This window comes from Pontibacter lucknowensis (assembly GCF_900156415.1).
GTDB classification, from domain to species: Bacteria; Bacteroidota; Bacteroidia; order Cytophagales; family Hymenobacteraceae; genus Pontibacter; species Pontibacter lucknowensis.
The window spans coordinates 1-57,671 of the sequence record NZ_FTNM01000007.1 but is presented as its reverse complement, the minus strand read 5'-3'; the positions used below and the strand labels follow the sequence as shown (position 1 = coordinate 57,671).

Here is a 57,671-nt window from a genome sequence, read left to right as displayed (position 1 = left end):
CGTTTCAGCATACGCTCCTAAAACTTAACATTCAGATTGACAGAAGGTATAGGAACCCCGATAACAGCCAGTTTATACCCCTGCACAGGACTGCCGTAGTAGTGCCTGAAAAAGGCAGAGTAAGCATTGCGCCGGCTATAGAGGTTGTATACCGAAATGCTGCCGGTATACTCTACTTTCTTACCCTGATTGAAGTCATAATTGAGCGCTACATCCAGACGATGGTAATCTGGCATCCTGGCCTGGTTGCGTCCTGTGTAGTTGGCGAATATATGTCCGTAGTATCTGTACCAGGAATCGGACGAAGCCATCGGTCTTCCGGAGGTATAGGTAAAGTTAGAGGAGAACGTCCACTTTGGCCACAGCTGGTAGTTGGCAAACAGGTTCAGGTTGAGAGGCCTGTCGTAGTCAGCCGGGTACCAGTCTCCGTTATTGATCGTCTCCTGGGGCGTATCTCCGGCAATCTTTCTGAGCGCTCTGGAATAAGTCAGGCTCAGCCAACCATTCAGGCGCCCTTTATTTTTCTTGACCATCCACTCAGAGCCATAGGCTACCCCATCTCCATGCAGCAGGTCTGCCTCCAGGGCGGGGTTTAGCACGAGCACGGCTCCGTCTTTGTAGTCCAGCTGGTTATGGAGGAGTTTATAGTATACCTCCCAGCTAAATTCGTAGGAGTTGTCCTGCTCTACGCGGAAATACCCTACCGACCACTGGTCAGCAACCTGAGGTCTGAGGTATCTGTTCGATAGCTTCCACACATCTACTGGCGTGATGGCTGCTGTGTTGGAAACCAACTGTATGTATTGCCTGCTCCGGCTGTAACTGGCTTTGATGGAACTGTGCTCGTTCAGGGAATACTTGATGGCGGCCCGTGGCTCAAAGCCTTGATAAGTCTGCACCTTTTTTCCGTCTTCATATACCAGTGTGTCTGTGATGGAGGTTTCGCTTCGGGGTCTTCCGTTTTCGTACAGGTATACATCGGTAGGTCCTATTTTAGAGAAGTTAGAATACCTCACACCCAGCGAAACCGACAGCTTAGGACTGAGCCGTATTTCATCGTTCACGTAGGCATGGTACTCCACACCATTGTCTCGCTGAAGGATTCTGGGATTCAGGCTGGAAGTACCGTAAGGCTCCAGCTTTCCTGGCTCTATGGTGTAGTTGGATACACCGCCCCCAAATTCCATTGTATTGTTGTTAACTCCAGTATACCAGAAGTCAACCTTTGCCTGCTCAAAGTCTATACCTGAGTTCAGGTTAAACTCTTCGCCTATGGCTATACCTTCTACATTATTGTCATAAACACTCTTAGCAAGCGTGACAGTACTGCTCAGGTTAGAGTTAAACTGATGGTCCCACTTCAGGCTCCCCAATGCGTTGGTCCAGTTGTAAGTAGTATCATAAGGGAATTTAAAGTTATCGGCACTGTAATAAGTGGAGAGGGTCAGGCTGTTATTTTCGTTTACTCTATACTTTGCCTTTACATTCACATCGTAAAAGTCGGCAGAGCTGTTTTTGATGTTGTCGCTGTTGAACATCTTGAGCAGATAGGTCGGGTAAGCAGCCCGGCCGGCTATCACGATAGAGAGCTTTTGAGTAACAGGTCCTTCCATGCTGAACTTGGCAGACACAGGAGATATACCTGCTTTAAAGCGCATGCGCTCTGTATTCCCTTCTTCCAGCTTGACATCAAGTATGGAGGAGATGCGTCCGCCGTATTTTGCAGAAATTCCGCTCCGGTGCAGGGTATAGCTTTTGAGTATATCAGGGTTGTAGACCGAGAAGAAGCCGAACAGGTGGGCAGAGTTAAACACGGGCACATCATCGAGCAGCACCAGGTTCTGGTCGGCACTGCCGCCGCGCACATAAAAGCCACCGGTTCCCTCCCCCGCATTCACCACGCCAGGCAGGCTGGAGACGGAACGAATCACATCCACTTCGCCTAGCAGTGCAGGCATTTTTGTGAGCAGCTTCACATCCATGTATGTACTGCCCATGTTGGTCGAGTTTACATCCGTCGAAGGTCTGGCAATAATCTCCACCTGCCGTAGTCCGGTTGCCTTCACCTTCATCTGCAAGCGCAGGTTCATATTGCGTCTTAAGTCTACCTGCTGTACCCCCTGCTCCATACCCAGGTATTGGTACTGCAAAGTATATTCACCTGCTGGCAGGCTAACGCTGAACCGCCCTCTGTCGTCTGCACTAATCGTTCTGTTGCCAGGATTAATCAGAATATAGGCTCCTGGCAGTGTCTCTCCTGATTGGCTGGTTACTGTACCGGAAAGTTCATAATGCCTTTCCTGCCCTATGGCAGAGCCGGAACAAAGCAGGCAAATTATCAGAAGCAGTGTTAGCGAGATGGCAAACCTGTGCATGGAAGTTTGTTTTGGTGAGTCGAAGGGTCAAAAGCAATTTACAAATTCCATCATAAAATTGTGTGCAAACATGAATTAAAATAAAAGCAGAAAAGGCCCCCGGAAACCGAAGGCCTTTTTCAAATGAAGAAGACTACTACCTAGTTAATTAAACTTCTTCAAGATTATAATACTTTTTATTGTCCAGCTGGTCTCACATCCCAGAAAATACGGGTTGTGGCTTCGTCACCACCTATCGCGGTTGCAGCAGCATTCACAGCATCAGGGTTCAGCGTACGCTCGGTCGGCGGATAAGGATAACGCACCGGCACTACGTTGTAAGCTGGTCTGTACTGCGGATCTGGCGCTTGCAGTTGTGGATAGTCCAATCTGCGGAACTCTGTCCAGGCATGGAACGGACGCTCATAAAGGGCAATCCACTTCTGTACGCCAAGTGCTCTTCGCTGAGCATCTGTAAGTGTTCCACCACTACCAGGAGCAGCAAGTGCGGCTAAACCGGCAGCTACATCAGGCTGAGCGAAATAACTTGTTAAGGCAGCCGCATCAGTTATTCCCCAGATCTCCATAGAGGTTGTGATAGCTCTTCTGAAATGGTCTGCAGGAACAGCTGAGATAAATCCACGGGCAGCAGCCTCAGCTAAGTAGAACTCTACTTCGTCATAACCCAGCACGATAGCAGGACGGTCAGGAGCTGTAATGGTAGGATTTACTTTCGAGAAGTTAGCATAGGTGTTGTTGTTACCATAGATACCTCCTACATAGGCGCCATTAAGCTGTGTGAAGTAAGCGGCACGACGTGGGTCATTCAGCTCATTCATTCTGTTGATCAGTGTAGCAGAAGGCACAAAGTCGTTACGACCGCTCTGCACCAGGTTTGTCCACACAGGGTTTACGTTTGGTGTAGTAGCTGTGTATCTGAAAACAGCCTGATCAGCAGTAGACTTGAATACATTTGGAGCAGCTTCGCTGGCAGCCTGCTGGGCACGGCTCGGATTTACATCGGCTACCGTCATACCTAGCTTCAGCTTAAGCGAGTTGGCATACATGATCCAACGGGCTACGTTGCCACCGTAGATCAGGTCAGCGCCACCAAAGCTGGCAGCACCTGAATTCTGATTCAGAGTTGCGATGGCAGCATCCAGTCTGGCAAACAGGTCTTCGTAGATAGCGGCATCATCGTCATAGCTAGGGTAGATAATGTCACGGTTCAACGCCTCAGAATAAGGGATGTCACCGAACGTATTTACCAGCACAGACCAGGTGTACACTTCCATTACCTCGATTATAGCCAGTTGGTTAGCCTTCACAGCAGCATTCAGCGCCTGATCTTCATTGATCACGATAGAAGCCTCTCTGAAGTCCATCAGCACATCACGATACAAAGTGAACCAGAAGTTCTGAGGAATGTTACGGCTTACTAAGTCATACCGGCTTTCCTCTGGATATGTAGTGTTAGCCCAGTGCTGTGATATCAGCCTGAAGATGCCGGAGTTCACGTTAGGGGTTACCATTTGGTCTACCAGGTTACGCTGCGCATTAGAAAAAAGCATCGGTGCAGGTACCGCAGTAGGGTTTTTCGGGTCTCTCAAATCCTCTTCCCATTCATCCGTACAGCCGACGAATACCAAGGCGAGCATGAGGAATGCAAATATCTTTTTCATATTATTCATTATTAAAATCTTGCTCTTACGTTAAAGCCTACATTACGCATAGTAGGATAGGCACCACTCTGATAGCCAAGTGACTGAGTACCAGCACTCAGACCTTCTTCCGGATCAGAGTATGGCGTGTTCTTGTGGAAGATGTAGAGGTTACGACCATAGATCGACAGGTCTATACCCTGGAACACCTTGAACCTGGACACAAGGGACTCTGGCAGAGCGAAGCCCAAAGTAGCCTCTCTCAGCTTCACATAGCTGGCATCGTACACGTGCATTTCTGGCGGGTTGTTGTAACCCATGGCATAGAATACTTCTACACGTGTATCGTTAGGCGTGCCATCTTCTTTCACACCTGGCAGAATCATACCACCGCTGTTTTCAGCGTAGCTACCATCAGCGTTACGAACAATTGGGTTACGAACCGGGTTGCCCAGGTCGTTAGTGAACGAAGTGTTATCCGGAATACCAGTGTACTGACCATAAGCCTGGTCAAGTGAGAATACGCTGCCACCTTGCTTCACATCAATCAGGAAGCCCAAAGACACGCCCTTGTAGCGGAATGTGTTAGACACACCACCCACCCAGTCAGGGTTAATGTCACCGATGTTGGTGTTTGCGTTTCTGTTAGACAGATACAAACCGTTGGCACCTACTACACGCTGTCCCTGGTCGTTGTACACGAAACCAGCACCTCTGATGATACCGAACGGCTCACCTTCGGCTGCGTTAAGCGATACACCACCCTGGAAGGCTGCAATCTGGTAGTTCTGGATTGGACCAAGGTCCTCTACCATACTTCTGTTTCTGGTCCAGTTCGCATTGATCGTCCAGGAGAAGTCATCTGTCTTGATCGGAGAACCGAAAGCAGAAACCTCAAAGCCTTTGTTTACCACCTCACCGGCGTTAATCCACTGGGCGTTATAACCAGTAGCTCTTGAGAGCGGCACGTTTAGGATCTGGTCTACAGAGCTTGCGTTGTAATACGTTACGTCAAAACCAGCACGGGCATCCATGAAGGTGAATTCCGCACCAATTTCCCAGCTTTTCGTACGCTCTGGCTTCAGGTCAGGGTTGTTTCTGGTACTGTTAACAGATGCCAGCGAAGTAGAACCAAAAGGTGCTATCAAGTTATACACATCAAACACACTCAGTGGCTCTGCCATGTTACCTACCTCAGCATAGTTGGCTCTGATCTTACCGTAGGTAAACCAGAAGTTAGGCTCTAAAAGTTCAGAGAACACGAAGCTACCAGAGATTGATGGATAGAAATAGTCTCTGTTAGCAGGAGGAAGTGAAGAAGACTGGTCAACACGTGAAGCTACGTCAATGAAGGCCAGGTCTCTGTAGCCTAATGTGGCACTAGCGAAGTAACCGTTCACACGTAGACGGGTGTCTTGCTCAACCGGAGGGCCAAGCGGGTTGCGTGAGTTGGAAAGCGAGTACAGACGTGGCACCACCAGACCACCGTTTGTGGTAGAGCGGATGAATGATCTCTTCGTATCGCGGATGTTTGTACCGATCGTGGCTTTAAAGTTTAAGTCTTCAGTGAAGTCTCTGTCAATGTTCGCCATCAGGTCGTAGTTAGCTTCGCTGAAACGACCATTGTGTCTGGTATAGCTTGATACACCTACAGAACCTACTGCATAGCGCTCTTCACGGATTTCGTCATAAGTATCCAATGAAGCACGGCCCATGATGCTCAACCAGTCAGTCAGTTTGTAATCCAAACGAACATAACCCAAAGCACGGCGTCTGTTGTCAGTGTTGAAGTTTTCGTAACGAGTCCAGTATGGGTTGTCGAAGAACATCGGACGAGGGTCGTTCCAGGCTCTTGGGTTCCAGGTTACGTTTTCACGTGTGTCCAGGTAAGCACGCTCCTGCTCTTTCAGATCTACGTCAGTTCCCCACCACTGTCTGAAGCCCTGGTTCGGGTTCAGGCCACTGTAACCAGTACCATAACGGCCAATACCGTCAGTCTCAGTAAAGTTAATAGAGGTCGTGGCTGTTAGCCTGTCAACAAGATCGTATGATGTTGAGAAACTGATGAAGTTTTTCGTCACATTGGAGTTTGGCAGCATACCATCATTGCTGTTGCGGCCATAGTTTACTTTAAAGAAACCTTTATCGCTGGTGCCATCAATTGCGATGTTGTGCGATGTGCCATAAGTAGTTTCAAAGAAAGTAGTCGGGTCATTTGCGCCGGGCACCCAAGGTGTAGGTCGGCCAAAATTAGGAGACGTGCGGTCAAAAGAATCCCAGTTCCAAACAAGCAGGTTCGGATCGAAACGAGGACCGGCAGAACCGTCTTCGTTCAATACAACCACTCTCTCAGGAGTTCCGTCACCGTCAACGTCATTGGCGTAAAAGCCAGGATACTCATCGCTATAAACGGCACCTGGATAGCCTCTGCCATACTCCTTCTGGTATCGGGTATAAGTGCTCTTATCCAGGAAGCCCCAGTTGGCACCCGAGTTGATCGTCACACCAATACCTTGTCTTTTAGAACCTCTTTTGGTAGTGATCATCACAACACCGTTAGCAGCACGCGAACCATAAAGCGCTGTTGCAGCGGCACCTCTCAGGATCGTCATCGACTCGATGTCGTCCGGGTTGATGTCGGCTGCGGCGTTACCGTAGTCATAACCACCAGCACCTCTAACTTGGTTAGCAGTGTTGTTGGTAGAGTTATCTAGCGGAACACCATCTACTACGAAGAGTGCCTGGTTAGCACCGCCGATAGACTTGTTACCGCGGATGATCACGTTAGTAGAACCGCCCAGGTTGTTGTTCTGAGTTACCTGCACACCAGCCACACGACCAGAAAGTGCATTAGTAAAGTTCTGCTGACGAGTTTGGGCAACTTCCTCACCTCCTACAGACTGCGCTGCATAAGGGAGTTCGTTTCGGGTACGCTCGATACCGAGGGCTGTTACCACAACCTCACCCAGCTGACGGGTATCGGTTCCCAGGGATACGTTCACGGTAGTTGCATTGCCGATTGGCCGCTCAATAGTCTGATAGCCTACAAAGCGGAACACAAGTGTATTGCTGCCTTCCGGCACATTCACAGTATAGGTACCGTCTGCCCCTGTGGCAGTACCCACTGTAGTGCCTTTCACCAGGACTGTAACCCCTGGCAGCGGCTGATTGGTAGTAGCGTCTGTCACCGTACCGGTGATCGCCCTGACTTGAGCCATGGCCTCGTGGATCAAGGCCGACACAAGCAGCAGGCATAGCATTAAAATTTTTTTCATTGCGCTGTTTGTTTAGGTAAGAATTAATTCAAAATAGTTAAGGTGTTATTTTTACTATGCTGGCTAGCAGCCATAGTCTGTATGTTCTATATTGAAAATTGAGCACAGGCTTGCTCTGTCTTTTGATCACCTCCTTCTTCTATCAATTCCTTCGTTCCTGACATTTGATACTGAAGATGCTACCATCAACAAGGATTTCTGCGACTCAGGTTACCTATAGTGCTGACACCAGCACATTTAGGAAACAGTTACATAATCCAAATCAGATAATCATCCTCTACAGATCACTGTATCAGACACCGGGAAAACTGGAGCAGGTTAAATTATTTGTCAAAATAAGGATACAGCCATCGTTTGAACAGACAGTAAAGTCTGAACATAACAGGCTAATAGCCTTAACAGCAGGCTATGCTACATCAAAAATTGTTTAGGAGGCCGCTAGTTTGGCCGAAATAGGTAAGCGGCAGTGGGGTAAAAATGACTCTGAGAGTAGTAGAGGTCTTTTCATTGTTTTATTTGTTTAAGGTGAGAGATATTCAATTATAAAGAATGTTTTCGGCTTTCACAAATATTTAATGCGTTTTTTGATCTCAAACACTCATCCTGATCATCCTCACAGGGCATTTTAGGTACTTCTTGCATCAGCAGATTTCGAGCAAAACGGTAAAAGCTCCTCTTTATACGATAAAGTGTCAGAAAGGATAAATTTATTCAATATTATAGTAGAAAAATTAAATTTATAAAACATAAGCTGTACATAATCAAGATCTTAGGTCATCCCAGAACAGCACTTAACTACTTCTACAACTTCCGACATATAGCGTCTGTGCGCTTAATTTGGAAGCACAAAAAAAGCCCGCTCCTTTGGGAGCGGGCTAATCAAATGCTTTTATAAGGCGTTTAGCTCATCAGTTGAAAAACAGCGAAGGCGGATACATACGCCAGACCTGTCATATACACCAGCTGCGCCAGCGGCCACATCCAGCTTTTAGTTTCGCGACGTACAATGGCCAGGGTGCTGATGCACTGCATGGCAAAGGCATAAAACACAAGAAGCGAGAAGGCACGGGCTGGCGTAAAGAACGGATTGCCATCGGCATCCTTCTCTGACATTAGCTTGTCTTTTATCGTGCTCACGTTCTCTTCCTCTCCTATGCTATAGATAGTGGAGATCGTGCCCACAAACACCTCACGTGCGGCAAAGGAGGTAAGCAGTGCTATACCTATCTTCCAGTCGTAACCCAGCGGGCGTATAGCTGGCTCAATCGCCTGCCCGAACTTGCCCGCATAGCTCGACTCCAGCTGGTAGGCAGCCACCAGGTTATCGGTTTGTTCTTCGCCAAATCCTTTTGCCTGTGCCTCTACCGTGGCACGCTCCTCGGCACGCTCAAAGCTATCGCCAGGACCGTAAGAGGCCAGCACCCATAGGATAATGGAAACCGCCACGATGATCTTACCTGCCTCCAGCACAAACGTCTTGGACTTCTCAAAAATAGTGAGCCCCACGTTTTTCCAGCGCGGCATCTTATACACCGGAAACTCCATGATGAAGTAGCTGCGCTCGCGGGCCTTCAGCAACACCTTTAATAAAAGTGCTGAAAATATAGCAGACAGGAAGCCCAACAGGTATAAACCCATCAGCACAATGCCCTGCAGGTTCAGGAAGCCGAAGTAGTATACCTCTGGTACCACCAAGGCAATTAACACCGTGTATACCGGTATGCGGGCCGAGCAGCTCATCAGTGGCGTCACGAAGATCGTGATCATGCGGTCTTTCCAGTTCTCAATGGTGCGTGCCGACATGACAGCAGGTACGGCACAGGCTACGCCCGATATAAGCGGCACCACACTTTTACCGTTCAGACCGAACTTACGCATGATCTTATCCATCATGAAAGTCACGCGAGCCATGTAGCCGGTTTCTTCCAGAATGGCAATGAAAGCAAACAATATCGCAATCTGGGGTATAAAGATCAGCACACCACCCAAACCGGCGATCACGCCCTCTGTGAGCAGGTTGATCAGCGGTCCGCTGAAGTTCTCCTGGATAAGTGTATTGAGTCCGGCTATACCTTCGTCAATCAGGTCCATGGGGTAACTGGCCCAGGCAAACACGGCCTGAAACACCAGGAACAGCAGCGCCAGGAAGATCAGATAGCCGAACACACGGTGCGTCAGCACCTGGTCGATCTTGTTGCTGAACTTCTCCTCTTCTTTGGCTTTCTCTATGCGCACCACATCGAGCAAGAGCTCGTTAATGCGCACATAGCGTGCTATCGTTTCGCTGGCCTGCACTGTATTTGACTTAAAGTCGGCCGACTCTAGTAGTTGCGCTATCCAAACTCTATCTTGCTCGGACAGGAAGCGCAGGTTTTTATATTGATGAGCGTAATGCAGCGCCAGGTAATCGTTTCGAAGGTCGAAACGCGCTTTGATCTGGCTAACCACCTCCTTCAGCTCTTCCGGAATTTCAAAGAAAGTAGCCTTGGCAGGGGTCAGCTGCTGTGACATTACAATTTTGAGTGCGGCTATACCGATACCTTTGCGGGCATTGAGTGGAATAACAGGCACACCCAGTTCGCGTTGCAGCGCATCAACATCGATCTTCACACCCTCTGTCTCTGCCACGTCCATCATATTGAGGGCCAGTACGGCAGGTATGCGCAGATCTACCAGCTGGGTAAACAGCAGCAGGTTACGCTTCAGGTTAGAGGCGTCAGCCGTTACAATGACAAGATCCGGGTTATGCTTGGAGGCCGGATCGTAGAGCAGGTCAATGATCACACGCTCGTCCAGCGACTTAGGATACAGGCTGTAGGTGCCGGGCAGGTCAATGATCTGCGCCTTCAGGTTGGGAGTGATGTGGCTGATGCCTGTCTTCTTGTCGACAGTAACGCCCGGGAAATTGCCCACCTTCTGGTTAAGGCCTGTGAGTTGGTTGAATAGTGAAGTTTTACCCGAATTCGGGTTGCCAATCAAAGCAATTTTAGCCACCGGCTGATGGAGCGTTGCTTTTTTGGCTTCTGGCGCTTCCGCCTCTATGGTAACAGCCATGTGGTAATAAATCTACTTCAGCAGAATGGTTTCAGCTTCGTCTAAACGCAAAGAAAGCGTATAATCATTCACAATGATCGTGACAGGGTCACCAAAGGGGGCCTTGCTGTTCAGTTTTACAGCTGTGCCAGGTATGCAACCCATCTCCAGCAGCTTGAGTGCCATCTCAGGGTCATTCAAACAGCATATCTCCCCGCTCTCCCCGATCTTCAGATCGCGCACACTCTTCTGGGCCTGTGTTTCTTCTGTCCTATTACGCACGATTTCTCTTCTTTTATTTAGACTCGTTATAAACAACTGCAAGATACAAGCTGTTCCCCGGTATTGCAAAAGAATAAGGCTGATGATTTGGATATGAGGTAATTTGAAGATCTGAGACAGATTGATTTGCTAATTGTTTTATGCGCTTGTGTATTAAACAGAGAATTACAGCTTGTACACCCTGGCAAACCAGTTCTCACTTTCTCCCATTCCTCGTCATCTGAAATTCCCCGAGTTCCTAAGCTTACTCCGAGAAGAAGATGCGCTTGACGCGGGTGCTGACGTTGGTGAGGAGCTCGTAAGGGATGGTGCCGATGCGCTGCGCCAGCTCGACCAGCGTGAGCTGCGGGCCGAACACCGTGACTTCATCGCCAACTTTGGCAGGTATGCCGGTTACGTCGATCATGCACATGTCCATGCACACATTGCCGATGATGGGTGCCCGACGGCCGTTGATAAGCACCTGCCCTGCGCCGTTGCTGAAGCGGCGGTCGTAGCCGTCGGCGTAACCAATGGCGATGGTGGCGATGGTCTTGTTGGTGTCGGCTATACCTTTGCGGCTGTAGCCCACGGTTTCGCCCTGCCTAATGTGCTTTACTTGCGAGATGGTGGTTTTGAGTGTGCTGACTGGCTGCAGCGCCTCCTGCTCTGAACCAGTGGACTCTACCCCGTACAGCCCTATACCTAAGCGCACCATGTCCAGCTGATGCTCCGGAAAACGTACGATGCCCGCCGAGTTGAGAATGTGCTTGAGCACGGTATAGCCGAGGCGCTCCTCTACCTCCGCAGCCAAGGCCGTGAAGTTCTGCAGCTGCATGCGCGAGAAATCGTCGTGCAGGGCTTCGTCGGCTCCGGCCAGATGGCTAAAGGTGCTCACCACCCGCACCTGCGGATGCCGGGCAAGCAATGTGAATAGCTCGTCGAAGTCATCCCCCGTGAAGCCAAGGCGATGCATACCCGTATCGAGCTTGAGGTGGATCTTATAGCTGATGTCGGGCTGAGCAGTGGCCAGAAAATCGCGGAGCAGCTCCAGTGAGTAAATCTCGGGCTCGAGGCTGTACTGGTGCAGTTTAGCCAGACTGTCAGGAGAGGGGTTCATCACCATAACCGGCAACGTGATGCCATGCTCGCGCAGGCTCACGCCCTCGTCCACGTAGGCTACTGCCAGGTAGTCTACCCGGTGAAACTGCAGCAGGTTGGCGACCTCAAAGCTGCCGCTGCCGTAGGCGAAGGCTTTCACCATCACCATCAGCTTAGTACCCGAGGCCAGTTTGGAGCGGTAGTAATTCAGGTTGTGCACCAGCGCATCCAGGTTCACTTCGAGCACCGTGCCGTGCACCTTCTGCTGAAAAGCCTGCACGATCTTCTCGAAACCAAATACACGGGCGCCCTTTACCAGCACCAGCTCGTTTCGGAACTGCTCGGAACTGAACTGCTGCAGGAATTCAGCTGTGCTGGCATAAAATGCCGTGTCGCCACTAAATTTAGTGCCGTGTGCCTGTATGGTAGGCCCAATCCCGATCAGGCGCTCTACCTGATGGGCTTTGGTCAGGGCAGCCACCTCATTGTAGAGTTTCTCCTCCGCCATACCCGACTCCAGCAGATCGGAAATTATAAGTGTGCGCCTCCCCCGTTTCGGCTGACTGGCCAGCAGATCAAGCGCGATGGATAAGCCTGCCAAGTCATTGTTGTAGGTATCGTCGATCAGGTAGCAGCCGTTGATGGCTTCTTTCATTTCGAGGCGCATGGCCACGGGCTGCAGCCGGTCCATGCGGTCCTGTATGGCTGTCAGGTCGATGCCGCGCTGCAACAGCACTGCCAGACAGTGCAGGGCATTCTCCACGGAAGCATCGTCTGTGAAAGGTATAGCCAGGCTGTGCTGCTCGCCCCGGTAGGTATAGCTCACGATAGTTTTATGGCCCGAGACCGTGCTGCCGCTGAGCTGCACATCCGCCTGCTCCTTTCGGGACCAGGTGAAAGTAGGTATATTTTGCGCCTGCACCGCCTCGTGCACCAGCTCGTGGTCGCGGCAATAGAAGAGTAATTCCACCTGACTGAACAGCTGCAGCTTTTCCTCCACCTTCTGCCGGCGGTCGGCAAAGCCTTCGTCGTGGGCGCTGCCAATGTTGGTAAACAGACCGAGTGTAGGCTGAATCACCTGCTGCAGCCGTTGCATCTCGCCCGGCTGTGAGATTCCCGCCTCGAATATGCCGAAGGTATGGTTGGTGTCGAGCTGCCAGACCGACAGCGGCACGCCAATCTGGGAGTTGTAACTGCGCGGGCTTTTCACCACCAGCTCCTCCGGGCTCAGCAGTTGGGCCAGCCACTCCTTCACAATGGTTTTGCCGTTGCTGCCGGTTATGCCCAGCACAGGTATACGGAACTGCCCCCGGTGCCATGCTGCCACGGCCTGCAGCGCCTTTAAGCTGCTTTGCACCTGCAGGATGTTGGCCTCCGGGTATAGCTCACCCAAACCCTCTGACTCTTCCGCCACAAACTGCCGCACCCCCAGCTTGTACAGCTGACTCAGGTATACATGCCCGTCGTTGTGGCGCCCCTTAATGGCAAAGAACAGCGTGCCCGCAGGCTGCGACAGCTTGCGGCTGTCGGTGAGCAGGTGCACCACAGGGCTGTCCTGCAGCAGCTGTACCACAGTGCCTCCTGTAATGGCTTGAAGCTGGCGAAAGGTGAGCATAAACAAATCGGTTTTCAGTCTCAAAGATACTATTTCGGATGAAGGGTTGTGAGGAGCGGCAAAGAATTAAAGCGCCGGGCAATCAATGTCAAAACATGAATGCGTGGAACTATATAGCAGCATTTTAGAAATCAAAACGATACCTTTGCGCTCTTTTAATTTGAAATGGAAACGACTAACACTAAACCATACTACGCGGCAGGTATAGCAGCCTTTGTCATCTGGGGCTTTATACCTTTTCCGCTCAAGGCGCTGGCTGACTACCCAAGCGGACAAATCCTGTTCTTCCGGGTGGCCTTGTCTGTCGTGCTGCTGTTGCTGATCACGGTCCTGTTCCGGCGCAAGAACCTGATGCAGACATTGGCACTAGTAAAGGCATCAAAACCACGGGAAGCCCGTAAATTTTTGCTCTTTACATTTCTGGGCGGCTCGCTGCTGACCATCAACTGGCTGGCCTTTATCTATGTCATCAACCACATCAACATCCAGACCGGCTCTTTCTCATACCTGCTCTGCCCGATCCTGACGGCGGTGCTGGGCTTTGCCTTGCTCAAAGAAGAGTTGCGTGCAAACCAGTGGGTGGCCATTGGGCTAAGTGCCCTTAGCTGCGTGCTAATCGGGACAGGTGAGCTGACGAGCCTGCTTTTTAGTCTGCTGATTGCGTTGAGCTACGCCTTTTACCTGATCACGCAGCGTATCCTCAAGGTATATGACAAGATCGTGCTGCTCACGTTGCAACTTCTGCTCTCTTTTGTGTTCATCGCGCCTTTTTACGAACAGCTCAAAGGAAGCTCTGAAGTGGCACTGGACGGTCATTTCTTTCTGATGACAGGTATACTAAGTGCTCTTTTCACGGTGCTGCCGCTGTTCCTGAACCTGTATGCGCTTAAAGAACTCACCTCAGGCACGATTGGCATCCTGATGTACATCAACCCGATCCTCAACTTCGTGGTGGCTTTCCTGTACTTCAACGAGGAGACCACCGCTGTAAAGGTGGCGGCTTATATCCTGATCTTTATCTCGGTGATCATCTACAACATCAACCTGAAAGGCCGCAAGAAGACAGGGGCCGGTATGGTCATCCCGCCAGTGGGCACTACGGCGGTGGTGAAGTAACACTTACTTGCCAGAAAACAGAGAGGCCATACCTGCTATGCGTACAGGTATGGCCTCTTTTCGGTTTATATGCGTTCTTACTGATCCACTCGTCCACCTTCCACGCGACGTCCTGTCGGTGTGCGTGGTCTAGGGCGCTGGTCCGGGTTTTCTTCCAGTTGTCTTTGCTTATCCAGCTCCACTTTGGCACGGGCAGCTGAATCCACGTTAGCAGGCAAGTCACCGAAGCGGTCGGCTTGCTCCCCGGTTTCAGCAGTACGGCCTACTGGTGCAGGGCGCGGGTTGTTCAGGTTTTGGGTAGACTTGCTTCGCTCTGTTATTGCCTCAGAGGTACTCGTGTCATCCGTAGGGTTCGAGGCCGGCCTATCGCCGCAAGCCACCGTGATGGTAGCCATAAAGGCAGCGGCAACTCCGGTCTTTAGTATATTTTTCAGGTTTTTCATGGTCGTTTCAAAATATTAGTCTTCTCTGATTTCTAACGTCCAACCTGTCTATTTGGTTGTAATACAGCCTTCCCGCCCCTTCGTTGGCATTATGGGATCTCAGCCCTTATGCTTAAAACCCGAATCCTACTCTCACGCCCGTATGCACCTTCTGCTGCTCCTGAAACGAGGTGAAGAAATCAACACGAAGCACCTTGAAGATGTGCTCTATACCTAAGCCGAGCTCCAAATAGTTTTCTGACTTGCGTGTGTTCAGGTAATGCAGGCTCACCACTTCCTGCCACTTCAGGCGGCGGAAGAGCGGGATCTTGTTGAACAGAAAGCCATTGAAGTGATGTTCGTAATGCCCCTCGAGGTAGCGGCTGTTGGTGCTATACCGGTAGTAGTCGAGGAGTTGGAAGCCGGTGTACACCCCCGCGAAGATGGTGCGGTTGCCGTTGAAATGGCGGTAGTCCATCAGTCGCATATTCTCCTTGCCCCAGAAAGTACCCGCCGTAAAGCTGTACTCGCTACTGCCCAGCAAGCCCAAGCTGAAGTCGTCGGAGATGCGCAGCGCCACAGTCGTATACTTCACATCGCCACCGAGCGCCTTAATGCCTCCCCGGTAGCCCAGCGAAAAAGTAGGCCAGCGCGAGCCAATATTGATCTTGCGGTCGGGTCGGGAGATATAGTTCATACCCGGACGGAAAGCTACGGTAAAGGCGGCCGTCAAGGCCTGATGCGGTTCAAAAGCGGCATCTGCCAACTCTGCATTCTCCGGTACATTGGAGGTAAAACTGCCGCTACTGCTTTCCCGGAAGGTATAGTCGGTGGAATTCTCGAGCGGCATCCGGTGGCTGTAGTCCAGTGATGTGAGTATCGTAACGCCATTGAATATCTCAGAGCGGTAATTCACCCGGGCATAGTCGCGTTGGTAGAGCTTCAGGTAGTTGCGCTGCAGCAGCAAGGTATAGATCGTGTTGGCAAATGGCGAGATCGGGTTGGTGGAGTTGATCTGGTCCACGAAGCGGCCGCCCTCCACCGATACCGAGCTCCGCTTGATGGGGTCGTAAGTATAGTTCAGGCGCAGTTTGGCGTTGAGCTTCTCGTTTGCCAGTCCGTAACGGATGGTCGGCTCTATTTCGTAGTGGCGACGGTCCTCAAAACTCTGGCGATACTCCATGCCTACGTTTAACACAGTACCCTCCACGGTGTTGTACTGCAGCACGCTCGGTCCACCGGTCAGACTCAGCAAGGGGTCTATCCGGAAATAGCGGCGGTCGTAGGTGTTGCTGTAGGTATAGCCGCGCATAAAGAAATTGCCAAAGGTCGGCTTGTTCCGGATACGGTCCAGGGAGTCTTTGTATACCCGTGACTCCCGGATGACCTCCAGACTGTCTTTGCGCTGGTAGTCGACTTGCTCTTCCTCAGTCAGCGGCACCGGTCTGATTTCGGCCCAGTAGGCGGAATCGCGGGTGTTCGCCTCCTTCTCCACGACCAGCACTTCACGGCTGAATAGCTTTTCATCATGTATGGCAGGCTGCTCCTCAGGCGCAACCTCCTTCGGCTTGATCACCCGGGCTCGCTGCCGTCGGGCAGGTTTCACTTCCACCGCAACGGCATCTTCCACCACTTCCGGTTCCGGCTCCACTACGGTCGGTGGACGACTGTAAGCAGGCTGCACCCTGTAGTTAGAGTACACACCTGTGGCATAGCCACCGCCCTTGAATCCAAGTCCTGATGCCTCGAATGTAAAGCGCTGCGACACCGGCATCCACACATGGTCCTGCACCGGCGCGTATACCTGCCGCACCCGGATGAAATCGACGAAATCGATGCCTGCGTTTTTGGTGAGGGTCAGGTCAGTGCTGTGAATGCGCCAGGTACCATCCACAATGTAGATATTTCCTTGAAAAACCGGATCGTTTTTGCGCCTTGGAATGACTTTGATCTTGTTGATGGTGCGTCCGTTTTCTTCAAAGGCCCCCTGGTACTCGAAACGGTAAAAGAAGAGGGCATTGTTGGCCAGCGGCGATACGAAGCCCCGTTCGCTCAGGCCTTGTACTTTGAGCAGATTATCATAAAAGCTGATGTTCATCTCCGAGGCCTGATTGAAGCTGAAGCCCTGTTTCTTGCCGCTCACTTTAGAGGAGATGATGCGCTCGTTTACCTTATTCGGCTTTTTGAAATGCAACTCCGACACCGACTCCGACAGGTATACGATGCCCGTGTCCACATCCACTACCCGCACACCGAGTACTTTGCCAGGCACTTTGTCCATGCGGGCCACGCCTTTCATGTATACCCGGGCGCTCCAGGCATTCACTTCGTCGCGGTGGTACTTGCGCAGCCGGATGGCGTTGCGCATGATGCCGTAGGCCGGATCTTCGTCGGCAGCTTTCACGACTACTTCTTTCAGGTTGAGCACCTCCGGCATTAGCTGCACGTTCAGTTCCTGCGTTCCATCACCTATGGTCACCGTCTCGATGCGAGCCCGATAGCCGACATACTTAAACTCCAGGGTATAGGTCCCGGCTGGTAGTTGCAGTTGGTAATTGCCCTGATCGTTGGAGGCGGTGCCGCTAGCAGCCTCTTTGATATAGATGCTGGCAAAAGGCAGGCCCTGGTTGTTCTCGTCTGTGATGCGTCCACGCAGGGTGCCCGCCATGGTGATGGCCGGCAACAGGTATAGCAGGAAGAGTAAAAAAGCAGGGCGCATGTACGGAGGCTCTTATCTGGAGTGTTATGCTTTACAATTTAAGAACTAACGACAAAACCCGCCTCTCGTGTTTAGCTTTTTCAGAAATTAAGCTCCTCAAACTTTTTACAGGTATACGCTTTTGCATTACTATACCTTAGAAAACCCCAGTGCACGCTATCCTTCAGCATCATGTAACAGGCGCGGCAGCATCTGGCAAAGACTCAGCCGCAGCTATACCTTGGGCAGCTTCGTTTCGTGCGCCTCAATCTCACGCTGCGACAGCCGGTTTTTGTAACGTACATTCAGCACCACCCCTACCAGCACCAGCCCCATACCTGTGTAAGTTGCCAGCTCGAAGTGCTCGTCGAACAAGATAAAACCTAGCGATAGTGCATAAATGATTCCGATGAAGTTAAGATTCGCCACCTTAGAGATTTCCTCTGCCTGATACGACATTGTCATGTAGTATTGCCCCAGTTGCGTAAGCACGCCTACCAGCAATAGAATGCCCCAGTCCCAGCCATCAGGCTGCACCCAGTTGAAGATAGAGTAAATACCCGAAATCGGGAGCGCCACCAGCGGGAAGTAAAACACGATCACCAGCGGGTGCTCCCGTGTGTTCAGGCGCCGGATAAAGTTATAGGCCAGGCCTGAGAACACGGCACTCATTACGCCCAGCCACACATAAAACGAGTCGGCACTGGCATCAAACCCCTCAATGACAAGAATTCCTGCAAACGACACCGCAAAGAACACCCACTGCCAGGATCTGACCTTCTCCTTCACAATAAAAATACCCATGATCGTGGTAAAGATGGGTGACAGATATTGTAGCGTAGCCGCCGTGGCTAAGGGTATATTTTGCAGCGTTGTAAAGAACAGCATGAGTGCCATGGCTCCGGCCGCACCGCGGGCTATCAGCAAGCCATAGTTGCTGCCCCATACGCTTATCCGCTTAGCGCGCAGCACGACGAAACTCATCACCAGCGACACCACCGAACGGAACAAAATCACTTCAATGGCAGGTATATGCGGCACCATTTTCACGCACACGTTCATGAGCGAGAAAAACAGCGTAGACAGTAGCATGTACCTGACTCCTTTTGAGAACATACTTAATTCTATTTTTGAAATCACAAAGGTGGGGGGAATTAGGTTGATTTGCGTAATTTAATTGTGGTATTGCTAACTTGTTTTTAGTTGGCAATAGCGCAACTCTTGCAAGCCCAAACTTGTTTTAAACAGGAGCAAAACGAACGATTTGGAACGACAGAAAAAACAGAAAACCTATACGCCGAAAGAGGCCCTGATCAAGGCGGCAGCTTATTGTGCTTACCAGGAGCGCACCCAGCAGGAAGTACGCACGAAGTTGTATACCTATGGACTTGAACCGGACGATGTAGAGGAGATTATTGTGCGGCTGGGTCAGGAAAAGATGCTGGATGAAGAACGCTATGCACAAGCCTATGTGCGCGGCAAGTATGGCCTCAAGAAGTGGGGGCGCCGCAAGATCACGCAGGGCCTCAAAGCCAAGGGCATCTCAGACTACTGCATCAAGCAGGGCTTGAAAGAGATCGACTATGATGTGTACGAGGAGAATCTGAAGCAGCTGCTTGAGAAAAAGAACGCCACCGAAAAAGAAAAGAACCCCTTCGCCCGACGCCAAAAGCTAACTTATTATCTGGTTAGCAAAGGCTATGAAAATGATTTGGTGCAGGATGCGATTAAAAGTTTGGGAGTTTAGGAGTTTGGGAGTTGAAGAGTTATTTGGGCTGTAACGACATTACACCCCTCGCTCGCCTCTGGCGAGTGTGAGCTATTTGGCGGACTCTGGCCGCCCGTCTTTATACCTTTTTTGTCATCACGACGATAGGAGAGATCTGGTTCGTTGAAAGGATTGAACAACTTTACCAGTCAAACTAACGCCTCTTCGGCATCTCCGGATTCTGAATACGCCGCTGCGGCACCAGCACCACTTTACGACCGGTAATCTCCTCCAGCATAGGCTTGAGCACTTTCTCGGCATTTACCTGCGTCTGGCGCAGTATACCTGACTCCAGGGCAGCTTCCTTTACATTGCTTTCTGCATAGCGGTAACTCTCCTGCACCAGGTCTGCATCCTGAAAGTATGTGTTCTCTTTCGAAAAGACTTTGGACTTGTTGTGGTCTATTTTATAGTAGCAGATCTCGGGTTCCGGTAAGCTGATCTGCACGAGTGAGTCGCCTTGGAAGAAGATATCCTGTTCGGTGAGTCTGGTAAAATCAATGCAGCCTACGGCTTCACCCGTCACGATCAGCACTACTTTAGAATTAGGTACCCAGCGCGACACGTTTTTCTCATACTCCACCACGTCTTTGAAATTATACCGCACCAGCTCCATTTTCCCGAGCTCTTCTACTGTGGTTAGGATGGTGTTGTGGTTGACGATGACTTCGGGTTGTTGCTCGTCGGGTCCAAAGGTGGCCTTTACCTGGCGCCAGACAAACCAGCCTACCAGCAGCAACAGGATGAAGGGCAGCAGACGGAACAAAAGTCGGATGAGGGGCATGAACAGTTTTATGTCTTTGTGTTAACTACGGTCTACACAGCAATTATGGTGCTAAAGTTCAAATCAGCTACAGCGCTATACCTAGCCGCTCCTTAAAACCAGCATTGCCCTGAAGCCCGCCGGTATGCACCGCCACAATACGACTGCCTTTGGGGAAGTAGCCTTCTTGAATGAGATCTATCAAGCTATAGAACATCTTGCCGGTATAGACAGGCTCTAGCGGCAAATTATGCTCCTGCTGAAAGCCGCGCATAAAGCCCAACAGCTCAGGCTTCACCTTAGCGTAGCCTCCAAAGTGGTAATCGGTGATCAGCTGCCAGTTGTCGTAGCGCTGCCCGCTATAGCTTTGGATCAGTTGCTCGATCTCCTCCCGCAGGAATTCGCCTCCTTTCAGTGCTGGAAAGCCCAGCACTTGCTTCTCGCCCTCAAGCCCGGCAATAATGCCAGCGATGGTACCGCCCGTGCCGCTGGCGCAGCAGATGTAGTCGTATTCGATAGAGATATCTGACACAATTTCAGTGCAGCCTTTTACGGCCAAGGCATTCGTTCCACCTTCAGGTATAATGTAAGGATTTGCAAACTGCTCGGCCAGTTGCGCCAGGTATACGGGGTCGGTTTTCTGACGGTACGCTTCGCGGGAGGTGTAATGCAGTTCCATACCTGCCGTTGTGGCAAAACTGAGTGTGGGGTTGAGCGGCAGATGCTCCTCTCCCCGGATGATGCCGATGGTCTTGAAACCGAACTCCTGCCCTGCCGCCGCCACTGCCGCGATGTGGTTAGAGTAGGCACCGCCAAAAGTCAGCAGCGTGTCGTGTTGCAGCCGCTTTGCTTCCTGCAGGTTATACTTGAGCTTGCGCCACTTATTGCCCGAAATGGTGGGGTGCAGCAGATCCTCGCGCTTTACCCAGAGCGCTATACCTTGCTCTTCCCATATTTTACTGTGCAGTTGTTGCAGCGGTGCTTCCATATACTCTAAAACAAAGGCCCCGATCTATAAAACCGGGGCCTTCATTTATACGATTACTTCTTTCTCTACCTCCACAGGCTTGCGGCGCATCCCATAAAAGATAGCGCCTCCTATGACTATAAGCAACAAGATCGATGAAATCAACGAGATGGTATTGCCTATGGCATAAGACTTCGGCTCAAACTTAAACTCAATGGTATGCTTTCCTGCCGGTACTTCCATGGCACGCAGGATATAGTTCACCCGGATATGATCCACAGGCTGGCCGTTCAGGTAAGCCTGCCAGCCATCGGCGTAGTATACCTCCGAGAATACCGCCAGACCAGCTTGAGCCGCATTTACTGCGTAGGTCAGGGCATTTGGCTGATACTCTGTCAGCTCAATGGTAGAGCCCTCGGCGTTGTAGCTGGTAGCAGCTGTTTTGAACTTCGACACGTCTACTACAGCAGTGGTGCTGGCGTCCAGCCCATTCAGGGCCTCGATCTCTTCATCCGGAGTATTCACAGTTTTCACTTCGCTTACAAACCAGGCATTGCCCAGGGCGCCCGGCACACGCTGCACCGGCTGCTGCGGATCGCCTGTGATCACGTAGCGGGTGTTGAGCATACGCAATACCTCCAGGTTGTTCTGCACGATGTGGCGGTCGATCACGTCCTGATAGCGGCGCAACTTAGCGCCGTGGTACCCACCCACTGACTTATGGAAGTACGAGGTGCGGGCATCGTTAAACGGATTCGGCAGGTAGAGCACACGGTAGTGCGGGTCTTTGTCCTGTAGGATCATCTGGTCGGCTTTGGTCGGCTGGAAATGGTTCTCCACGACACGCTTCTCAAAATCGCCGTCGTTGAGGTAGCGCTTGTTCACGCTCCACAGGTCCACGAGTATTAGCAGCCCTATACCTGCCATGGCCATAGTAGCCGACAGTTTGCCCTTTAGGTAAAAGTATAATAATCCACATGCAAGCGCGATTAATACGAATGCTCGCAGAGCATCAGAGCGCATCATACTCTCACGGTCGGCACGGATGGCATCGAGCGGGAAATAAGACTGCTGCAGCTGTGGGTCCACTGCGCCGACGAAGCTGGCCGAACCGGCAAACAGCCATACCAGCAAACAGACACCGGCAGTTATACCTCCGGATATCAACAGTTTCTTGTCCAAGTCTTTGATCAAATTGCGATCACGGATGACTTTGTAAAGTGCCAGTATACCGAGCAGCGGCATCGTGATCTGCGCAATGATTAGGGCCGATGATACTGCCCTGAACTTGTTATAGCCCGGGAAGTAGTCGAACATGAAGTAGTTAAAGGCCTCGAAGTTTTTGCCCCATGCCAGCACAATGGAGAGAATGGTAGCGCCTAGTAGCCAAATGCGGGTAGGCTTGTGCACGATGAATAGCCCCAGTACGAACAGGAAAATAATGATCGCTCCTACGTATACCGGACCGCTCGTCATCGGCTGCGGGCCCCAGTAAGTTGGCAAGCCCTGCTCTAGCGCCTGCTCTGCCTGCACCGGTGGCAAGCCCAAACCCAGCAGTGCCTGGTAGCTCTGCGAATCTTTATCGAGACGGGTGTTGCTACTGCTTCCACCATAGAAGTCAGGTATAAGCAGTGTCATGGTTTCGCCCACGCCGTAGCTCCAACTAAAGGCATATTCGCGGTCGAGGCCGCTGGAAGTTTTGTCACCGCTATTGGCCACACTTAACTCTGATTTGCCTCGGATACTGTGTTGGCTGTATTCGGCCACGGTATAGAGTCTGCCGAAGTTTACGCCTACTGCCAGAATGGCCGCTATACCTAGCACCAGTCCACGCTTGATCAGGTCGGCTATTCTGCCTTCTTTAATAGCATAGATCAGCTCCACCACTATCCATACGAGCACCATCAGGAGCATGTAGTAGGTCATCTGGAGGTGGTTGAAATGCAGGTTAAGTGTGAGTGCCAAGGCAAAAATGGCGGCCCCTATCCAGACGTTTCGCCGGAGGGCGTAGAACATGCCAGCCAGCACCAGCGGAATGTAGGCGATGGTAAGTGACTTGGTGTTGTGACCCGCCTCCAGGATAATGAAGTTGTAGGAGGTAAAAGCAATGGCAATAGCGCCGATAATGGAGATCCAGGTATTGAGCCGCAGCGTGACCAACAGAATGTAGGCACAGAGCAGGGTGATAAAAATGTTACCTGCCATAGCCGGCAGGTTGAAAGTCAGGATGGTATGAATAACACCGGAGAAATCGCCAGGGTAGCGGGTGTTGATCAGGTATGAGGGCATACCGCTGAACATGGAGTTCGTCCAGAGGGTCTCTTCGCCGGTGGCCTCGCGGTAGTCTTGTATCTCTTTGGCACCACCCTTAAACTGCAGAATGTCGTGCTGTGCTATCGCCTTCCCTTCAAACAGGATAGGCGAAAAGTAGATGGCGGTAAGGAGCAGGAAAATCAGGATCGCGATGAGGTGCGGAAGCACATCGCGCTTAAAGTCAATAGAAGCTGTCATATCTTTCAGGAAACCTTAGAGCATGTTTAAAATTCATCTTTTGCGCTGCAAACTGCTCATAACTGAACCTGACTTTATGCTTTTCTCGTCGCATAACGCTGCTATGCAACTCTAAAATCATTGCGTCAGAACCCGTTCGGACCATTTTTCGCTGGCAAAAACGAAATTTAAATATGCTCTTTGAATAGAGCTGAAAGATAGGGCTTTTATTTTATTTCTTCATAATCGACATACTGGCCGCCGTTGAAATCCTTGCGGTCCGGCTGCTCCGGCACATAATCAATCTTGACATCACCCTGTCGGCGGCCATTGCCGTTGGATTGCGGCTCTGGGCGTTGCTGGTTCATGTTAGAGTAGAAAAAAGTGCCATTGCGCAGGCTCTTCTTCACAAAGAAAGCCAGCAACCAGCGGAACAGGATGGGAGCTACTAATCTGATAAAGAAGATAACGAGTATGGTAACGAATATGAATTTAAGCATGATAGTCGGTTAAGGTATAGCCAGTTTGGTGGCCAGCTATTGTTTAACAAAAACAGTACCTTTTCTGTTACAACTCTCTTGCCAAAAGGTTATTGTCTGTCATTTCGGCGGAGCGATGCAAAGATAGGAAATTTGGAAGCGTTTGGGAAATGTATGCTATACCTATAACCACAGCTACACTAGCAAAAACAAACAAGCCTTCCCCGGTTACAGAGAAGGCTTGCTGCATTTATCAGAAGCGGTTCACTACACGCTCAGGTATAGGTTTCGCTCGGAGTATACTTTCACAAAGTAGTCGTCCTGCAGGTTGTCGATGAAGTAGATCGCCTCACCTGTGGACTTCATTTCAGGACCGAGCTCCTTATTAACTTCCGGGAACTTGCTGTGCGAGAACACCGGCACTTTGATGGCGTAGCCTTCTTTGTGTGGATTGAAGTTGAAGTCCTTCACCTTCTTCTCGCCCAGCATGATCTTGGTCGCGTAGTTAATGTACGGCTCACGGTAAGCCTTTGCGATGAACGGGATGGTACGCGATGCACGTGGGTTCGCCTCGATCACGTATACCTCTTCATTTTTCACAGCAAACTGTATGTTGATGATGCCTACCGTATCCAATGCCAAAGCGATGCGCTTGGTATAATCCTCAATCTTCTTGATCACGTTCTCGCTCAGGTCAAACGGAGGCAGCACGGCGTATGAGTCACCGGAGTGGATACCAGCTGGTTCGATGTGCTCCATGATACCGCAGATGTGCACGTCCTCGCCGTCGCAGATCGCGTCGGCTTCTGCCTCAATGGCATGGTCGAGGAAGTGGTCGAGCAGCACCTTGTTGCCCGGGTGGTCTTTCAGCAAGTCGATTACGTGTGCTTCGAGTTCTTTCTCGTTGATCACAATCTTCATGCTCTGGCCTCCGAGTACGTAGCTTGGGCGCACCAGCAGCGGGAACTTCAGCTCCTTGCACAGCTCCAGCGCCTCTTCAGCAGACTCGATCACACCGAATGGAGGATATGGAATGTCCAGGTCACGCAGCAGTGAGGAGAACGAACCGCGGTCCTCGGCCAGGTCAAGCGCTTTATAGCTCGTGCCGATCACCTTAATGCCGTAGCGGTCTAGCTTCTCAGCCAGCTTCAGGGCCGTCTGTCCGCCCAGCTGCACGATCACACCTTCCGGTCTTTCGTGCAGAATGATGTCGTAGATATGCTCCCAGAATACCGGCTCGAAGTACAGCTTGTCCGAAATATCGAAGTCCGTGGAAACCGTTTCCGGGTTGCAGTTGATCATGATGGTTTCGTAGCCGCACTCCTTAGCCGCCAGCACACCGTGCACGCAGCTGTAGTCGAACTCTATACCTTGTCCGATGCGGTTCGGACCGGAACCCAGCACCACGATCTTTTTCTTGTCGGTCACGATGCTCTCGTTCTCACCATCGAAGGTGCTGTAGAAGTACGGTGTCTTGGCTTCGAACTCAGCGGCGCAGGTATCCACCATTTTGTACACGCGCTGTATACCCAGTTCCATACGCACGGCATGCACTTCGCTCTCAAGACAGCGTAGAATGTGCGCGATCTGGCGGTCGGCGAAGCCTTTTACTTTGGCTTCACGCAGCAACTCACCCGGCAGGGTAGCCAGGGTATACTTCTCCATCTCCTTCTCCAACATATCGATCTCTTCGATCTGGGAAAGGAACCATGGGTCGATCTTGGTCAGGTTCTGGATGGTGCTGGTAGGTATACCGATGCGCATGGCGTCTTTGATGCAGAACAGGCGGTTCCAGCTAGGGTTCTTCAGGTTGTAGATGAGGTCATCATAATTCGTCATCTCCTTGCCATCGGCGCCCAGTCCGTTGCGCTTTATCTCGAGGCTCTGGCAGGCCTTCTGCAGCGCCTCCTGGAAGGTACGGCCAATGCCCATCACCTCGCCCACAGATTTCATCTGCAGACCCAGCGTGCGGTTGGCGCCTTTAAATTTATCGAAGTTCCAGCGCGGTATTTTCACAATCACGTAGTCCAGCGCCGGCTCAAAGTAAGCCGAGGTAGTCTTGGTGATAGCATTTTTCAATTCATCGAGGTTATAGCCGATGGCCAGCTTGGCAGCGATCTTGGCAATCGGGTAACCAGTGGCTTTAGAAGCCAGCGCCGAAGAGCGGGATACACGCGGGTTGATCTCAATAGCAATGATGGTGTCATCGTCCGGGCTCACAGAGAACTGCACGTTACAGCCGCCTGCAAACTGCCCGATGCCGTTCATCATTTTGATGGCCAGGTCGCGCATTTGCTGGTATACCGTATCTGGCAGGGTCATGGCAGGCGCTACCGTAATGGAGTCGCCGGTGTGCACGCCCATCGGATCGAAGTTTTCGATCGAGCAGATGATGATCACGTTGCCGAGGTTGTCGCGCAGCAGTTCGAGTTCGTACTCTTTCCAGCCCATGATGCTTTGCTCTACCAGCACTTCGTGCACCGGTGAGGCGTGCAGGCCGCGGGTCAGGGCTGCGTCGAATTCGGCAGGGGTATTAACAAAACCGCCCCCCGTACCACCAAGGGTAAACGAAGGGCGAATAACGAGTGGAAAACCAATTTCCTGCGCTATCTCTTTTCCTTCCAGGAATGAGGTAGCTGTTTCTCCCTTACAAACATTTACCCCGAGCTCGATCATTTTGAGGCGAAACTTCTCGCGGTCTTCGGTGGTCTCGATCGCGTTGATGTCCACCCCGATGATACGGACACCGTACTTTTCCCAGATGCCGGCCTTGTCGCACTCGATGGCCAGGTTCAGGGCTGTCTGCCCGCCCATGGTTGGCAGCACGGCGTCAATTTTATGTTTCTCCAGGATTTCAATGATGTACTTCTTCTCAAGCGGCTTGAGGTACACATTATCCGCTGTCACACTATCGGTCATGATAGTGGCGGGGTTTGAATTGATGAGCGTCACCTCGATTCCTTCTTCACGAAGAGAACGGGCTGCTTGCGAACCGGAATAGTCAAACTCGCAGGCCTGGCCGATAACGATAGGGCCAGAACCAATAATCAGAACGGATTTAATACTGGTGTCTTTAGGCATGTGCTTTGGTAGGTATAAATTGCCCAAAGTTACCGCAAAATGTTGGGGCTCACAAACTAAAAATGCACCCAAGGGCTTTCTTTTTTTAACACAGGGCAGCCGCCATACCTGTACCAAGAGTATTTGGAGCCTGCTAATCACCCTGCTCGAGCACAAAAAGCGCATTTACGGTTAAGCCGAAGAGGTTTGACATTTTAAGAGCCATTAAGGTAGAAGGCCGGTATTTATTTTTCTCGATGGCGTTGATCGTCTGGCGGGTTACGCCCAAGGCCCCGGCCAGCTGCTTCTGGGTCATGTCTTTTTTGGTCCGCTCTATTATGATGTTATTCCGCATCCGCCTCTGGTGTTTTGCGGACTTGATGGAGCTTATACCTGAACGAAATGTAGGCATAGAAAAGCAGCAGGGCTAATGCGCCTGGTAAAGCAATGCCGATTTTAACACAGGATGCACCTAAACCTTGCGCCCGCAATACGTACACAAAGTATAACCTAAAATACAGAACCATGGAAACACCACGTGAAGACGATTATATAACCAATTCGGAAGAGAGCGAGCGTCTGCCTGAAGAAAACCCGGAACCGCTGGAGGGTCTCAAAAAAGAGGAGCACGACATTATAGACGCTGAGCCAGAAGGTATAGAGGAGGGCGGCAATGCCGCAGCCAAAAATGAAGAAGACACCCGCAAACTTGATGGTAGTAACGCCAATAACCTGAGAACAAAATAATTTTTCTCAGATGTGAAAGCCGCAGATTCAAGCATTCAGTGCTGCTATCTGCGGCTTTTTTGTATCCACACAGTACCAGGAAGGGGTCCTGAATATCTTTGTGGACTTGTTTTAGATCAGGTTGCAGCACAAATCAGGAGAACTTCCGCAAAGCATAGCATTACTATAATATTATGATAGCGTCATTTTATAATAAAAAGGTTGACTGTACCATATTTATTCAGTATCATTAAGCTGATATTCACCGGTTTAATGCCATAACTTATGGTTTACTTTCAAACGGATTATCTGCTCCTAGAGTATCATGCAGCCAGCCATGTGCTGTTAAGTCAATGGTATGGCAAGTGCAGCAGCCTGCAATACAGACAGGCACTCATCAGGTTGATCAGGCTTGCCCGGGAGTTGGGTGCGCCTTACACCATTACTGACAGCCGTCTACTTTCTCCCCTAGACCCCGACGACCTGGCCTGGACCCGCGATGTATATGTTCAGGCTTTTAGCCAACTCCCACTTAAGCGCTTTGCTTCTCTCAATCCATTCGACCCTGCTGCCAGCCGCCAGATTCAGCAGGTATTTGCCAGCCGTCCCCATCCGCTTCCTTTCGAAACCCGGGAATTTGATGACCTCACTTCCGCTTACGATTGGCTTACTTCTGAAGAATAAGCTGTTTTTTACTTCGCCTATTATCTATCGATAACTTACCATACCTGCGACTGCGTCCTGTTCGTCCCCATTCTCCTATATCCGGTTATTCAGGATATTGCTTATATTGTCAGGCTAAATACAGGCATACTCCTCGGCAAGTATATGCTCATACCTGAAAAGCGCACATGCTATACCTTGTTCTAAAGCTGATTCTACGTACAGGCCTTTGGGTGTTCTTCCGCAGGTTTGTGGTGCGCAATCGTCACCTGATGCCAGTGCGAGGACCGTTACTGGTAGTGGCTAATCACCCCAATACGTTTATGGATCCGATCGTGATCGCCTCGCTGCTCCCGCAACAGGTGTATTTTATCGCGAAGAGTACGGTGTTCAGTTCGCCGCTGCACAACTGGCTGCTACACCGCATGAACCTGATTCCTATTCATCGGCAGGCGGATACGCCGGGCGTTCCAATAGACAATGAAGCAACGTTCAGAGCCAGTTACCAGGCACTGAAGGAGCGCAAAACACTGCTTATTTTTCCGGAGGGAACCAGCTTCAACGAAAGGCGCCTGCGCAAAATCAAGACAGGCACGGCCCGGATGGCCTTGGGGGCTGTAGCACATATGCCAGCAGTGGCTAACCTGCAGATACTCCCTGTGGGGCTCAACTACTCTGACCCTACACGCTTCCGAAGTGATGTGTTCGTGAATGTGGGCAGACCCATCGCTGTCGCCCCTTACCTGACTCAATACCAGCAGGACGAGAAGGGCACTGTCAATGAACTGACGGACCAGATACGGCAGCAGCTCGAGAAGCTGATTGTGATAACCCCTTCTGATGATGAGGATGCACTTGTGCGTCAGATTGAGCAGGTATACAAAGAGAAACTGGCGGCACAAACACCCATCGAAGCCCCACGCCACGTGCGTGACTTCCTGCTGACAAGAGCTATTGTAAAAGGGCTGGCGCACTTTATGGAAACCCAACCGGAGCGGGTGGAGCGCTTTCGAAACAAAATGCGATCGTATACGCAGCAGCTTCAGGAACTGGACCTGCAACACCTTCCCACTATGGAAGAAAATAATGTGCTGTTGCGGCAGAGTCTTGCCCGTACCTTACTGCTAACGCTTACTATGCCGCTATACCTCTACGGGCTTATCAATAACTACCTGGCCTATATCATACCCTCTAAAGTAGCTGATGCACTTACAGAGGAGCAGGAATTCAGAGCACCGATCATGCTGTCGGTGGGTATTTTTTCGTTTCCGGTATTGTACGCCCTGCAGGGCGCTATCCTTTGGCACTTCTGGCCAAACGCCGTATATCTGCTGCTATACCTGATCAGCCTACCCTTGTCAGGCTTTTTTGCACTGCGCTACTGGAACACACTGCTGCGGGTACGTGAACACTGGCTGCTGCTACGCCTCTTTCTGAGCAAGAGCCCGGTAGCAGAAAGCCTGAAACGCCTACGGCAGGAGCTTATTGATGAACTTGAAGGAGCACGCAAGGAGTTTCTTTACGAGCAGGCAACTAACAAGAACCCAGATTGAGAAGCCTTAAACTGATAGGTATTACTACGTATCATTCCGAATTCCTGTCCTGAGTATTTAGCATCAAAACAGGATTTGGCTAGTGTATTTCCACAAAAAAACTATCCAAATAGCCATAGTTCCGTAAACAGGATACTGAAATCTAATTTTTACAGTATTACAAACAATAAAGGACTATGAAAAAGACATTTGTAAACATTCTCGCTCTTTCATTTGTAGCAGCGACGGTAATGACAGGGTGTGCAGACACAACGACTACTGGTACTGATTCAACAGATACCGATGTGTATGGCACTACAACCGGCTCAACTACGGGAACCACGACAGGTACAACCACCGGAACTACCACGGGTACAACTACCGGTACAACCACGGGTACAACTACCGGAACAACAACCGGCACTACTACAGGTACCACAACCGGAACAACTACAGGTACCACTACCGGCACAACGACTGGAACTACAACTGGTACCACTACTGGCACTACAACGGGCACCACGACAGGTACTACAACGGGCACAACTACGGGAACCACAACTGGTACAACCACGGGTACAACTACCGGAACCACAACCGGCACTACTACAGGTACCACAACCGGAACAACTACAGGTACCACTACAGGTACCACTACCGGCACAACGACTGGAACTACAACTGGTACCACTACTGGAACAACTACTATGGGTACTTCTCCTCGATAGGAATTATACTCAGGTATCTACAGCAAAAAGGCAAGCACCTGACTGGGTTTGCCTTTTTGTTTTTAAACTAAACCCCTTATTAAAACATGCATCAGCTGCAGCAATACCTGCGACGTGTTTTTACAGTTGACCTTCGGGCCTTGGCAGTCATGCGCATATGGGTTGCCGGTATTATCTTAACCGACCTCGCTATACGTGCAACAGACCTCGAAGCGCACTATTCCAACATGGGCGTACTTCCCTTGCATGTACTGCATCAATTTGGCTGGCATCCGTACCACTTTTCCTTTCATACCCTAAGCGGACTATGGCAGGTGCAGGTCGTGCTTTTCCTGATTGCTGCCGTGTTTGCTATTTTCCTCCTGCTCGGCTACAAGACACGTACCGCTACTATTGTGAGTTGGATACTGCTCGTATCGCTCCAAAACCGGAACACTTTCATTGCACAGGGAGGCGATGACCTGCTGCGCATGCTGCTCTTCTGGGGGATGTTTCTGCCATGGGGGAAATTCTACAGCTACGATGCAGCCAAAGCCAAAAAACCGGAACCGCTCCAAACTACTTACTTTAGCGCGGCTACAGCTGCTTATATCCTACAGATCTTCCTGGTATACTTCTGCACTGCCCTGCTCAAAAGTTCACCGGAATGGAACCTGGATGGCACCGCACTCTACTATGCCCTGAGCCTCGACCAAATCCTGATGCCAGTAGGCAAGCTCATCTACCCATACCCTGAGCTGCTCCGGTTCCTGACGCTCACGACCTGGTATACCGAGTTGCTGCTGCCCTTCCTCCTGCTGATTCCTTTTTATAATCACGTATGGCGGCTCATTGTGGTGGGGGTGTTGTTCATGTTTCATATCGGCATCAGCCTGACGCTGTTTGTAGGTTTGTTTTACCTCATTAATATTGCTTCAATTTCTGGTCTCCTTCCTCCTCAGGCCATGAACTGGGCAGAGAGAAAACTACTCACATCTTTCAGGAGACCATTATCAGGCCAGTTTCAGCGCATATTCAAAGGTTTCAGAAGCCCGGCCCAACTACGGCTACAGATCAGCCTGCAAAAGCCACTGCTTTCTAAAAACCAGCTGCGATACGCCCGGGAAGGATTCGTGACTTTTGTGCTGATCTACTGCATCTGGTGGAATCTGTCAGGAGCAACTGCGCGGGTACCCGCTATGCCCGACTCAACAACCTGGTTTGGCAACCTACTGCGTGTTGACCAGCGCTGGGGCATGTTTGCGCCCGCTGTTTTTAAGGACGACGGTTGGTATGTACTGGAAGGACATGCGGAGAATGGTCAGCTAATCGACCTGAACCGTGAAGGGAAAGAGGCAGACTACGCCAAGCCGGCTTCTGTGGTGAGCATGTTTAAAAATGACCGCTGGCGCAAGTACTCCGAAAATTACTTGTTTGTGCACTATGCGTTTTTAAGGCCTTACTACTGCAACTACCTGGTGCGTCGCTGGAACGAGGCACACCCAGGCAACCCTATAAAAGAACTGCAGGTGGTATACATGAAAGAGTATACCTTACCCGACTATCAGCCTGTAACTCCTCAAAGAGAAGTGCTCTGCACATGTGCTAATTTACCAGAGTAAGCCAGTCACAAATACAGAGCACATGTTATGTTCCTTGTAGCAGGTATCAGCAATTTTCATCATCGCAGGCGAGTGCGCTGCCCACGGCAGCGGCTACCAGGCCTCCCATCAGGTATAGCCCGACGGTCATCACGCGGGTGCTGTTGGTACGGTTACTAGGGTCAGTGCCTAAGCCCATCGGCCCGGGCAGCAACACAGCACCCGCTCCGGCTCCGGCTCCTAGCAGACCGCCACGCAGCCAGGCACCTTTACCTACACCGGCAAAGCTGTAGTAGATAGAATTGGAGACGATATCACCTACCATGGCCCAGGCCCGCAGGGAACCGCTTTCAGGTGGCTGCGCCCCTGCCTTCTTCATTGTTTTCGAAATGGCCCGCATTCCCAGTACGTCCATACGGGGTGCTTCAGGTACGAGCCGGCGCAGGGTTTCATGTGCGATTGTTATGGCAACAGCCCCTGCCAGTCCGCTTACCAGTGCTTTACTTACTTCCATAGTATTCGCTTCTTCATAGAGTTATTAAGGTCGGTTTTGTTGCTATACGCAAGATTTGCGTGTCTGCTATACCTATACGAAACAAAAAGCCGGGCTGATTACCCGGCTTTTTGCCATATAGATTTGTAGCTGGAGCAATTATCTATTGCTTCCCAGATTCTTATTCAGGTTTTTCTTCAGCTTCTCCTGGGCGCTCGCTATTTTAGAGCCCATTTTACCTGATTTATTTTTATTCATCGAGTTCATAGCCACCCAGCCTGCACCCAGTGCCAGTAAAGAACCGCCTACTACCTTTTGAGTAGTGCTCAGCCCGTTCACTTTGTTCATGGTGCTGTTGCCAAACTCCTGCAGCTTGCCCGTCAGGTTATCCAGGTTCTCTTTCTTGAATGTATCCTTCCAGTTCGACTTGCCCGAAGAAGCCGACTGGCTATTTCCAGATGAGTTTCTGGCAGAAGACTGGTTGCCACTGATAGCGTTTGAAGCTGATGACTGGCTTGAGCCCATATTCGAAGTATTTGATTGTGAGCTGCTCTGAGCTGTTGGATTCTGATTCGATTGCGAATTCTTATTCGTTTTGTTTTCCATAGGTAAGTTTCTTTTAATTAAACACATGTACACCTTGTCATATAACTGCACTTGGCCTGTTCAGACAGGGTGTCAGACTTATATGTATCGGTTTTTAGGATACAGGGTTGCAGTCGTCTCTCATATTCCCTAATGCGCACAAGTTCGGCCCGCTATAATCATATATGCTCATCAACGTTCAGGTTAGTGACTATGGGCAGCAGACTTCTGTGCTGGTTACGTCATTGGCTATACCTACACTACTGAGGCTGCTTATGCTTTACAACTGATGTGCTCTTAGTTGCAGGAGGGCTTCTTTTAATTCAGGACGATCGTCCTCCTCTACTTCCTGCATCGCTTTCCGGGGTTGGTAAAACTGGAGGATATCCTGTCGCAGGGCAGGACTTGTTTGCTTGAACTCATTCTTAGCAAGCTTTTGCAATAGCTCAGCATACGTCTCGTCCGTGAGTTTGTAACTGCCGGGCTTTGTTGGCTCTCCTGTATCGAGCTGCATATTGTCGAGCTTAAGCTGGCCCTGTTGTCTGAGCTGCTTTATAAGCTTTGTGTAATTTTCGACTGTGGTGTTAAAACTGTGGTAGAAAATTTCTTCGGCCTCAGGTGTAGACGGTTTAAAGGCGAGTGTCCGGAAAGGTCCTACTTTGGGAAGTACTTTGATGATCCAGGCAATGAAACGGGCGAAAATGTTGGGTCGCTCGTAATCTGTCCCCCAGGCCTGGTTGAAATCTGACCGCTTCATGTGATACTGAAACTCACGGCGGGTTACGCCCGGTCTGGCTTCCTGTATGTCACTCTTCTTGGCCTGCCAGGCTGCTTTGGTCAAATCGGGTATCAGGCCACGGATGGTATATCGGTAAGTTCCGATCGCCAGTGGCACGTTCATAAACACATCATTCAGCTCAAGCCCATACGTTTCCAGGAAGGCACGCTCCAGCAGTTCTTTTGAAACTTTAAATCCGATGAATGACTGGTATTCGTCGGGTGCGTAGTTGCCCCGGGCTACCTGCAGCACATCAAACCCAAATTCAGTTTTGACATGCGACGCAGGATCTTCGGCGTAGGTCACTTCCTGCCCATGCTCAGCTTTTACCTTCGGGTATACCAGTGCCACTGCCTTGTTCGTGCCCAGCGGATGCCCATGTATGTCAGCATTGTAATGCGACAGCGCCCCCAGCGCGAAACCGTACTCTTCTATAGTAGTAGCCGACTTGATTAGATTCTCGACAAAAGCGCCACTGCGCACGTAGTGGGTCAGGGCTGTGAAGAATGTGTTGCCAAAAGGGAAATAGCCCATATCCTGCACAATGGAACCTCCATAGGCATGTGCGTGGGCTTTCTGCAGGTCTTCGTCGGTGGCGTTGGGAAAACGCTTGCGCAGCAGAGGCTTAATAGAATCCTTCCAGGCGGCATCAATAATGGCCTGGTGCGTGAGCACACCATAGGCGCGGGCGGTAGCTGCTGTCAACAAAAAGTAAAGCAAAAGGGCCAGAGAACTCAGCCTCGTCAGGGTGCGGTAGTTCATAACAGTGGGTATGCGTCAGGTGTTGTACGCAGAAGACGGCATAAGAGATAGCATGCAGACTATATTTAGGTGGAGGCCCGTAGCTTTTTGCGGGTCCTGAGGTAACTCATCACCTCCACGATACTTATCCCTAAGAGCACCCACATGGCACCCAGCAGAAAGCCCGCCAACACATCTGACAGGAAATGTACCCCTAAGTAGATCCTGCTGAACCCCACCAGTAGGATCAAAGCTCCTGCTCCTACCAGCACTCCGTTGCGCAAGCGCCTCTGGTACAAGTGGCGGTAGCCAAAATAGGCCAGTATACCCCAGAGCGCCATACTTGTGGTGGCATGTCCGCTCGGGAAAGAAAAGTTATGCTCCGGATAGAAAGCCACCTCAGTAGGGCGATCGCGGCTGATAAACTTCTTGCCATACTGCACTGATAGCCCCACCCCGGCCATGGTAAGCCAGAAAGCCAATACCGCCGTGTAGCGCCGGTTGTACAAAAACACAATCGTAGCCAGCCCCCCAACGGCAAAGACTGCCTCCCGTGTGCCTAGTTGGGTAAATGCATAAAAGGTGTGGCTCAGCCACTCGCTGCGCATGCTGTAGAGAAAGGCTGTAAAGGCTTTGTCAAGGTGCACCACCCCCTCCGACTCCACTACGTCCTCAGTTATTTGTGAGAGCAGCGCCGCATTGACCGCTATTACCAGCAACAGGATGGTCAGGGGTAAGCCAATGAAAGTGGTAGTATCGAAGCGGCGGAGCAGAAAGCTGGAAAGTCTGGGAAACCGATGAAACAGCCGCTGCACCAGCGGCTGCCTGGCAAGCCAACCACGTGTAGATTGAAAAAGATGTGTCAGGAAATGGTTCATACAGGAAAAATCCAACTCTTATACGCAATCTTCTCAATTTTATATGCCCCGTAGACCATTTACCCTAAAAAAAGAGCTGTTTACATGGCAAAATGATTTATTAACAACTTATTAACTCTATATAAAGTACATATTTAATATGAGAGGGTTTGAAAATATGTACGACAAACTCCTGCTCGGTGTAGGGGTTATTTTGCTGGTGTTGCTGTGGGTGCAGTTTCCGGCTATGCCCGAGATGAATGCGGAAGACCATGTACGCTATACCTCGGACGAAGCCAAGACGGTCATGAACTCAAAAGCCCGCTTTCTGAAGCCCTCTAAGACACTTTCTCCTCGTCAGGTTATCAAAATACAGTTACACGCCCTGCAACGAAACGATATCACCGACAGCGGCATTATCACGGTTTTTAATTTCTCGTCGCCAACCAGCCGGGTGAGTTTAGGGCCTCTCAATCATTTCCGGATGATGGTGCGCGACCCTGCCTACAGCCCCATGCTAAACTTTGTTTCATACAAAACCGGTAAAATGGTGATAACTGATGACACTGCCTACCAGCTTGTCGTTATCAAGGGTGCAAGCGGAGAGCAAGTTCCCTACCTGTTCATATTGGCAAAGCAGCGAAAAGGTATGTACAAAGGCTGCTGGATGACAGTGGGTGTTGCACGCCAGGACTCAAATCGCCAGACCAGCCTGATATAAATCGGCTATACCTGCCGGAAGCGTATACCTACTTCCACAGATTTTTAAAGAGGTAATTCCATTTTGATGTCCGCTCGCTCGTAGATGCTGGGTGGCATTGGTACTTCCACAAACCCCAGCCGACGGTACAGGCTCAGCGCTGTTTCAAGTCTTCTGTTTGACACCAGGTATACCATACGGGCTCCAACTTCGCGGGCTTTCTGTATAGCCGCCTCTCCTAAAAGCTTCCCGATCTTCAGCCCCTGTGCCCTGGGTGTCACCGCCATTTTAGCTAGCTCGTACACACCATTGCCATCATTTATAAGCGCACAGGTACCTACGATCTCGCCCTGGTAGCTCGCCATCAAAATGAAGCCTCCCTTGTCTATGATATAGCTTTGCGGATTGCCAAGAGACTTGTGGTCGGCATCCTCCATCACAAAATAGCGGGTGATCCACTCTTCATTCAGGGCCCGGAACGCAGCAGCGTATTGGGGTTCAAAATCCAGTATCTTAACGGTAGCTTCAGTAGTAGCCAAGTGCATAGGGTATTCTAATTTGCCACAAAGGTACACCTATACCTGCCTTATTGTCAAACAGGCTAACCATAAACCTCACCGGCAATACTGCCTGCTAGTTTTCACCGCGTAGTAGCTGTCCTCGCAGTTCTCCATCCGGATAGGTGCTACTGTGGATGTTCAGGTACCACCTGCCGTCAAGCAACTGCTCTTCCTCTGTTTGGGTGAGCTCCCTGGTGGCACCTGTTACTGAGCCAGTATAGCTGCTCGTGTGATTTTCAATCGGTATTACAACAGGAGCATTCTCAGTGGCAAGGGCAGGGCCGTGGAAATGAATGCCCACTGTATTGTCGCCGGCATCACCGAGTGTCCAGCTGAAATTGTATGTCAGGATCCGGGTGCTCCGATCGTAGGTAGCCGTAAGTGAACCAGATCCGCTTGTAGCAACTGCCGGCACTTCATTTTCACCGGATAGCTCTACGTTTGTGAATTCTATTTCACTCTCGAGCATATCATCTACATCATCTTCGTCGTCACAGGCATAGATAAAACCGCTCAGCAGCATCAAACAATAGAACATTACCCTCCTGATATTTACACCTTGGTATTCCATAAATTATAAAATCAAATCGTTATAAATCAAATCCTTATATTATTTTACTTGTCTTGTCGCCAATTGTTAACTGTTGCGTGATATTTAGTGGGGTAAGAGAAGCCCATCGAATGAATCTGAATAAGCCTGCTGGTTGATTGTGCTATACCTGATCCTTTCCGGACTTTTCAGGTATACATGTGAAACCGAGTCATACGCCATGATCTCCCAAACCATTCCACTCTGGTTACCGATCGCCTATACCCTGTTTCTACTGGTATTGGTACCAGTTTATTGGAAGCACTATGGCCCAGGCAACTTTCTTTGGTTCTCGGATGTGGCGCTGTTCTCGGTGGGTATCGTACTCTGGACGGAGAACCATCTTCTGCTGAGTATGATGGCCGTGGGCGTTTTGGGGCTGGAGCTGGTCTGGAATGTGGATTATTTTGGTCGTCTGCTCACAGGCAGGGATCTACTAGGCCTGAGTGATTACATGTTTCACCCGGACAAGAGCTTCTTTTTGAGAGGTCTTTCGCTATTTCATGTGTTTCTGCCGGCCATCGTGATCTGGCTGCTGATCGAGTGGGGTTATGATACACGCGCCATTTGGTACCAGACAGCACTGGCCTGGATCGTGCTGCCTCTCAGCTATTTGCTCACCGACCCCAAAGAGAACGTGAACTGGGTGTTCGGACCGGGCAATGAACCACAGCGAGCTATACCTGGCGGCCTGTACTTTGCGCTGGCCATGCTGTTCTTCCCGCTGTGCATCTTTTTACCTTCACATTTCATCTTGCAGTGGCTATTTAATTAGAGCGCATAAAAAAAAGCGGGTATAACCCGCTTTTTTACTCACCTTAAACAAACAATTAAATATTTTGCGTAGCGTTCGCATCCGGCACTTTTACCTTCTCCGTAGTCTTCAGGCCGGACACCACTTCGATGTTGATGCCGTCTGACAAACCAGTTTTCACTTCCCGCTTCTCAAATACCTGCGGAGCAGTTTCCACTTCCACATACGATTTATCTTTCTCGAACTTGAGCAGGCTTTCCTTCACTGCCATTACATTCTCGCGCTTGTCGAGCACGATGTCGGCGTTGGCGCTGTACCCTGCCCGGATGAAATCTTTCTCATCGAGCAGCACCTTGGCGCGGATAGGGAATTTGATGGAGCCTTCTTCCAGCACGCCTTTCGGGGCGATGTACTCGAGCTCGGCGTTGAACACGCGGCCTTCGATGGCGCCGATGGTCAGCAGCAGGTCCATACCCTCTTTCAGCTTGCCTACTTCGGATTCGTCTATTTTACCTTCAAAGATCAGGCTACGCATGTCGGCCACCGAGGCGATGGTTGTGCCCTCGTTGAAGTTGTTGCGCTCGATGATGGAAGTACCCACTTTCACCGGCACGTCCAGCAGCATGCCATCGATGGTAGAGTATACCAGGTTGGAAGCCTGTCCGCTACGCTTGGAAGCCCCTTCGCGTACCAACTGTAGGTTGCTCTCCGCCGATTGCAAAGCTTCACGCTTCAGGTCGTAGTCGGCTTTGTACTTGCGAAACTCCTGCTCTGCAATGGCCTTTTGATCATAAAGCTCCTGATAACGCGCCAGTTCGCGCTTGGCTTCTTCAAAATTGATACGGGCAGTTTCCAGTGTATTCTGGGCGTTGTTCACGTTCACGATGTTCGGCACGATCTTGATCTTGGCCAGCAGCTGCCCTTGCTTCACGATCTGCCCGGCTTCTACGTACAGCTCTTCCACAATACCCGACACCTGCGACTTCACCTCCACCTCTTTGCGTGGCACAATTGAGCCGGTGGCCACCGTCTTTTTCACGATGTCGGCCTCAAATGGCTCTTCCGTTTTATACACGATCGGGTCGGTGTTGGCCTTGTTGTAGAAGTACCGGCCCAGCCAAACAGACAAGGCCAGCATGACAATCACGAACAGTCCGATAAAAACCTTTTTCATAGGGGTATACTCAATTATGTTCTTGTTAATTCGATGCTAAAATTACTCTTCTTGCAGCGCCACAACCGGATTCACGCGGGCGGCCTTAGTGGCAGGTATAAGTCCGGCCAGCGCACCGGCCACTACCAGTACTATAGTCGCCGTCACGGCTACAGTCGGGTTTACCTCCGGTGGTCCAAAGAAGCCCGCCTGCACGTTGTTGTCCACCATAAATCCTTCGATGGTCGCGATGAGCCCGGTACCGGCCAGCAAACCGATGTAGCCGGCAAAGCCCGTGATCACAATAGACTCCTGTATGATCAGGCTCACGATAGACAGCGGCGTGGCTCCCAGGGCCTTGCGTATACCTATTTCCTTAGTCCGCTCCTTCACCACGATCAGCATGATGTTGCCCACCCCGATGATACCGGCGATGATGGTACCGATGCTCACCAGCCAGCTGAAGCCTGCTATACCTGCAAAGAGCCCCTGCACATCCTGAAACTCTTTCTCCACGTTGGCTGAGCCGAAAGCTTTCAGATCAGTTGGCGCCACCTTGTGTCTTTTCATCAGCAGAGCTTTCACTTTCTCCTCCACCACCGCAGCAGGTATGCCTGGCTTCGGCGTCATGGCAAAGAAGTTCACCTGGTTAGGCTGGTTAAAGGCTTGTTGCAGAGTTGTATTCGGTATAAAAATGGTCTGCGCGTCCTGCACCACATCTTCGTCTTTGCCAAGCGGCTTAAAAGTGCCCACCACCTGAAAATAAATGCCTTTGATACTGATGTACTTGCCGATCGGGTCTTCCCCCTCCCCGAACAAAAGCTCCAGGGTACGTGGCCCCACCACCGCCACTTTGCGTCGCTCCGTTACATCTTTCTGGTTAATAAAGCGGCCACTCATGACATTTGTCGGCTTCACCTGCAGCACTTCCGGCGTTTCGCCATTCACGGTAAAGGAAGAGCTCTTGGTGCCGTATACCACCGAGAAGCTGCCGCGCACCTGGTTACTCGGCGCAATCACATCCACCTCCGGCACAAATGTCCGAATGGCCTCTATATCATCGTTGGTCATCTGTATAAAGCGGCCTGCTTTCAGGCCCATGTAAGGCACACTGGTACGCTGCGTCCACACGAAGACGGCATTCTTGGCCACATTAAACTCAGAGGTAATCCCTTTCTCCAGCCCCTTGCCCGCACCCAGCAACAGCACCAACATGAAAATGCCCCAGAACACGCCAAAAGCCGTCAGCGCCGTACGCAGCTTGTGCTTCTTTACGGTGTTATAAATCTCGGTCCATTTATCGATGTCGATCATAGGTGGAGTTAGTGATTTAGTTGATGAGTGAGTGTTTTTTAGTTAGTGGTTGAGTGGTTGAGTGGTTTTTATTTTATTGATTGAGTTATTAAAATCTTTTAGTTGATAGTCGTTTATCTGATTGTCTGTTCTATGCTTTTAGGTTTTGATTGAGTAAATGCTGTTTGCGTATTAGTCATAATAAACTATCGGGTTCACAATTCATTTAAAATGAATGACTGGTCGAATCAGTTGCTTTATTTCTTTTAAACCACTTATAAAATCAAAAACAAAAAATCACTCAACCACTCATTCACTAACTCACTCAATAATCTAATCCGCCCTCAGCGCCTCTATCGGTTTAATCCTAGCGGCTTTCAAGGCAGGCATCAGGCCGGCCAGGGCTCCGGAAATCACCAGGATAAAGGTAGCTGCCAACGCCACGCCGGGGTCTACTTCTGGATTGGCGAAGAAAGGCGCTTCTGCACCCGATGATTCCATCAGGTATTCCAGACCTGCGAGCACGCCTGTCCCTGCCAGCAAACCCAGATAACCCGAAAAGGCTGTGATTACCACAGACTCCTGCAGGATTAGGCTTACGATGGAGAAGGGAGTTGCTCCCAGGGCCTTGCGTACCCCAATCTCGCGGGTGCGCTCCTTCACAATGATCAGCATGATGTTGCTCACACCCACAATGCCGGCGATAAGGGTACCTATACCCACTATCCACACAAATATCTTGATGCCATTAAAGAGGCCCATCACTTTCAGAAACTCCGCCTCTGTGTTCTCAACGCCAATGGCCATCTTGTCTTCACTGGAGAACTTATGACGCTCGGCCAGCAAGTTGCGCAGACGGCCCTCCATGTCTTTGGCACTCACCCCGGGCTCAGCTACCAGCGCCATCATCTGTACCTGGTTAGGCTGATTAAAAGCTGTTTGTAAGGTCGAGAAAGGGATGTAGGCCCGCTCTTCACGGCGGCTACTATTATTACCGCGCATCTTAAAAGTGCCGACCACTTTAAAGTGTATCCCTTTGATGTTGACATACTCGCCCACCGGATCTCCCTCCCCAAACAGCACCTTGCTCACCTGGTCACCGATCACGACGACTTTGCGCTTCTCGCGCTCGTCAATCTCGTTGAGCAAACGACCTCTGAATGGTATCTCACCGTTTATTTTCAGAAAGCCCGGCTCAGCACCAAACACCTGGTAAGAACCATTCTTAGTTTTGTAATTGATGGTGAACTCGCCTAACACCCGGTTGCGGGGCGAGAGTATCTGCACGTTATCCACATCGCGGTGCACCGACGCTATATCCTGATTAGTCAGTTTTATCTCGCGTCCCGGTGACATGCCTTTGTGCGCCAAGGCGGTCTTGCCAGTCCATAAGTAAATGCTGTTCTTGGCTCCGGCTCCGAAGCGGTTGTATACCCCATTTTCCAGGCCCTTGCCAGCACCCAGCAACAGTACCAGCATAAAGATGCCCCAGAACACGCCAAAGGCGGTCAGGAACGTGCGCAGCTTGTTTTTCTGCATCGTCCCGAGTATCTCTTGCCATTTGTCTAGGTCAAACATATTCTGGATTGCTGGTTGTTAATTTTTGATTGCTGGTGGTCAGGCTTAGCTTTTAGCAGCTACTGCCTCCGCTGCCAGTATCGCCTCTTCGGCGCTGTGGTCGTTGTGCACGATCAGGCCGTCTTTGAGACGGATAACGCGGTGTGTCTGGGCTGCAATGTCGTTCTCGTGCGTCACGATCACTACGGTCATACCTTTGCTGTTCACATCCTTGAAGATATCCATCACGTCGTAAGAGGTCTGGGTGTCGAGGGCGCCGGTCGGTTCGTCGGCCAGAATCAATTTGGGTTGCGAAATAAGCGCTCTGGCGATGGCGACGCGCTGCTTCTGTCCGCCTGACATCTCGTTGGGGGAATGCTCCGCCCAGTCTTTCAGGCCCACCATATCGAGGTACTCTAGCGCCAGTTTGTTCCGCTGTTTGCGGCCCACGTTCTGGTAGTAAAGCGGCAAGGCCACGTTCTCCATGGCGTTTTTGAAAGAAAGCAAATTGAAGGACTGAAACACGAAACCCAGAAACTTATTGCGGTAGTAAGCCGCCTTTGCAGCCGACAGATTCCGGATGGGTGTGCCCGCCAAGGTATAGCTGCCGCTGTCGTAATCATCGAGAATGCCCAGTATGTTGAGCATAGTGGATTTGCCGGAGCCGGAAGAACCCATGATCGAGACCAGTTCACCCTCTTCTATGTGCATATCGATGCCCTTGAGCACATGCAGTTTGTTGTGCCCCACCGCATAGTATTTGTGTATATTTTCCAACTGTATCATAGGCGGCAGACGAAAATGGTGGCAAATAAATTACAAGTAATTGCTTTGCAAAGTGCTCTATATAGCGTTAAGTTTCCCAAAACTTATACCTACAGCGACATTATATCGATTGACAGCTATGGTTTATCTATCAACCAATTACAGTTCAGCAGGCAAGCTTTAGCCTCCTTGCTCTTATTTAAGTTAAAACGAAACTCAATACACGACTATTTTGCCGTGCTCATCATAAAGATGAAAAAGACAGTTGGTAGGTTGCCTGAAGCATGGTAAATATTTTGCCAACCAAGTTCTCTTTGCGTAAAACAGCTATGCAACACACGGATATACCTGCGCCTATCCTCTTTCATCCGCTCAAGCATCATCTGGGTTATATCCGGGAGTTTATAAAGGAGCAGGCTACTGCGGAGGAGGCAGCACTTGTCGCTCAGCTCAAAACGATAGGCAGTTCGCAGCTCGACCTATACCTGGGTGAGTTATTAACTCAACAAATTGCTTACGAGACTATCCTATACCTGCAAAAGCACCAGATTCTGGAGCCAGAAGCCTTCCAGACTTACTTATCAAGTAATAAGGCTGACTATAGAGTCATTACCTTGTCCGACGAAAGTAGTTGGGTATTGCGATGGGGAATTGTAGAAGGAAGGCATGTGCACCTGCATCCGGCAAGGTATAGCCAGCACACGATCCGGGTTAAGGCCAATACACTCAAAACCGCCATCGCAGCCAAAATGGCGGCACTACGCAACCAGCAGCCACCAAACCTTCAAATGATCAATCGGGTGCGCCAGCAATGGCTCAACTTGCCTCCAGTGCCGCTATACCTACCTCAAAGCTTGCTGCACAACCTGTTGCTGTTGCTCAAGGCCTGTTAGAAGTAGGTGTAGAAAACTTCTAATTGTTCACCAGATCAGCTCTCGATACTTTTCGGTTGTTGACTTGTGTGTACTTAAAGTCTTCATCACCATTAAACTCGGTTCTCTGAAAGTCCAGGTTATTGCCTACCTTGGTGTACTTGAAATTAGCCAGGCCTCTGAAGTTTGCTTGTCTGAAGCTGGCATCCTGACTGAACTTCGTATACTTGAAGTTTGCTTCTCTCCTGAAAGAAGCACGATCAAAGCTGGCAGTCTGCGGGAAGTTGGTGTATTTAAAGTTGGCTTCTTCTTCAAACTTCACATTGCTGTAGTCAGCTGATTTCGAAAACTTGCTGTACTTGAAGTTTGCCTCGTGCCGAAAGCGACTGCCTCCAAACGATACGTCATCTTTAAACTTAGTGTACTTGAATGCACTGTATCCTTCAAACACACAGTTCTCAAAGCGCACGGCCTTATCAAAATTCGTATTGAACACCTCGTTTTTTCTGTTAAATAGCTTGACATCCTGATTATCAGGGTTGTAGTAAGCCAGCACATCATCTTTAAATGTACAGTCAATAAAGGTCAACGGCACTTTCACGGTGCTCAGATACTCCTTCGTACTATACTTGTCATCAGATTTTTTCTCAATGCGCATGTTGTCCAGCGTCGTCAGATCCAGTACACCCACAATCACAGCATTTTTGTATGTGACAGCTTCACCACGGTTTATCTTATCAATGATTTCGGAAGCATTCACTCGGGTTTGTGCCCACGTCAGGAAAGGAATTGCTAACAGGAAGAGGAGTAGAAATGATTTTTTCATGGTTTTAAGGTATAAGTATTGAGTTGAACATCAGCTTATACCCCTTAGATGAAGCATATCCGGGAAAGGTTGCCTGACTATTATTTTTTATTCATCCAGAAACTGCACAATAGTGCGAGCGACGATCCAGAAAATCAGGAAAACAAATAGGAAGACTGCAGAAAAGGTAAGTGCTTTTTCTACCAGACTGGTACAGAGCAATTGACAAGTATAGCTTGCCACCAGGAAAGGCAGCAGAACACCGAGCCCCATCATGATTTTTAATGCTTTGTTGAAGGATTGCTGCGGCTCGTTCATAGCTATAACTATTTCAATTTTTCATGTTATAATACAACGTAATATCTTTGTTGAGAGTTATCATCACTATATAGTTATAAAGCAAAACAGCATCACCCTTTTTGGATGATGCTGTTTCTACAATAAGTAAGTTATTCGACTTAGATGTGCAAAGCGCGGTTTTCAGTCGCTGCCAGACAAGCCTCTTTAATGGCCTCCGTATAGGTTGGGTGCGCATGGCTCATGCGGGAGATATCCTCAGCCGAAGCACGGAACTCCATCGCTACAACTGCTTCTGCAATCAGGTCAGCGATACGCGGACCGATCATGTGCATGCCTAAGATCTCGTCTGTTTCTTTGTCAGCCAGCACTTTCACGAATCCATCGGTATCCATCGACGCTTTAGCACGACCAGATGCTTTGAATGGGAACGAACCAGTCTTATAAGCACGGCCCTGCTCTTTCAGTTGCTCTTCGGTATAGCCTACGCCTGCCACTTCTGGCCAGGTATACACCACACCCGGGATCAGGTTGTAGTTGATGTGCGGCTTCTGGCCTACAATGGTTTCAGCCACAAACACACCTTCCTCTTCGGCTTTGTGGGCTAGCATAGCGCCACGCACCACGTCACCAATAGCATAGATACCCGGCACATTGGTTTCCAGGTGGTCGTTCACGGCGATCATACCGCGCTCACCCATCTGCACACCCGCGTTCTCCAGGCCAAGCCCCTCCGTATACGGCTTGCGACCCACCGATACCAGTACGTAGTCGCCGTCAAACGTCACGGTTTCACCTTTCGGATTCTCAGCAGTTACAGTCACCGTTTCGCCTTCGTTGGTAGCGCCGGTTACTTTGTGGTTGAAGAAGAACTCGAAGCCGAGTGTTTTCTTCAGCACACGCTGCAGTTCTTTGCCCAGTGCACGGTCCATCGTCGGGATGATGGCATCCATGTATTCAATCACCTGCACTTTTGTGCCTAGGCGTGCATACACAGAGCCTAGCTCCAGGCCAATTACACCGCCACCAATCACAATCATTTTCTTCGGCACCTCTGTCAATGACAAAGCCTCTGTAGACGTGATAATGCGCTTTTTGTCAATTGGCAGGAATGGCAGTGCCGTTGGTTTAGAACCCGTTGCGATGATCGTTTTGTCAGTTTCGATCTGCTGCTCCTTTCCGTCTATACCTGCAATCTTGATCGTGTTCTTGTTCACAAAAGAACCCAGACCATAGTAAGTATCGATCTTGTTCTTTTTCATCAGGAAAGCGATGCCATCGTTGTTCGACTTCACTACTTCGCCCTTCCGCTTGATCATCTGCTGGATGTTTACCTGCAGGTCATTCAGCTCAATGCCGTGCTCCTTAAAGGTATGCGCAGCATTGTGGTAATGCTCCGATGAATCAAGAAGTGCTTTAGAAGGTATACAGCCCACATTCAGGCAAGTACCGCCCAGCACGTTATACTTCTCTATAATAGCGGTTTTCAGGCCCAGCTGCGCGCAGCGTATAGCTGCCACATACCCGCCGGGGCCAGAGCCGATTACTGTAACGTCGTATTTCATCTTTCTATACTTTGAAGAGAGGTATACTCTCGTTTCTGTTTTTGATTTCTTTTAATATGGCGCGAGCGTCTTCGCTCGTGTCTATTATTATGAGGCCTCTGGCCGAACTATGCCCGAGAAAATAGTTGAGCGTTTGCTATACCTGGGGGCCAGGGGCCCCTCTATAAAAGTCACGAGCGAGGAAGCTCACGCCATATCTTGGAATTGCAAAAGCACAATAAAAAGGAGGAGCAAACTCTAATCGCTTACCCCTCCTCTTCTATCTCAATACATTAAACGCCTAACAGCAGTCTCATTGGGTCTTCAAGGAGCTCCTTCACACGCACCAGGAAGCTAACTGACTCACGACCGTCAATGATGCGGTGGTCATAAGAAAGCGCCAGATACATCATCGGGCGAATCTCTACTTGTCCGTTGATAGCAACCGGGCGCTGCACGATGTTGTGCATACCTAAGATAGCCGACTGCGGCGCGTTGATGATCGGTGTAGACATCATGGAACCGAACACACCACCGTTGGTGATCGTGAAGGTACCGCCTGTCATCTCCTCAATTGAAAGTTTCCCGTCTCGTGCTTTCTTAGCCAGGCGGATCACTTCTTTCTCAATACCATCCAGCGTTAGCTGCTCTGCGTTGCGGATAACCGGAACAACCAGACCTTTTGGCGACGAAACTGCAATGGAGATGTCGCAGAAATCGTTGAACACCATGTCATTGCCATCAATCATAGCGTTAACAGCCGGCCACTCCTGCAAGGCTACGGTACAAGCCTTCGTGAAGAAGGACATGAAACCTAAGCCTACCTCGTGCTTCTCTTTAAACTTATCCTTGTACTTGGCACGAATATCCATGATCGGTTTCATGTCTACCTCGTTGAAGGTAGTCAGCATGGCCGTTTCGTTTTTCACCTGCACCAGACGACGGGCAACTGTCTTACGCAGCGAGCTCATTTTCTCGCGACGCTGGTTGCGGTCGCCGGTAGTGGCCGGAGCTGAAGCTTCTTGCTTAGCAGCTGGAACAGCAGCGGTTGGCTGTGAAGCTGACTTCTGAGCACCCATAGCGTCTTCTTTCGTGATGCGTCCGTCGCGGCCTGTACCTTGCACATCGGCAGGGTTGATGCCTTTCTCAGAAAGGATCTTTCCTGCAGCCGGTGATGGTGTACCTGATGCGTAAGTCTGTGCGCCAGACGGAGCAGCGGCAGCTGGCTGCGAAGCCTGTTGTGCAGCCGGAGCGCTTGGCTGAGCGGCTGGTTTAGATGCACCTGCACCAGCACCTGCTACGATGCGGCAAAGCAGCCCACCAATCTCTACAGTGTCGCCTTGCTGGGCTACGATCTGCAGTGTACCGGCAGCCTCAGCTGGCAGCTCAAACGTCGCCTTATCTGACTCCAGTTCGGCAATTACCTCGTCCATTTCTACATGGTCACCCTCGTTCTTCAACCAGCTGGCGATCGTTACTTCTGTGATAGACTCGCCTACGGTTGGCACGCGCATCTCCACGGTTTCGCCAGTGCCTTGCGCAGCGGCAGGAGCAGACTCTTGTGCAGCCGGCGCAGCGGATTCTTCTTTGGCGGCAGGGGCAGCTGGTGCGCTACCGGCCTCGCCGTTTTGCTCGATGCGGCAGATTGTGGCGCCCACATCAATGGTATCGCCTTCCTGCGCAACGATGCGTAAAATGCCTGCGGCTTCTGCGGGCAGTTCAAAGGTGGCTTTGTCAGATTCCAGCTCAGCAATCACCTCATCCATCTCCACACGGTCGCCGTCTTTCTTTAGCCACTGGGCTATGGTTACCTCGGTGATCGACTCACCTACAGCAGGCACTTTAACTTCTAAGCTCATATTTTTTTGATCAATTATGAATTACGAATTAAGAATTACGAGTGAATAATGATTAATGACGAATGAATAGTGATTAATTACATCCCGCTTTTCAATCGTCACTAATCACTATTAATTAGATCGCGAATGCTCTTTCAACCAGTTCCAGCTGCTCTTTGCCGTGGATCTTGTTGTAACCGGTTGCAGGCGATGCACTTGGCTTACGTGCCACTACATCTTCAATGCCATTGCGCATGATGCGCAGGATATACATCCAGCCACCCATGTTTTCCGGCTCTTCCTGTACCCAGTATACTTTCGCGTTCTTATACTTCTTCAGTTCCGCTTCCAGCTGCACCTTAGGGAATGGCGCCAGCTGCTCCATACGGATCAGGGCTACATCCTTGCGCTTGTTCTTCTGCTGTTCTTCCAACAGGTCGAAGTACACCTTGCCAGTGCAAAGCAACACTTTCTTCACCGACTTGGCAGAAGCGTAGTTGTCACCGATCACTTCTCTGAAACCACCTTTAGTGAATTCCTCTATTGGAGAAACCACGTTCGGGTGACGCAGCAGCGACTTCGGCGCCATGTTAATGGCTGGTTTGCGGAATGGCAGGGCCAGTTGACGACGCAGGAAGTGGAAGAAGTTAGCTGGTGTTGTAATGTTGGTCACAAACATGTTGTTCTCAGCTGCCAACTGCAGGAAACGCTCAGGACGGGCATTAGAGTGCTCCGGACCCTGACCTTCGTAGCCATGCGGCAACAGCATTACCACCCCGTTCATACGCTGCCACTTTGACTCTGTAGCGGCAATAAACTGGTCGATCATTACCTGTGCCCCGTTGGCGAAGTCACCAAACTGTGCTTCCCAGATTACGAGTGCATTCGGGTTAGCCATGGCATAGCCAAACTCAAAACCCAGCACACCATACTCCGACAGCAGGGAGTTGTAGATTTCCAGTTTTACCTGGTCTTCCTGGATGTAGTTCAGGTTAGAATAAGGAGCACTTGTGTTGGCGTCACGCAGTACAGCATGGCGGTGCGAGAAGGTACCGCGCTGCACATCCTGTCCGCTCAGGCGCACTACTCTGCCCTCAGCCAGGATAGAACCATAAGCCAGCAACTCGGCTGCTGCCCAGTTCAGCTGGCGGGTCTCAAAGAACATTTCCTTACGCTCTTTCAACAGCTTCTCAATCTGCTTGAGCGGCTTAAAGCCCTGCGGCACGTTTGAAAGTGCTGTACCCACTTTCTGGATCACTTCCTCTGCTATACCTGTTTCAGGCGATTGATTGAAATCTTCCGGCTTGGAGCGGCGCAGTTCTTTCCACTCTTTTTCCAGTGTCTGGTAATTATATGGAAGCGGCTTCTGCTTTACCATGTCCAGACGGTCCTGCAGCATCTGACGGAACTCCTTGTCCATTGTCTTCGCAAGCTCTGCATTAATATCTCCTTTGCTGATTAACTCTTTGTTGTATACCTCACGTGGGTTCGGGTGCTTCGAGATCAGGTTATAGAGGTGCGGCTGTGTGAACTTCGGTTCGTCTGCCTCGTTGTGACCATGACGACGGTAGCACACCATGTCAATGAAAATGTCGTTACCGAACTTCTGACGGTACTCTGTAGCCAGACGCACAGCGAAAACCACTGCCTCCGGATCATCACCGTTCACGTGCAGCACTGGTGCATCAATGATTTTAGCTACATCCGTGCAGTAGATAGAAGAACGGGCATCTTCGAAATCAGTCGTAAAACCAACCTGGTTGTTGATCACAAAGTGGATCGTACCGCCAGTCTGGTAACCTGAAAGCTTTGCCATTTGTGTTACTTCGTATACGATGCCCTGTCCGGCAACGGCTGCGTCACCGTGGATCAGGATTGGCACGATCTGCTTCGGATTGCGGTCGTACATGCAATCGATCTTAGCACGTACAAAGCCCTCTACCACCGGGTTCACCGCCTCCAGGTGCGAAGGGTTTGGTGCCAGTTTCAAGTTTACTTTGTTACCAGATGGGGTATCTACTTCAGAAGAGAAGCCCATGTGGTATTTTACGTCACCGTCTCCCATGGTCAGGTCTGGTGTGGCCGTGCCTTCAAACTCAGAGAAAATCTGCTCATAGGTTTTGCCCATGATGTTGGCCAGCACGTTCAGACGACCACGGTGCGCCATACCGATCACCACTTCTTTCGCCCCTAGCTCAGAAGCTTTGTCGATGATGGCATCCAGTGCAGGTATAGTCGTTTCGCCACCTTCCAGTGAGAAACGCTTCTGGCCTAAGAATTTGGTATGCAGGAAGTTCTCAAATACAACTGCCTCGTTCAGTTTAGAAAGAATGCGCTTCTTGTATTCTATACCTGGATTGAAGTTCAGGGACTCGTTCTCAATCTTGTTCTGTAACCAGGACAGTACTTCCGGATCACGGATATACATGTACTCGTAGCCGATCGGGCCTTCATAGATTTTCTGTACTGCTGCTACTATATCGCGCAGCTTGGCAGGCCCGATACCAACAATCTCACCTACCTGAAAAACTGTATCCAGGTCAGCCTCTGATAAACCAAAGTCCTTCAGGTCGAGCAGCGCTTTGCGGTCTTTGCGCTCACGAACCGGGTTGGTCTTAGAGCGCAAGTGCCCGCGGCTTCGATAGGCGTATATAAAGTTGCGTACTGCTACTTCTTTGTCGGATTCACCTGCTGCGGTGGCTTTGGCAGGGGCGGCAGTTGGAGCTTCCGCTGTTTCGTGGCCATTCTCAGTGTAAGTAGTTGAGAATTCATAGCCTTCGAAGAATTTGCGCCATCCAAAATCAACTGATTCAGGATCCTGCTGATAAGCCTTGTAAAGCTCATCAATGTAGGCTCCGTGCGCATTGGCGATATAGGTATATTTATCCATAACTAATGTTTACGGCTGTGTGTAAAGGCAAAGTTAAGAGTATTTACAAGAATTCAAACTTTATACATTCGCATAAGCAAATACTTCTCTTAATCAACATCATACCATCACATATACTATTTATATATAGTGTTGAATAATAAAGAGACTTATCATCTGACCATTCAAATTTATGTGTCCTATGTATGCTACTTTTTGTTTTCAATGAATCCTGGTTTTATCCGGCACTTTCAACATGGGCTGTTTGTTAAAAACTATCATAACAGCCTTTCAAAATTGGCCACCAGAAAAAAAGTCAAAAAGTATAGCCAGAAACCTGTTCCCCTCACTGCCCGTGAGAAAGTGAGCAAATACATGCGCGGAAACAAAAGCCGTGATACGAAACCAGAGCTTCTGCTGCGTCGTGCCCTTTGGCAGAACGGCCTGCGCGGTTACCGGGTCCATTGGCGCAAAGCCCCAGGAAAGCCTGACATCTGCTACCCATCCCGTCGGTTAGCAGTTTTTGTACACGGCTGCTTCTGGCATCGCTGCCCTCACTGCCAACCTACATTTCCAAAGTCAAACCTACGGTTTTGGGAAGAAAAGTTTATCAATAATCAGCTGCGAGATGAACGCAACAAAACACTGTACCGGGAAGCCGGCTGGCAACGGGTGGTGGTGTGGGAGTGTCAACTGTATCAGGACCTCGCATCCTGCCTCAGCCTGATCAAGGCACTGCACCGCGGTGTTCCTGCCAGCTGGGAAATAGCCGCCTGATCGAAATCCGGCCAGTTGCAACCAACGGTATGAATAAAAGTATTATCTTCAGTACTTTAATATACCTACATAACCCTATGAAAAAAGATATGATCGGCCTGGCTTTGCTCAGCCTGGTAACTTTTGGCTGCAACGAAAATGCCAGGGAAGTAGCAGACAGCGATGGCGAGCGCACTGCTGTTGCCGGTGATACGACCGGTTTGCTTGCTGCCCAGCAGAGTATAAACGCAAATGACCTCCTGCAGCACATCCGCGTGCTCGCTTCTGATGAGTTTGAGGGCCGCAGTCCCGGCACTCCCGGCGAAGACTCTACCGTAAACTACCTTACCCGTGAGTTTAAGAAACTTGGCTTGCAGCCCGGTAATCCGGACGGCAGCTTTGCTCAAAACGTCCCCATGTTTGGCTTCACCGCACAACCCCAGGCAAACTTTACAGCAGGTGGCAAAACCATCAACCTTTCCTTCCCAGATGATTACGTAGCTGTATCACGCCGCTTTGTTCAGGATGTGAATGTGAAGAACTCCGACCTGGTATTCGTGGGCTACGGTATAGTGGCACCCGAGTATGGCTGGGATGACTATAAAGGTGTGGATGTAAAAGGCAAGACCATTGTCATGCTCATCAACGACCCGCCTATACCTAGCCCGAATAATCCGGAGCAGTTGGACAGCACCATGTTTGGCGGCAAGGGCATGACCTACTACGGTCGCTGGACCTATAAGTATGAGATAGCTGCTGAGAAGGGCGCTGCCGCTGCCATTATCATCCACGAGACCGGTCCTGCAGGCTACCCCTACGAAGTGGTATCAGGAAGCTGGAGTCGCGAAAACTTCGATATCAGCAACGCAGGCAAGAACATGGACCGTGTAGCTGTCGAGTCATGGATAACGGAAGATAAGGCCCGTGAACTCTTTGCAGCATCAGGCAATAGCTTTGAGAAATTAAAGAACGCTGCCGCTCAAAAGGGCTTTAAACCTGTACCACTAAATGCCAAAGCGAACTTCACGATTAAGAACCAGCTGCGGGAAATAGAGTCGCGCAATGTGATTGCCAAACTGGAAGGAGCTGATCCAAAACTTAAAGATGAGTACGTGATTTACACAGCGCATTGGGACCACCTTGGCAAGGATGAAAAACTGCAGGGTGATCAGATCTATAATGGCGCTATGGACAATGCCAGCGGCACAGCAGGCCTGATTGAACTGGCAAAGGCTTTCACCCAATTACCTGAGAAGCCTAAGCGCTCGATCCTGTTTCTGGCTGTGACTGCTGAAGAGAAAGGTTTGCTGGGATCTAAATACTATGCGTCCAATCCGCTCTACCCACTAAACAAAACACTGGCCAATATTAACATGGATGTACTTAATCCTTATCACCCTACAGAGGATGTAGTCGTGATTGGGTATGGCAACTCAGACCTGGAAGATATACTGGCTGAGGAGGCCCGTACGCAAAACCGTCGTATCGTGCCAGAGGCTTCCCCTGAGAAAGGCTCTTTCTATCGCTCTGATCACTTTGAATTTGCCAAGCAAGGTGTGCCCGCGCTATACGCCAAATCAGGCATAGTCGCCCGCGACCAGCCAGCTGACTTCATAACCAAAAAACAAGAGCAATATACAGCTGAGCACTATCATAAGGTGGGCGACGAGGTGTATGACGACTGGAACCTGGATGGTGCTGTAGAAGATCTGCAGCTTTACTTCCGGGTAGGCTATCGTGTGGCGAACGGTACCTCCTATCCAGCATGGCGCGAAAAGTCTGAGTTCAGAGCAAAACGGGAGAAGTCCTTAGCTGAAGTGCAATAACTGAATTCTACTGGCCTTAAGGAGTCCTCCTGTAAATTCAGCAGGGCTCCTTTTTTAATGGCTTATAATAAGGGCTTAGTACTCTTTCCTCCATCAGTTCACCCATGCCTTTACATAAATAAAATCTTATTTTATAATAAACCCACTATAATAGGCCTGAAGCTATGCTTCTTCAAACAACCTCCACCCACCCTTTTAAAATGTTGTTTTACAACCAGATGCATTACATTCACAGGGATTACTATAAAAAAAAATAATCTTCCGGGTTACCTTTCCGTATAAACCGAATAAATAAGTACAAATTTACTTGTTTAACAAAATTTGAAAATCATGAAAAAGACAATAAAATTTGCATTTGCTGCATTCGCTTTCTTTGCTTTCACAGCTTGTGGTTCTGAGAACAACACAGCTACTGAAACTGACCGTATTGATGAGGTAGAAACCTCTGACATGGATATCGATGCAGACATGGACATGGAAGCCGATACTACTACGGTAATGGATACTACCGTTAATGACGGTGTAGCAGACGAAATTCCAGAAGAAAGACCTATTCAATAATCTACATAAATTTACGAAATGGAAAGCCCCCTTTCAGCAAGCTGAAAGGGGGCTTTTTTATACATCGCTAACTGAAGAAAAATAGCATTAGACGTATGGATATGGCTTAATACTTGTTTAAATTTAGCCAATGGAAAAATTATCTTTAGAAGAAGACGGTGTGGCAATTGAGCTTGTAGCCTCTGATGCAGATCTGCACCAGGCTATACAGCAATTAGAGCAGTGTGGCGAACTAGCCGTTGACCTTGAATTTGATCAAAACCGCTTTACTTATGGCTTTAACCTCTGCCTGATCCAGATCGCTGATGGCAAAGGAAACTGCTTTATAATAGACCCTTTTTACATTGATGATCTGACTCCCTTTTTCCAACTGATGGAGGACCCGACAATTACCAAGATCATCCATCACTCTAATAACGACATTCTGTTGCTTGACAAGATGGGATGCTCTGTTAAAGGTATAGTTGACACCGATGTTGCCGCCAAGATCCTGAACTATGAACGGTCTTCATTGGCTACCGTGCTTAAAGAGGAGTTTGACAAAGAGATTGATAAGTCACAGCAGTCCAGTAACTGGAATAAACGACCTCTTACCGAAGACCAGCTTCGCTATGCGGCTATTGATGTGATATACCTGCATAAAATAAAGGCCAAGCTGCTTCAGGAAATTGAGAAACTGGATCGCATGCACTGGTTTGAGGAAGAGAACCATCTCTTAGAGCAGCTTAAGTATACTGAATCAGAAAATCCACACTTGCGTCTGAAACACTCATACCGCCTTAACTATTACCAACAGTATCTCTTAAAGGGCCTCTATGCCTTTCGGGAGAATATGGCCCGACAGTTTAACAAACCAGCCCATTTCGTTATCCCGAATGATGCACTTGTCGAATTAGCCAACAACCCGAACGCCGACCTACACGAATGGCTTAACCATACAAGAGGTATACACGGCAACCTGAAGAAACCAAAGAACGAGCGCATGTTACAGGACGCACTGCAGGATGCTAAGGACGCAGCCAAGGCCAACCATATCAGCCATGATTATCCTGAGCATCGCTTCCAAAGGCCGCTGCGTACTCCTGAAACAGAACGTCGCAAAGAATTAATGACCGCGGTGCAAAAAGAAATTATTGCCAAGTATGGGGAGTACGCTTCCAAACTGATCATTAACCAAAGCCTGATTACGGACTATAGCCAGAATGGAAAATTACGCATCACGAAGAAATATGCAAGCGACATCGTCCTGGGGGTGGCACAGGATTTAGGTATAGAAATACATGTTTCTACTGCGCCTCAGCAGACAGGGAGTAAATAAATTCGCTTTAAAGAACACATCATATAGCATGGACAAAGTAAGGATAGAACACGACTTCCTGGGAGAAAAAGAAATCCCGCATGAGGTCTACTATGGAATTCAAACAACACGCGCACTTGAGAACTTTCATATAACAGGAACACCCATCTCAAAAGAGCCGCTATTTATAAAGGCCTTTGCTTATGTAAAAAAAGCAGCCGCTCTGGCCAACCATAAGTGTGGCGTGTTGAGCAAAGAGGTAACCGACGCTATTGTTTATGCCAGTGACAAACTGATTGCGGGTGAGTACCTCGATCAGTTTGTCACTGACATGATTCAAGGGGGTGCTGGTACTTCCGTGAACATGAATGTGAATGAAGTGATCGCCAACATTGGTTTGGAGCACATGGGGCGTGCAAAGGGCACGTATAACTATCTCCATCCTAATAACCATGTGAATTGCTCGCAGTCTACCAACGATGCATATCCTACTGCTTTCAGACTTGCCCTTTATTGGAAGATACAGGCCTTTATCGAGAGCCTCGAGGCTTTACAACAATCATTTGGACGAAAAGCTGAGGAGTTTAAAGAAGTACTGAAAATGGGGCGCACCCAACTGCAGGATGCTGTGCCGATGACTTTGGGGGCCGAATTCCACGGTTTCTCTACCACGATTCGGGAAGACATCCAGCGCCTTCATGAAGTAAAGATGCTGATCTGTGAAATAAACATGGGTGCTACGGCAATCGGTACTTCTATCAACGCACCACAGGGCTATCCACAAATGGTAACGGATATACTGCAGGAGATTTCGGGTGTGCCTGTTGTGCTTGCTGAGGACCTGATCGAAGCCACTTGTGATACAGGAGCCTATGTGCAGGTATCTGGCGTTATGAAGCGCTGTGCCATCAAGGTATCTAAGATCTGCAATGACTTACGCTTGTTATCATCAGGCCCACGGGCAGGTTTAAATGAGATTAATCTTCCGCGCATGCAACCGGGATCTTCCATCATGCCAGGTAAAGTAAATCCTGTAATACCGGAAGTGGTCAATCAAACGGCCTATTACGTCATAGGAGCAGACATGACGGTGACGATGGCTGCAGAGGCTGGTCAATTACAGCTCAATGTAATGGAACCAGTTATTGCGTACAGTTTATTTAATTCCCTGACTTTCCTGGAGAATGCATGCTATACCTTACAAAGTAAGTGCATTGATGGCATTACGGCTAACGAAGAGATCTGCCGCAATATGGTTATGAACAGCATCGGTATCGTTACATCGCTCAACCCAATACTGGGATATGAAGAGTCTGCCTCAATTGCTAAGGAAGCATTAGCTACCGGCAAGTCTATTCATGAGATCACAGTACTGGAGCGTAAATTGATCACTCAAGCTAAGTGGGATGAGATATTCTCTATGGAGAACCTGATCAATCCGAAGTTCATCAACATATAGTTGGAAAGGCAATTACTAAAAAAAGCGGCTGCATTTAACTAAGTGCAGCCGCTTTTTATTGTCTAATATTTAAGCTAAGAAATTAATATGATGTAAGCTTATAAGCAAGTTCTAGAAATAACTTAAGCTATACCTTTGATAGATGAATTAAAAATCAAAACCAGATGTATCACCTACTTTCGCTTTTATAGGATGGTATAGTTTGCTCTTACAGCTTTAGTATTGTCGAGCTGTGATTACACGCACTAAGGTTTACTTTTATCCCTTCACCTCATCTTGCCATAGCCTATTCTGCGTCATACTCCCGGCCTCTTGTGCTTTTAGTCCAGCCTGCTGCCTTCCCCTTCATTGCGGTGGGGGGTATTAAACGCGTACGGCCCCTGACTCTTGCGAATCAGGGGCCGTGCGTTGTTGGGGTTGGCGGCCACCT

The 57,671-nt window shown here is 49.9% G+C and carries 46 protein-coding genes (1 of these 46 running past the window's edge); 15 read left to right on the top strand and 31 right to left on the bottom strand.

What is annotated here, in order from left to right; all coding sequences use genetic code 11:
* The 7 genes from BW972_RS18805 to BW972_RS18775 form a co-directional block, all read right to left on the bottom strand.
* A protein-coding gene (locus BW972_RS18805) for a DUF4249 domain-containing protein (RefSeq protein WP_076423264.1) crosses the window boundary here: on the bottom strand, positions 1-11 show its start. It extends 1,054 nt beyond the left edge of the window; the window shows 11 of its 1,065 coding nt (coding positions 1-11); the start codon lies at positions 9-11; its stop codon lies off the left edge, out of view.
* 6 nt (positions 12-17) lie between these two features.
* On the bottom strand, positions 18-2,375 hold the full coding sequence (locus BW972_RS18800; protein WP_076423263.1) for a TonB-dependent receptor: 2,358 nt from the start codon (positions 2,373-2,375) through the stop codon (positions 18-20).
* 176 nt (positions 2,376-2,551) lie between these two features.
* On the bottom strand, positions 2,552-4,036 hold the full coding sequence (locus BW972_RS18795) for a SusD/RagB family nutrient-binding outer membrane lipoprotein (protein ID WP_076423320.1): 1,485 nt from the start codon (positions 4,034-4,036) through the stop codon (positions 2,552-2,554).
* A gap of 11 nt (positions 4,037-4,047) precedes the next feature.
* Positions 4,048-7,290, bottom strand: coding sequence for a SusC/RagA family TonB-linked outer membrane protein (locus tag BW972_RS18790; protein ID WP_076423262.1), 3,243 nt, complete (start codon positions 7,288-7,290; stop codon positions 4,048-4,050).
* 900 nt (positions 7,291-8,190) lie between these two features.
* Positions 8,191-10,344: a ferrous iron transport protein B gene (gene feoB / locus BW972_RS18785; protein ID WP_007657271.1), complete on the bottom strand. Its 2,154-nt coding sequence runs from the start codon at positions 10,342-10,344 to the stop codon at positions 8,191-8,193.
* 12 nt (positions 10,345-10,356) lie between these two features.
* Complete coding sequence (locus tag BW972_RS18780) at positions 10,357-10,605, bottom strand: FeoA family protein (protein WP_007657272.1); 249 nt, start codon at positions 10,603-10,605, stop codon at positions 10,357-10,359.
* 244 nt (positions 10,606-10,849) lie between these two features.
* Positions 10,850-13,300: a bifunctional UDP-N-acetylmuramoyl-tripeptide:D-alanyl-D-alanine ligase/alanine racemase gene (locus tag BW972_RS18775; protein WP_076423261.1), complete on the bottom strand. Its 2,451-nt coding sequence runs from the start codon at positions 13,298-13,300 to the stop codon at positions 10,850-10,852.
* Between the two features lie 165 nt (positions 13,301-13,465).
* Here BW972_RS18775 and BW972_RS18770 point away from each other — a divergent pair, with 165 nt between their 5' ends.
* Complete coding sequence (locus tag BW972_RS18770) at positions 13,466-14,416, top strand: EamA family transporter (RefSeq protein WP_076423260.1); 951 nt, start codon at positions 13,466-13,468, stop codon at positions 14,414-14,416.
* Positions 14,417-14,493: 77 nt separating this feature from the next.
* Here the strand turns inward: BW972_RS18770 and BW972_RS18765 are convergent, their stop codons facing one another.
* From BW972_RS18765 to BW972_RS18755, 3 genes are all read right to left on the bottom strand, one after another.
* Entirely contained in the window at positions 14,494-14,859 is a 366-nt protein-coding gene (locus BW972_RS18765; protein WP_007657276.1) for a hypothetical protein, read from the bottom strand.
* Between the two features lie 112 nt (positions 14,860-14,971).
* A complete protein-coding gene (locus BW972_RS18760) occupies positions 14,972-17,557 on the bottom strand; it encodes a DUF5686 and carboxypeptidase regulatory-like domain-containing protein (RefSeq protein WP_076423259.1) in 2,586 nt (861 codons plus the stop codon).
* A 213-nt stretch (positions 17,558-17,770) separates the two neighbouring features.
* Complete coding sequence (locus BW972_RS18755) at positions 17,771-18,652, bottom strand: DMT family transporter (RefSeq protein ID WP_076423258.1); 882 nt, start codon at positions 18,650-18,652, stop codon at positions 17,771-17,773.
* Positions 18,653-18,800: 148 nt separating this feature from the next.
* On the opposite strand from BW972_RS18755, the gene BW972_RS18750 reads away from it, so the two are divergent.
* Positions 18,801-19,283: a regulatory protein RecX gene (locus BW972_RS18750; RefSeq protein WP_007657280.1), complete on the top strand. Its 483-nt coding sequence runs from the start codon at positions 18,801-18,803 to the stop codon at positions 19,281-19,283.
* 175 nt (positions 19,284-19,458) lie between these two features.
* On the opposite strand, the gene BW972_RS18745 is transcribed toward BW972_RS18750, so the two are convergent.
* From BW972_RS18745 to BW972_RS18720, 6 genes are all read right to left on the bottom strand, one after another.
* Positions 19,459-20,088 (bottom strand): DUF4230 domain-containing protein, encoded by a 630-nt coding sequence (locus tag BW972_RS18745; RefSeq protein ID WP_076423257.1) that lies wholly within the window; start codon positions 20,086-20,088, stop codon positions 19,459-19,461.
* Positions 20,089-20,155: 67 nt separating this feature from the next.
* Complete coding sequence (locus BW972_RS18740) at positions 20,156-21,055, bottom strand: 1-aminocyclopropane-1-carboxylate deaminase/D-cysteine desulfhydrase (RefSeq protein WP_076423256.1); 900 nt, start codon at positions 21,053-21,055, stop codon at positions 20,156-20,158.
* A gap of 45 nt (positions 21,056-21,100) precedes the next feature.
* On the bottom strand, positions 21,101-23,545 hold the full coding sequence (locus BW972_RS18735) for a YfhO family protein (RefSeq protein WP_076423255.1): 2,445 nt from the start codon (positions 23,543-23,545) through the stop codon (positions 21,101-21,103).
* Positions 23,546-23,751: 206 nt separating this feature from the next.
* Complete coding sequence (locus BW972_RS18730) at positions 23,752-24,024, bottom strand: DUF4834 family protein (protein ID WP_007657287.1); 273 nt, start codon at positions 24,022-24,024, stop codon at positions 23,752-23,754.
* 246 nt (positions 24,025-24,270) lie between these two features.
* A complete protein-coding gene (gene carB / locus BW972_RS18725; protein WP_076423254.1) occupies positions 24,271-27,084 on the bottom strand; it encodes a carbamoyl-phosphate synthase large subunit in 2,814 nt (937 codons plus the stop codon).
* 133 nt (positions 27,085-27,217) lie between these two features.
* Positions 27,218-27,418 carry a helix-turn-helix transcriptional regulator gene (locus BW972_RS18720; RefSeq protein ID WP_007656820.1) on the bottom strand — a complete coding sequence of 67 codons (201 nt, stop codon included), beginning with the start codon at positions 27,416-27,418 and terminating at the stop codon, positions 27,218-27,220.
* 92 nt (positions 27,419-27,510) lie between these two features.
* On the opposite strand from BW972_RS18720, the gene BW972_RS18715 reads away from it, so the two are divergent.
* The 5 genes from BW972_RS18715 to BW972_RS18695 all read left to right on the top strand — a co-directional run bounded on the left by BW972_RS18715 (position 27,511) and on the right by BW972_RS18695 (position 32,313).
* Positions 27,511-27,810 (top strand): hypothetical protein, encoded by a 300-nt coding sequence (locus BW972_RS18715; RefSeq protein ID WP_007656819.1) that lies wholly within the window; start codon positions 27,511-27,513, stop codon positions 27,808-27,810.
* A 264-nt stretch (positions 27,811-28,074) separates the two neighbouring features.
* Positions 28,075-28,473: a hypothetical protein gene (locus tag BW972_RS18710; protein ID WP_007656818.1), complete on the top strand. Its 399-nt coding sequence runs from the start codon at positions 28,075-28,077 to the stop codon at positions 28,471-28,473.
* Between the two features lie 167 nt (positions 28,474-28,640).
* Positions 28,641-30,005 (top strand): lysophospholipid acyltransferase family protein, encoded by a 1,365-nt coding sequence (locus BW972_RS18705; RefSeq protein WP_076423253.1) that lies wholly within the window; start codon positions 28,641-28,643, stop codon positions 30,003-30,005.
* A 176-nt stretch (positions 30,006-30,181) separates the two neighbouring features.
* Positions 30,182-30,712: a hypothetical protein gene (locus BW972_RS18700; RefSeq protein ID WP_200805498.1), complete on the top strand. Its 531-nt coding sequence runs from the start codon at positions 30,182-30,184 to the stop codon at positions 30,710-30,712.
* A gap of 86 nt (positions 30,713-30,798) precedes the next feature.
* Complete coding sequence (locus BW972_RS18695; protein WP_007656809.1) at positions 30,799-32,313, top strand: HTTM domain-containing protein; 1,515 nt, start codon at positions 30,799-30,801, stop codon at positions 32,311-32,313.
* Positions 32,314-32,359: 46 nt separating this feature from the next.
* Here BW972_RS18695 and BW972_RS18690 read toward each other — a convergent pair whose 3' ends face one another.
* The 4 genes from BW972_RS18690 to BW972_RS18675 form a co-directional block, all read right to left on the bottom strand.
* Positions 32,360-32,806: a hypothetical protein gene (locus BW972_RS18690; RefSeq protein ID WP_076423252.1), complete on the bottom strand. Its 447-nt coding sequence runs from the start codon at positions 32,804-32,806 to the stop codon at positions 32,360-32,362.
* A gap of 138 nt (positions 32,807-32,944) precedes the next feature.
* Positions 32,945-33,391: a hypothetical protein gene (locus tag BW972_RS18685; protein ID WP_143732152.1), complete on the bottom strand. Its 447-nt coding sequence runs from the start codon at positions 33,389-33,391 to the stop codon at positions 32,945-32,947.
* A 259-nt stretch (positions 33,392-33,650) separates the two neighbouring features.
* A complete protein-coding gene (locus BW972_RS18680; RefSeq protein WP_076423250.1) occupies positions 33,651-34,910 on the bottom strand; it encodes a zinc dependent phospholipase C family protein in 1,260 nt (419 codons plus the stop codon).
* 65 nt (positions 34,911-34,975) lie between these two features.
* Entirely contained in the window at positions 34,976-35,767 is a 792-nt protein-coding gene (locus BW972_RS18675) for a phosphatase PAP2 family protein (protein ID WP_007656803.1), read from the bottom strand.
* 157 nt (positions 35,768-35,924) lie between these two features.
* Between BW972_RS18675 and BW972_RS18670 the strand changes: the two genes are divergently transcribed.
* Positions 35,925-36,467 (top strand): DUF4864 domain-containing protein, encoded by a 543-nt coding sequence (locus tag BW972_RS18670; RefSeq protein WP_159439874.1) that lies wholly within the window; start codon positions 35,925-35,927, stop codon positions 36,465-36,467.
* Between the two features lie 44 nt (positions 36,468-36,511).
* Here BW972_RS18670 and BW972_RS18665 read toward each other — a convergent pair whose 3' ends face one another.
* Together BW972_RS18665 and BW972_RS18660 are read right to left on the bottom strand one after the other, a co-directional pair.
* Positions 36,512-36,991: a GNAT family N-acetyltransferase gene (locus tag BW972_RS18665; RefSeq protein WP_076423249.1), complete on the bottom strand. Its 480-nt coding sequence runs from the start codon at positions 36,989-36,991 to the stop codon at positions 36,512-36,514.
* 88 nt (positions 36,992-37,079) lie between these two features.
* Positions 37,080-37,577 carry a CHRD domain-containing protein gene (locus BW972_RS18660; RefSeq protein WP_007655543.1) on the bottom strand — a complete coding sequence of 166 codons (498 nt, stop codon included), beginning with the start codon at positions 37,575-37,577 and terminating at the stop codon, positions 37,080-37,082.
* A gap of 139 nt (positions 37,578-37,716) precedes the next feature.
* Between BW972_RS18660 and BW972_RS18655 the strand changes: the two genes are divergently transcribed.
* On the top strand, positions 37,717-38,370 hold the full coding sequence (locus BW972_RS18655; protein WP_234986452.1) for a membrane-associated protein: 654 nt from the start codon (positions 37,717-37,719) through the stop codon (positions 38,368-38,370).
* Between the two features lie 55 nt (positions 38,371-38,425).
* Here BW972_RS18655 and BW972_RS18650 read toward each other — a convergent pair whose 3' ends face one another.
* The 4 genes from BW972_RS18650 to BW972_RS18635 all read right to left on the bottom strand — a co-directional run bounded on the left by BW972_RS18650 (position 38,426) and on the right by BW972_RS18635 (position 43,138).
* Positions 38,426-39,523, bottom strand: coding sequence for an efflux RND transporter periplasmic adaptor subunit (locus BW972_RS18650; RefSeq protein WP_007655538.1), 1,098 nt, complete (start codon positions 39,521-39,523; stop codon positions 38,426-38,428).
* A 42-nt stretch (positions 39,524-39,565) separates the two neighbouring features.
* The gene (locus tag BW972_RS18645; RefSeq protein WP_076423248.1) at positions 39,566-40,816 is read right to left on the bottom strand and encodes an ABC transporter permease; all 1,251 of its coding nucleotides are present in this window, start codon (positions 40,814-40,816) and stop codon (positions 39,566-39,568) included.
* 312 nt (positions 40,817-41,128) lie between these two features.
* Complete coding sequence (locus BW972_RS18640) at positions 41,129-42,373, bottom strand: ABC transporter permease (protein ID WP_076423247.1); 1,245 nt, start codon at positions 42,371-42,373, stop codon at positions 41,129-41,131.
* 45 nt (positions 42,374-42,418) lie between these two features.
* Positions 42,419-43,138, bottom strand: a complete 720-nt coding sequence (locus BW972_RS18635; protein ID WP_007655534.1) for an ABC transporter ATP-binding protein — start codon at positions 43,136-43,138, stop codon at positions 42,419-42,421.
* A gap of 308 nt (positions 43,139-43,446) precedes the next feature.
* Between BW972_RS18635 and BW972_RS18625 the strand changes: the two genes are divergently transcribed.
* Positions 43,447-44,010, top strand: a complete 564-nt coding sequence (locus BW972_RS18625; protein ID WP_007655532.1) for a hypothetical protein — start codon at positions 43,447-43,449, stop codon at positions 44,008-44,010.
* 19 nt (positions 44,011-44,029) lie between these two features.
* Here BW972_RS18625 and BW972_RS18620 read toward each other — a convergent pair whose 3' ends face one another.
* From BW972_RS18620 to BW972_RS18600, 5 genes are all read right to left on the bottom strand, one after another.
* The gene (locus tag BW972_RS18620) at positions 44,030-44,815 is read right to left on the bottom strand and encodes a pentapeptide repeat-containing protein (RefSeq protein ID WP_007655531.1); all 786 of its coding nucleotides are present in this window, start codon (positions 44,813-44,815) and stop codon (positions 44,030-44,032) included.
* Between the two features lie 87 nt (positions 44,816-44,902).
* A complete protein-coding gene (locus BW972_RS18615; protein WP_007655530.1) occupies positions 44,903-45,112 on the bottom strand; it encodes a hypothetical protein in 210 nt (69 codons plus the stop codon).
* Between the two features lie 140 nt (positions 45,113-45,252).
* Positions 45,253-46,656, bottom strand: coding sequence for a dihydrolipoyl dehydrogenase (lpdA, locus tag BW972_RS18610; RefSeq protein WP_076423246.1), 1,404 nt, complete (start codon positions 46,654-46,656; stop codon positions 45,253-45,255).
* Between the two features lie 272 nt (positions 46,657-46,928).
* On the bottom strand, positions 46,929-48,494 hold the full coding sequence (gene odhB, locus BW972_RS18605) for a 2-oxoglutarate dehydrogenase complex dihydrolipoyllysine-residue succinyltransferase (protein WP_076423245.1): 1,566 nt from the start codon (positions 48,492-48,494) through the stop codon (positions 46,929-46,931).
* A gap of 115 nt (positions 48,495-48,609) precedes the next feature.
* Entirely contained in the window at positions 48,610-51,363 is a 2,754-nt protein-coding gene (locus BW972_RS18600; protein WP_076423244.1) for a 2-oxoglutarate dehydrogenase E1 component, read from the bottom strand.
* A 132-nt stretch (positions 51,364-51,495) separates the two neighbouring features.
* On the opposite strand from BW972_RS18600, the gene BW972_RS18595 reads away from it, so the two are divergent.
* From BW972_RS18595 to aspA, 5 genes are all read left to right on the top strand, one after another.
* Complete coding sequence (locus tag BW972_RS18595; protein ID WP_234986451.1) at positions 51,496-52,119, top strand: very short patch repair endonuclease; 624 nt, start codon at positions 51,496-51,498, stop codon at positions 52,117-52,119.
* A 77-nt stretch (positions 52,120-52,196) separates the two neighbouring features.
* Positions 52,197-53,924: a M28 family metallopeptidase gene (locus tag BW972_RS18590; RefSeq protein ID WP_007655527.1), complete on the top strand. Its 1,728-nt coding sequence runs from the start codon at positions 52,197-52,199 to the stop codon at positions 53,922-53,924.
* A gap of 330 nt (positions 53,925-54,254) precedes the next feature.
* Positions 54,255-54,485 carry a hypothetical protein gene (locus tag BW972_RS18585; RefSeq protein WP_007655526.1) on the top strand — a complete coding sequence of 77 codons (231 nt, stop codon included), beginning with the start codon at positions 54,255-54,257 and terminating at the stop codon, positions 54,483-54,485.
* A gap of 130 nt (positions 54,486-54,615) precedes the next feature.
* The gene (locus tag BW972_RS18580; RefSeq protein ID WP_076423243.1) at positions 54,616-55,803 is read left to right on the top strand and encodes a ribonuclease D; all 1,188 of its coding nucleotides are present in this window, start codon (positions 54,616-54,618) and stop codon (positions 55,801-55,803) included.
* 28 nt (positions 55,804-55,831) lie between these two features.
* Positions 55,832-57,241 (top strand): aspartate ammonia-lyase, encoded by a 1,410-nt coding sequence (aspA, locus tag BW972_RS18575; protein ID WP_007655520.1) that lies wholly within the window; start codon positions 55,832-55,834, stop codon positions 57,239-57,241.
* Positions 57,242-57,671: the final 430 nt, after the last annotated feature.

What these genes read in the sequence shown, in the direction of transcription:
- BW972_RS18800 (WP_076423263.1), bottom strand. Translation starts at nt 2,375, where the DNA reads ATGCACAGGTTTGCCATCTCGCTAACACTGCTTCTGATAATTTGCCTG.
- BW972_RS18795 (WP_076423320.1), bottom strand. Translation starts at nt 4,036, where the DNA reads ATGAAAAAGATATTTGCATTCCTCATGCTCGCCTTGGTATTCGTCGGC.
- BW972_RS18790 (WP_076423262.1), bottom strand. Translation starts at nt 7,290, where the DNA reads ATGAAAAAAATTTTAATGCTATGCCTGCTGCTTGTGTCGGCCTTGATC.
- feoB (WP_007657271.1), bottom strand. Translation starts at nt 10,344, where the DNA reads ATGGCTGTTACCATAGAGGCGGAAGCGCCAGAAGCCAAAAAAGCAACG.
- BW972_RS18775 (WP_076423261.1), bottom strand. Translation starts at nt 13,300, where the DNA reads ATGCTCACCTTTCGCCAGCTTCAAGCCATTACAGGAGGCACTGTGGTA.
- BW972_RS18770 (WP_076423260.1), top strand. Translation starts at nt 13,466, where the DNA reads ATGGAAACGACTAACACTAAACCATACTACGCGGCAGGTATAGCAGCC.
- BW972_RS18765 (WP_007657276.1), bottom strand. Translation starts at nt 14,859, where the DNA reads ATGAAAAACCTGAAAAATATACTAAAGACCGGAGTTGCCGCTGCCTTT.
- BW972_RS18760 (WP_076423259.1), bottom strand. Translation starts at nt 17,557, where the DNA reads ATGCGCCCTGCTTTTTTACTCTTCCTGCTATACCTGTTGCCGGCCATC.
- BW972_RS18755 (WP_076423258.1), bottom strand. Translation starts at nt 18,652, where the DNA reads ATGTTCTCAAAAGGAGTCAGGTACATGCTACTGTCTACGCTGTTTTTC.
- BW972_RS18745 (WP_076423257.1), bottom strand. Translation starts at nt 20,088, where the DNA reads ATGCCCCTCATCCGACTTTTGTTCCGTCTGCTGCCCTTCATCCTGTTG.
- BW972_RS18740 (WP_076423256.1), bottom strand. Translation starts at nt 21,055, where the DNA reads ATGGAAGCACCGCTGCAACAACTGCACAGTAAAATATGGGAAGAGCAA.
- BW972_RS18735 (WP_076423255.1), bottom strand. Translation starts at nt 23,545, where the DNA reads ATGACAGCTTCTATTGACTTTAAGCGCGATGTGCTTCCGCACCTCATC.
- BW972_RS18730 (WP_007657287.1), bottom strand. Translation starts at nt 24,024, where the DNA reads ATGCTTAAATTCATATTCGTTACCATACTCGTTATCTTCTTTATCAGA.
- carB (WP_076423254.1), bottom strand. Translation starts at nt 27,084, where the DNA reads ATGCCTAAAGACACCAGTATTAAATCCGTTCTGATTATTGGTTCTGGC.
- BW972_RS18720 (WP_007656820.1), bottom strand. Translation starts at nt 27,418, where the DNA reads ATGCGGAATAACATCATAATAGAGCGGACCAAAAAAGACATGACCCAG.
- BW972_RS18715 (WP_007656819.1), top strand. Translation starts at nt 27,511, where the DNA reads ATGCCGATTTTAACACAGGATGCACCTAAACCTTGCGCCCGCAATACG.
- BW972_RS18710 (WP_007656818.1), top strand. Translation starts at nt 28,075, where the DNA reads ATGGTTTACTTTCAAACGGATTATCTGCTCCTAGAGTATCATGCAGCC.
- BW972_RS18705 (WP_076423253.1), top strand. Translation starts at nt 28,641, where the DNA reads ATGCTATACCTTGTTCTAAAGCTGATTCTACGTACAGGCCTTTGGGTG.
- BW972_RS18700 (WP_200805498.1), top strand. Translation starts at nt 30,182, where the DNA reads ATGAAAAAGACATTTGTAAACATTCTCGCTCTTTCATTTGTAGCAGCG.
- BW972_RS18695 (WP_007656809.1), top strand. Translation starts at nt 30,799, where the DNA reads ATGCATCAGCTGCAGCAATACCTGCGACGTGTTTTTACAGTTGACCTT.
- BW972_RS18690 (WP_076423252.1), bottom strand. Translation starts at nt 32,806, where the DNA reads ATGGAAGTAAGTAAAGCACTGGTAAGCGGACTGGCAGGGGCTGTTGCC.
- BW972_RS18685 (WP_143732152.1), bottom strand. Translation starts at nt 33,391, where the DNA reads ATGGAAAACAAAACGAATAAGAATTCGCAATCGAATCAGAATCCAACA.
- BW972_RS18680 (WP_076423250.1), bottom strand. Translation starts at nt 34,910, where the DNA reads ATGAACTACCGCACCCTGACGAGGCTGAGTTCTCTGGCCCTTTTGCTT.
- BW972_RS18675 (WP_007656803.1), bottom strand. Translation starts at nt 35,767, where the DNA reads ATGAACCATTTCCTGACACATCTTTTTCAATCTACACGTGGTTGGCTT.
- BW972_RS18670 (WP_159439874.1), top strand. Translation starts at nt 35,925, where the DNA reads ATGTACGACAAACTCCTGCTCGGTGTAGGGGTTATTTTGCTGGTGTTG.
- BW972_RS18665 (WP_076423249.1), bottom strand. Translation starts at nt 36,991, where the DNA reads ATGCACTTGGCTACTACTGAAGCTACCGTTAAGATACTGGATTTTGAA.
- BW972_RS18660 (WP_007655543.1), bottom strand. Translation starts at nt 37,577, where the DNA reads ATGGAATACCAAGGTGTAAATATCAGGAGGGTAATGTTCTATTGTTTG.
- BW972_RS18650 (WP_007655538.1), bottom strand. Translation starts at nt 39,523, where the DNA reads ATGAAAAAGGTTTTTATCGGACTGTTCGTGATTGTCATGCTGGCCTTG.
- BW972_RS18645 (WP_076423248.1), bottom strand. Translation starts at nt 40,816, where the DNA reads ATGATCGACATCGATAAATGGACCGAGATTTATAACACCGTAAAGAAG.
- BW972_RS18640 (WP_076423247.1), bottom strand. Translation starts at nt 42,373, where the DNA reads ATGTTTGACCTAGACAAATGGCAAGAGATACTCGGGACGATGCAGAAA.
- BW972_RS18635 (WP_007655534.1), bottom strand. Translation starts at nt 43,138, where the DNA reads ATGATACAGTTGGAAAATATACACAAATACTATGCGGTGGGGCACAAC.
- BW972_RS18625 (WP_007655532.1), top strand. Translation starts at nt 43,447, where the DNA reads ATGCAACACACGGATATACCTGCGCCTATCCTCTTTCATCCGCTCAAG.
- BW972_RS18620 (WP_007655531.1), bottom strand. Translation starts at nt 44,815, where the DNA reads ATGAAAAAATCATTTCTACTCCTCTTCCTGTTAGCAATTCCTTTCCTG.
- BW972_RS18615 (WP_007655530.1), bottom strand. Translation starts at nt 45,112, where the DNA reads ATGAACGAGCCGCAGCAATCCTTCAACAAAGCATTAAAAATCATGATG.
- lpdA (WP_076423246.1), bottom strand. Translation starts at nt 46,656, where the DNA reads ATGAAATACGACGTTACAGTAATCGGCTCTGGCCCCGGCGGGTATGTG.
- odhB (WP_076423245.1), bottom strand. Translation starts at nt 48,494, where the DNA reads ATGAGCTTAGAAGTTAAAGTGCCTGCTGTAGGTGAGTCGATCACCGAG.
- BW972_RS18600 (WP_076423244.1), bottom strand. Translation starts at nt 51,363, where the DNA reads ATGGATAAATATACCTATATCGCCAATGCGCACGGAGCCTACATTGAT.
- BW972_RS18590 (WP_007655527.1), top strand. Translation starts at nt 52,197, where the DNA reads ATGAAAAAAGATATGATCGGCCTGGCTTTGCTCAGCCTGGTAACTTTT.
- BW972_RS18585 (WP_007655526.1), top strand. Translation starts at nt 54,255, where the DNA reads ATGAAAAAGACAATAAAATTTGCATTTGCTGCATTCGCTTTCTTTGCT.
- BW972_RS18580 (WP_076423243.1), top strand. Translation starts at nt 54,616, where the DNA reads ATGGAAAAATTATCTTTAGAAGAAGACGGTGTGGCAATTGAGCTTGTA.
- aspA (WP_007655520.1), top strand. Translation starts at nt 55,832, where the DNA reads ATGGACAAAGTAAGGATAGAACACGACTTCCTGGGAGAAAAAGAAATC.